Source organism: Streptomyces sp. AV19 (genome assembly GCF_015999245.1).
Classification (GTDB): domain Bacteria; phylum Actinomycetota; class Actinomycetes; order Streptomycetales; family Streptomycetaceae; genus Streptomyces.
In genome coordinates this window covers 247,531-302,214 of record NZ_JAEAMR010000009.1, presented here as the reverse complement: position 1 = coordinate 302,214, position 54,684 = coordinate 247,531, and the positions used below count along the sequence as shown (strand labels likewise).

Annotated in this window: 55 protein-coding genes and 1 riboswitch (1 of these 56 only partly in view); of the genes, 25 read left to right on the top strand and 30 right to left on the bottom strand. The window is 73.5% G+C overall.

The annotated features are described in order from the left end of the window. Positions 1-813 carry the 3' portion of an aminopeptidase P family protein gene (locus I5Q34_RS17840; RefSeq protein WP_199893399.1) on the top strand. 318 nt of this gene lie to the left of the window's left edge, so the window shows 813 of its 1,131 coding nt (coding positions 319-1,131); the start codon falls outside the window, past its left edge; its stop codon occupies positions 811-813. Positions 814-1,480: 667 nt separating this feature from the next. Here the strand turns inward: I5Q34_RS17840 and I5Q34_RS17835 are convergent. From I5Q34_RS17835 to I5Q34_RS17825, 3 genes are all read right to left on the bottom strand, one after another. After that, positions 1,481-2,992: an MFS transporter gene (locus I5Q34_RS17835; RefSeq protein WP_199893281.1), complete on the bottom strand. Its 1,512-nt coding sequence runs from the start codon at positions 2,990-2,992 to the stop codon at positions 1,481-1,483. Positions 2,993-3,075: 83 nt separating this feature from the next. Further along, complete coding sequence (locus I5Q34_RS17830; protein WP_199893280.1) at positions 3,076-3,573, bottom strand: hypothetical protein; 498 nt, start codon at positions 3,571-3,573, stop codon at positions 3,076-3,078. A gap of 65 nt (positions 3,574-3,638) precedes the next feature. Next, positions 3,639-5,186 carry a M4 family metallopeptidase gene (locus I5Q34_RS17825; protein ID WP_374193037.1) on the bottom strand — a complete coding sequence of 516 codons (1,548 nt, stop codon included), beginning with the start codon at positions 5,184-5,186 and terminating at the stop codon, positions 3,639-3,641. A 365-nt stretch (positions 5,187-5,551) separates the two neighbouring features. On the opposite strand from I5Q34_RS17825, the gene I5Q34_RS17820 reads away from it, so the two are divergent. After that, entirely contained in the window at positions 5,552-6,109 is a 558-nt protein-coding gene (locus I5Q34_RS17820) for a GNAT family N-acetyltransferase (RefSeq protein WP_199893278.1), read from the top strand. Between the two features lie 57 nt (positions 6,110-6,166). Here the strand turns inward: I5Q34_RS17820 and I5Q34_RS17815 are convergent, their stop codons facing one another. From I5Q34_RS17815 to I5Q34_RS17805, 3 genes are all read right to left on the bottom strand, one after another. Next, positions 6,167-6,352: an antitoxin gene (locus I5Q34_RS17815; RefSeq protein ID WP_199893277.1), complete on the bottom strand. Its 186-nt coding sequence runs from the start codon at positions 6,350-6,352 to the stop codon at positions 6,167-6,169. A 100-nt stretch (positions 6,353-6,452) separates the two neighbouring features. Further along, the gene (locus tag I5Q34_RS17810; RefSeq protein ID WP_199893276.1) at positions 6,453-6,767 is read right to left on the bottom strand and encodes a hypothetical protein; all 315 of its coding nucleotides are present in this window, start codon (positions 6,765-6,767) and stop codon (positions 6,453-6,455) included. Between the two features lie 279 nt (positions 6,768-7,046). Next, complete coding sequence (locus I5Q34_RS17805) at positions 7,047-7,622, bottom strand: TerD family protein (RefSeq protein WP_199893275.1); 576 nt, start codon at positions 7,620-7,622, stop codon at positions 7,047-7,049. A 212-nt stretch (positions 7,623-7,834) separates the two neighbouring features. Between I5Q34_RS17805 and arfB the strand changes: the two genes are divergently transcribed. After that, positions 7,835-8,260: an alternative ribosome rescue aminoacyl-tRNA hydrolase ArfB gene (gene arfB, locus I5Q34_RS17800; protein ID WP_199893274.1), complete on the top strand. Its 426-nt coding sequence runs from the start codon at positions 7,835-7,837 to the stop codon at positions 8,258-8,260. Positions 8,261-8,665: 405 nt separating this feature from the next. Here the strand turns inward: arfB and I5Q34_RS17795 are convergent, their stop codons facing one another. Continuing rightward, entirely contained in the window at positions 8,666-9,217 is a 552-nt protein-coding gene (locus I5Q34_RS17795) for a flavin reductase family protein (RefSeq protein WP_277965521.1), read from the bottom strand. A gap of 332 nt (positions 9,218-9,549) precedes the next feature. On the opposite strand from I5Q34_RS17795, the gene cdgB reads away from it, so the two are divergent. Next, positions 9,550-11,289 (top strand): diguanylate cyclase CdgB, encoded by a 1,740-nt coding sequence (gene cdgB / locus I5Q34_RS17790; protein ID WP_199893272.1) that lies wholly within the window; start codon positions 9,550-9,552, stop codon positions 11,287-11,289. 166 nt (positions 11,290-11,455) lie between these two features. Continuing rightward, positions 11,456-12,385, top strand: a complete 930-nt coding sequence (locus I5Q34_RS17785) for a carbohydrate-binding protein (RefSeq protein ID WP_199893271.1) — start codon at positions 11,456-11,458, stop codon at positions 12,383-12,385. 278 nt (positions 12,386-12,663) lie between these two features. Here the strand turns inward: I5Q34_RS17785 and I5Q34_RS34795 are convergent, their stop codons facing one another. Together I5Q34_RS34795 and I5Q34_RS34790 are read right to left on the bottom strand one after the other, a co-directional pair. Further along, positions 12,664-12,864 (bottom strand): DUF397 domain-containing protein, encoded by a 201-nt coding sequence (locus I5Q34_RS34795; RefSeq protein ID WP_234429064.1) that lies wholly within the window; start codon positions 12,862-12,864, stop codon positions 12,664-12,666. Further along, the gene (locus tag I5Q34_RS34790; protein ID WP_267911977.1) at positions 12,861-13,712 is read right to left on the bottom strand and encodes a helix-turn-helix transcriptional regulator; all 852 of its coding nucleotides are present in this window, start codon (positions 13,710-13,712) and stop codon (positions 12,861-12,863) included. The genes I5Q34_RS34795 and I5Q34_RS34790 overlap by 4 nt, the downstream gene beginning before the upstream one ends. A 182-nt stretch (positions 13,713-13,894) precedes the next feature. Between I5Q34_RS34790 and I5Q34_RS17775 the strand changes: the two genes are divergently transcribed. From I5Q34_RS17775 to I5Q34_RS17765, 3 genes are all read left to right on the top strand, one after another. Beyond that, positions 13,895-14,233, top strand: a complete 339-nt coding sequence (locus I5Q34_RS17775) for a hypothetical protein (protein WP_199893270.1) — start codon at positions 13,895-13,897, stop codon at positions 14,231-14,233. Then, positions 14,233-14,499: a DUF6255 family natural product biosynthesis protein gene (locus tag I5Q34_RS17770; protein WP_199893269.1), complete on the top strand. Its 267-nt coding sequence runs from the start codon at positions 14,233-14,235 to the stop codon at positions 14,497-14,499. Before I5Q34_RS17775 ends, I5Q34_RS17770 begins: the two co-directional genes overlap by 1 nt. 97 nt (positions 14,500-14,596) lie before the next feature. Further along, a complete protein-coding gene (locus I5Q34_RS17765) occupies positions 14,597-14,974 on the top strand; it encodes a hypothetical protein (RefSeq protein ID WP_199893268.1) in 378 nt (125 codons plus the stop codon). Between the two features lie 250 nt (positions 14,975-15,224). On the opposite strand, the gene I5Q34_RS17760 is transcribed toward I5Q34_RS17765, so the two are convergent. The 5 genes from I5Q34_RS17760 to I5Q34_RS17740 form a co-directional block, all read right to left on the bottom strand. After that, positions 15,225-16,052 (bottom strand): class II fructose-bisphosphate aldolase, encoded by an 828-nt coding sequence (locus I5Q34_RS17760; RefSeq protein ID WP_199893267.1) that lies wholly within the window; start codon positions 16,050-16,052, stop codon positions 15,225-15,227. 6 nt (positions 16,053-16,058) lie between these two features. Further along, positions 16,059-16,988, bottom strand: a complete 930-nt coding sequence (locus I5Q34_RS17755; RefSeq protein WP_199893266.1) for a 1-phosphofructokinase family hexose kinase — start codon at positions 16,986-16,988, stop codon at positions 16,059-16,061. Positions 16,989-17,117: 129 nt separating this feature from the next. Next, positions 17,118-18,272 (bottom strand): N-acetylglucosamine-6-phosphate deacetylase, encoded by a 1,155-nt coding sequence (gene nagA / locus I5Q34_RS17750; protein ID WP_199893265.1) that lies wholly within the window; start codon positions 18,270-18,272, stop codon positions 17,118-17,120. Continuing rightward, positions 18,272-19,234, bottom strand: a complete 963-nt coding sequence (locus I5Q34_RS17745) for an ROK family protein (protein ID WP_199893264.1) — start codon at positions 19,232-19,234, stop codon at positions 18,272-18,274. The genes nagA and I5Q34_RS17745 overlap by 1 nt, the downstream gene beginning before the upstream one ends. A gap of 616 nt (positions 19,235-19,850) precedes the next feature. Further along, the gene (locus I5Q34_RS17740; RefSeq protein ID WP_199893263.1) at positions 19,851-20,744 is read right to left on the bottom strand and encodes an SIS domain-containing protein; all 894 of its coding nucleotides are present in this window, start codon (positions 20,742-20,744) and stop codon (positions 19,851-19,853) included. A 237-nt stretch (positions 20,745-20,981) separates the two neighbouring features. Between I5Q34_RS17740 and I5Q34_RS17735 the strand changes: the two genes are divergently transcribed. From I5Q34_RS17735 to otsB, 3 genes are all read left to right on the top strand, one after another. Continuing rightward, positions 20,982-22,217, top strand: a complete 1,236-nt coding sequence (locus I5Q34_RS17735; RefSeq protein ID WP_234429063.1) for an ABC transporter substrate-binding protein — start codon at positions 20,982-20,984, stop codon at positions 22,215-22,217. An 11-nt stretch (positions 22,218-22,228) separates the two neighbouring features. Then, a complete protein-coding gene (locus tag I5Q34_RS17730; RefSeq protein WP_374193032.1) occupies positions 22,229-22,477 on the top strand; it encodes a DUF3263 domain-containing protein in 249 nt (82 codons plus the stop codon). 66 nt (positions 22,478-22,543) lie between these two features. Beyond that, entirely contained in the window at positions 22,544-23,416 is an 873-nt protein-coding gene (gene otsB, locus I5Q34_RS17725; protein ID WP_199893261.1) for a trehalose-phosphatase, read from the top strand. Between the two features lie 316 nt (positions 23,417-23,732). Here the strand turns inward: otsB and I5Q34_RS17720 are convergent, their stop codons facing one another. Then, positions 23,733-25,232 (bottom strand): trehalose-6-phosphate synthase, encoded by a 1,500-nt coding sequence (locus I5Q34_RS17720; protein WP_199893260.1) that lies wholly within the window; start codon positions 25,230-25,232, stop codon positions 23,733-23,735. Between the two features lie 50 nt (positions 25,233-25,282). Beyond that, the gene (locus I5Q34_RS17715) at positions 25,283-26,230 is read right to left on the bottom strand and encodes a glucosyl-3-phosphoglycerate synthase (protein ID WP_199893259.1); all 948 of its coding nucleotides are present in this window, start codon (positions 26,228-26,230) and stop codon (positions 25,283-25,285) included. A gap of 198 nt (positions 26,231-26,428) precedes the next feature. Continuing rightward, positions 26,429-26,573, top strand: a riboswitch (SAM riboswitch). Between the two features lie 17 nt (positions 26,574-26,590). Between I5Q34_RS17715 and thrC the strand changes: the two genes are divergently transcribed. From thrC to groL, 4 genes are all read left to right on the top strand, one after another. Continuing rightward, positions 26,591-27,859 carry a threonine synthase gene (gene thrC / locus I5Q34_RS17710; RefSeq protein WP_234429062.1) on the top strand — a complete coding sequence of 423 codons (1,269 nt, stop codon included), beginning with the start codon at positions 26,591-26,593 and terminating at the stop codon, positions 27,857-27,859. A 148-nt stretch (positions 27,860-28,007) separates the two neighbouring features. Then, positions 28,008-28,283, top strand: a complete 276-nt coding sequence (locus I5Q34_RS17705) for a MoaD/ThiS family protein (RefSeq protein ID WP_199893257.1) — start codon at positions 28,008-28,010, stop codon at positions 28,281-28,283. Between the two features lie 438 nt (positions 28,284-28,721). Continuing rightward, positions 28,722-28,925: a cold-shock protein gene (locus I5Q34_RS17700; RefSeq protein WP_004986573.1), complete on the top strand. Its 204-nt coding sequence runs from the start codon at positions 28,722-28,724 to the stop codon at positions 28,923-28,925. 318 nt (positions 28,926-29,243) lie between these two features. After that, positions 29,244-30,866 carry a chaperonin GroEL gene (gene groL / locus I5Q34_RS17695; RefSeq protein ID WP_199893256.1) on the top strand — a complete coding sequence of 541 codons (1,623 nt, stop codon included), beginning with the start codon at positions 29,244-29,246 and terminating at the stop codon, positions 30,864-30,866. Between the two features lie 20 nt (positions 30,867-30,886). Here groL and I5Q34_RS17690 read toward each other — a convergent pair whose 3' ends face one another. From I5Q34_RS17690 to I5Q34_RS17680, 3 genes are all read right to left on the bottom strand, one after another. Beyond that, on the bottom strand, positions 30,887-32,338 hold the full coding sequence (locus I5Q34_RS17690; protein WP_199893255.1) for a PTS transporter subunit EIIC: 1,452 nt from the start codon (positions 32,336-32,338) through the stop codon (positions 30,887-30,889). A gap of 273 nt (positions 32,339-32,611) precedes the next feature. Further along, positions 32,612-32,890 (bottom strand): DUF4031 domain-containing protein, encoded by a 279-nt coding sequence (locus tag I5Q34_RS17685; protein ID WP_199893254.1) that lies wholly within the window; start codon positions 32,888-32,890, stop codon positions 32,612-32,614. A gap of 4 nt (positions 32,891-32,894) precedes the next feature. Further along, a complete protein-coding gene (locus I5Q34_RS17680) occupies positions 32,895-33,257 on the bottom strand; it encodes a hypothetical protein (protein WP_199893253.1) in 363 nt (120 codons plus the stop codon). Between the two features lie 107 nt (positions 33,258-33,364). On the opposite strand from I5Q34_RS17680, the gene I5Q34_RS17675 reads away from it, so the two are divergent. Beyond that, positions 33,365-34,267: a MurR/RpiR family transcriptional regulator gene (locus I5Q34_RS17675; protein WP_234429112.1), complete on the top strand. Its 903-nt coding sequence runs from the start codon at positions 33,365-33,367 to the stop codon at positions 34,265-34,267. Then, complete coding sequence (gene murQ, locus I5Q34_RS17670) at positions 34,264-35,202, top strand: N-acetylmuramic acid 6-phosphate etherase (RefSeq protein ID WP_199893251.1); 939 nt, start codon at positions 34,264-34,266, stop codon at positions 35,200-35,202. The genes I5Q34_RS17675 and murQ overlap by 4 nt, the downstream gene beginning before the upstream one ends. 4 nt (positions 35,203-35,206) lie before the next feature. On the opposite strand, the gene I5Q34_RS17665 is transcribed toward murQ, so the two are convergent. Beyond that, a complete protein-coding gene (locus I5Q34_RS17665) occupies positions 35,207-35,911 on the bottom strand; it encodes a copper homeostasis protein CutC (RefSeq protein ID WP_199893250.1) in 705 nt (234 codons plus the stop codon). A gap of 56 nt (positions 35,912-35,967) precedes the next feature. Here I5Q34_RS17665 and I5Q34_RS17660 point away from each other — a divergent pair, with 56 nt between their 5' ends. Beyond that, on the top strand, positions 35,968-36,630 hold the full coding sequence (locus tag I5Q34_RS17660; protein ID WP_199893249.1) for a hypothetical protein: 663 nt from the start codon (positions 35,968-35,970) through the stop codon (positions 36,628-36,630). Here I5Q34_RS17660 and I5Q34_RS17655 read toward each other — a convergent pair. After that, the gene (locus tag I5Q34_RS17655; protein WP_277965522.1) at positions 36,617-37,915 is read right to left on the bottom strand and encodes an MFS transporter; all 1,299 of its coding nucleotides are present in this window, start codon (positions 37,913-37,915) and stop codon (positions 36,617-36,619) included. The genes I5Q34_RS17660 and I5Q34_RS17655 overlap by 14 nt on opposite strands. Before the next feature lie 93 nt (positions 37,916-38,008). Between I5Q34_RS17655 and I5Q34_RS17650 the strand changes: the two genes are divergently transcribed. Then, positions 38,009-38,344 carry a helix-turn-helix transcriptional regulator gene (locus I5Q34_RS17650; protein ID WP_199893248.1) on the top strand — a complete coding sequence of 112 codons (336 nt, stop codon included), beginning with the start codon at positions 38,009-38,011 and terminating at the stop codon, positions 38,342-38,344. Here the strand turns inward: I5Q34_RS17650 and I5Q34_RS17645 are convergent. The 3 genes from I5Q34_RS17645 to I5Q34_RS17635 form a co-directional block, all read right to left on the bottom strand. After that, the gene (locus tag I5Q34_RS17645) at positions 38,341-40,374 is read right to left on the bottom strand and encodes an ATP-binding domain-containing protein (protein ID WP_277965523.1); all 2,034 of its coding nucleotides are present in this window, start codon (positions 40,372-40,374) and stop codon (positions 38,341-38,343) included. The genes I5Q34_RS17650 and I5Q34_RS17645 overlap by 4 nt on opposite strands. 162 nt (positions 40,375-40,536) lie before the next feature. Continuing rightward, positions 40,537-40,818 carry a type II toxin-antitoxin system RelE/ParE family toxin gene (locus I5Q34_RS17640; RefSeq protein ID WP_199893247.1) on the bottom strand — a complete coding sequence of 94 codons (282 nt, stop codon included), beginning with the start codon at positions 40,816-40,818 and terminating at the stop codon, positions 40,537-40,539. A 70-nt stretch (positions 40,819-40,888) separates the two neighbouring features. Next, positions 40,889-42,538: a DNA repair helicase XPB gene (locus I5Q34_RS17635; protein ID WP_199893246.1), complete on the bottom strand. Its 1,650-nt coding sequence runs from the start codon at positions 42,536-42,538 to the stop codon at positions 40,889-40,891. A gap of 138 nt (positions 42,539-42,676) precedes the next feature. Here I5Q34_RS17635 and I5Q34_RS17630 point away from each other — a divergent pair, with 138 nt between their 5' ends. After that, positions 42,677-43,255 (top strand): Uma2 family endonuclease, encoded by a 579-nt coding sequence (locus I5Q34_RS17630; RefSeq protein ID WP_199893245.1) that lies wholly within the window; start codon positions 42,677-42,679, stop codon positions 43,253-43,255. Between the two features lie 214 nt (positions 43,256-43,469). Here the strand turns inward: I5Q34_RS17630 and I5Q34_RS17625 are convergent, their stop codons facing one another. Further along, positions 43,470-45,899: a helicase-associated domain-containing protein gene (locus I5Q34_RS17625; RefSeq protein WP_199893244.1), complete on the bottom strand. Its 2,430-nt coding sequence runs from the start codon at positions 45,897-45,899 to the stop codon at positions 43,470-43,472. A 164-nt stretch (positions 45,900-46,063) separates the two neighbouring features. Here I5Q34_RS17625 and I5Q34_RS17620 point away from each other — a divergent pair, with 164 nt between their 5' ends. Continuing rightward, positions 46,064-47,008, top strand: coding sequence for a hypothetical protein (locus tag I5Q34_RS17620; RefSeq protein WP_307811691.1), 945 nt, complete (start codon positions 46,064-46,066; stop codon positions 47,006-47,008). A gap of 93 nt (positions 47,009-47,101) precedes the next feature. On the opposite strand, the gene I5Q34_RS17615 is transcribed toward I5Q34_RS17620, so the two are convergent. Then, entirely contained in the window at positions 47,102-47,692 is a 591-nt protein-coding gene (locus I5Q34_RS17615) for a GNAT family N-acetyltransferase (protein WP_199893243.1), read from the bottom strand. Between the two features lie 70 nt (positions 47,693-47,762). Here I5Q34_RS17615 and I5Q34_RS17610 point away from each other — a divergent pair, with 70 nt between their 5' ends. The 3 genes from I5Q34_RS17610 to I5Q34_RS17600 all read left to right on the top strand — a co-directional run bounded on the left by I5Q34_RS17610 (position 47,763) and on the right by I5Q34_RS17600 (position 49,905). Next, positions 47,763-48,047 carry a hypothetical protein gene (locus tag I5Q34_RS17610; protein ID WP_199893242.1) on the top strand — a complete coding sequence of 95 codons (285 nt, stop codon included), beginning with the start codon at positions 47,763-47,765 and terminating at the stop codon, positions 48,045-48,047. Between the two features lie 78 nt (positions 48,048-48,125). Continuing rightward, positions 48,126-48,641, top strand: a complete 516-nt coding sequence (locus I5Q34_RS17605; RefSeq protein ID WP_199893241.1) for a hypothetical protein — start codon at positions 48,126-48,128, stop codon at positions 48,639-48,641. Between the two features lie 130 nt (positions 48,642-48,771). After that, complete coding sequence (locus tag I5Q34_RS17600) at positions 48,772-49,905, top strand: glutamate--cysteine ligase (RefSeq protein ID WP_199893240.1); 1,134 nt, start codon at positions 48,772-48,774, stop codon at positions 49,903-49,905. 31 nt (positions 49,906-49,936) lie between these two features. Here the strand turns inward: I5Q34_RS17600 and I5Q34_RS17595 are convergent, their stop codons facing one another. Then, the gene (locus I5Q34_RS17595) at positions 49,937-51,028 is read right to left on the bottom strand and encodes a family 2 encapsulin nanocompartment cargo protein terpene cyclase (RefSeq protein WP_199893239.1); all 1,092 of its coding nucleotides are present in this window, start codon (positions 51,026-51,028) and stop codon (positions 49,937-49,939) included. A 255-nt stretch (positions 51,029-51,283) separates the two neighbouring features. On the opposite strand from I5Q34_RS17595, the gene I5Q34_RS17590 reads away from it, so the two are divergent. Beyond that, positions 51,284-51,466 carry a hypothetical protein gene (locus tag I5Q34_RS17590; RefSeq protein WP_199893238.1) on the top strand — a complete coding sequence of 61 codons (183 nt, stop codon included), beginning with the start codon at positions 51,284-51,286 and terminating at the stop codon, positions 51,464-51,466. Here I5Q34_RS17590 and I5Q34_RS17585 read toward each other — a convergent pair. From I5Q34_RS17585 to I5Q34_RS17575, 3 genes are read right to left on the bottom strand one after another with little or no spacing between them, the layout of a single operon-like run. Then, positions 51,446-52,300, bottom strand: a complete 855-nt coding sequence (locus tag I5Q34_RS17585; protein WP_234429061.1) for an ABC transporter ATP-binding protein — start codon at positions 52,298-52,300, stop codon at positions 51,446-51,448. The two genes, I5Q34_RS17590 and I5Q34_RS17585, sit on opposite strands and share 21 nt — an antisense overlap. Next, a complete protein-coding gene (locus tag I5Q34_RS17580; protein WP_199893237.1) occupies positions 52,297-53,382 on the bottom strand; it encodes an iron chelate uptake ABC transporter family permease subunit in 1,086 nt (361 codons plus the stop codon). The genes I5Q34_RS17585 and I5Q34_RS17580 overlap by 4 nt, the downstream gene beginning before the upstream one ends. Further along, positions 53,379-54,410 (bottom strand): iron ABC transporter permease, encoded by a 1,032-nt coding sequence (locus tag I5Q34_RS17575; protein WP_199893393.1) that lies wholly within the window; start codon positions 54,408-54,410, stop codon positions 53,379-53,381. The genes I5Q34_RS17580 and I5Q34_RS17575 overlap by 4 nt, the downstream gene beginning before the upstream one ends. Positions 54,411-54,684 lie beyond the last annotated feature (274 nt).

The window sequence follows — 54,684 nt, the reverse complement described above, 5'->3', positions numbered from 1 at the left end:
CACCTCGACGCGCACGGCCGCTACGGCGTCTCGGACAACACCTGGGCCCTGCACCTGCTGGCCCTCCAGCGCCTGCGCCCCGGCGCCGGCTACGCCGCGCTGACCGAGGCCCTGCCGATGCTGCGGGCGGTCAAGGACGCGGCCGAGGTGGAGCGGCTCGCGGCGGCGGGGGCGGCGGCCGACGCGGTCTACGGGGAGATCGTGGAGCGGCCGTTCGCGGGGCGGCGGGAGCTGGAGGTCGCGGCCGACCTGGACCGGCTGCTGCGCGAGCACGGGCACTCCCAGGTCGACTTCACGATCGTCGGTTCCGGGCCCAACGGGGCCGATCCGCATCACGATTCGGGGGACCGCGTCATCGAGGAAGGTGACATGGTCGTCATGGACTTCGGCGGTCTGCTGGGCGGTTACGGCTCCGACACGACGCGCACCGTGCACGTCGGCGAGCCGACCGCGGAGGAGCGCAAGGTGCACGACGTCGTGCGGGAGGCCCAGCAGGCGGCGTTCGAGGCGGTGCGCCCCGGGGCGGCGTGCCAGGACGTCGACCGGGCGGCGCGGGCGGTGATCGTGCGGAACGGTTTCGGCGAGTACTTCATCCACCGGACGGGGCACGGGATCGGCGTCACGACGCACGAGCCGCCGTACATGGTGGAGGGGGAGCACCAGCCGCTGGTGCCGGGGATGTGTTTCTCGATCGAGCCGGGGATCTATCTGCCGGGGCGGTTCGGGGTGCGGATCGAGGACATCGTGGTGTGCGGGGAGTCGGGTGGGCGGCGGCTGAACAACACGGAGCGCGCGTTGCGTGTGGTGGGGTGACCTTTCCCCGCCCCGCCCTTTCACCGTTTCCGCAGGGGCTGCGCCCCTGCGCCACCCCGGGGGGGGGGGGGGTTAAAAAACCGGGGGGGGGGGTGGGGGGGGGGGGGGGCCCCTTCCCCCCCCCCCCCCTTCCCCGTTTCCCCCGGGGGGGGCCCCCCGGCCCCCCCCCGGGGGCCCCGGGGGGGCCCCGGGGCCCCGCGCTCCGCGCGGGCGGGCGGGGGCTCCGTCCCCTGCACCCCTGCCGGGACTCTGCCCCTGGCCCCCTTTGCGGGGTTGCGTCCCCTGGACCCCTCGGCCCGGCACCGTGCTCCGCGCGGTGGGTGCGGGGGCTCCGCCCCCTGCGCCCCCACCGGGGCTGCGCCCCCACCGGGGCTGCGCCCCGGACCCCGTATCGCGGCTTCGCCGCTCGTCCTCAAACGCCGGACGGGCTGAAGTGTGCGCCCAGGCGTGAATTCAGCCCGTCCGAGGGTCGGCGAAGCCGCATTGCGAAGTCCGGGGCGACGCCCCCGAAATGCGGGCCCGGTGCGGAGCCCCGGTGGCGACGCAGGGGTGAAGCCCCCGCGCGCTCCGCCCGCCCCGCCCCCGCGCGCCCCCGCCCGCGAGAGGGTTGCGAAGGGGCGCAGCCCCTGCGGAAACGGTGAAAGGGCGGGGTGGGGACGAACCCCCGTCACCGACCCGCCCGCATGCGGTGCGGGTCGTACTCGCCCTCCAGCTCCCTCTCCGCCGCCTCGCGGCGGGACGGTGGCCCGGCCACGATCAGGACCCACGCCGTCACCGCCGCCAGGAGCATGATCGCGGACGCCCACGCCAGGCCCACATGGAAGCCGTGCACCACGGCGGACTTGACGACGGCCGGGGTCGCCGCGGGGCGGCGGGCCGCGAGGTAGGCCGCCGTCGCGCTCGTCGCGATCGTGTTCAGGAGCGCCGTTCCGATCGAACCGCCCACCTGCTGGCAGGTGTTGACCGTCGCGGAGGCGACGCCCGCGTCCGCCGGGTCCACCCCCTTCGTGGCGGTGTCCACGACGGGCACGAAGATCAGGCCCATGCCGAGCCCGAAGAGGATCGTGGACGGCAGGACGTGCCCCGCGTACTCCGCCCTGATGGGCAGGGACGTGAGCAGGAAGAGGCCGGCGGCGGCCAGCAGGGCTCCTGAGGAGAGCAGGGCCCGCGGGGGCAGCCGGTGGAGCAGGCGCGGCGAGAGCTGGGTGCTGGTCAGCATGATCGTCGCGGACATCGGCAGGAACGCCAGGCCCGCCTCCACGGGCCGGTAGTCCAGGACGCTCTGGAAGTAGTACGTCATGTACAGGAACATCCCGAACATGGCGACGACGGCCAGGGCGAGGGTGAGGAACGCCCCGGTGCGGTTGCGGTCGCGAACGATCCGGGGCGGCAGCAACGGGGTCGCCGCCCGGGTCTGACGCACGGCGAACAGCCCCAGCAGCAGCCCGCCGGCGCTCAGCGAACCCAGGACCCGCGGGCTGTCCCAGCCCAGGGAGGACGCCTCGCTGCAGCCGAAGACCACGCCGACCAGGCCGGTGCAGGCGAGCAGGGCGCCGGGGACGTCCAGCCGGGGCCGCCGCTCGGGGCGGTGGTCGTGCAGGGACCACGAGCCGCCGAGGAAGGCCGCCACGGCGATGGGGGCGTTGACGTACATGCACCAGCGCCAGTCGAGGTACTCGGTCAGCACGCCGCCGGTGATCAGCCCGATCGCGTTCCCGGCACCGGCGATGCCGCTGAAGACGCCGAACGCCTGGGCCCGCTCCCGCGGTTCGGTGAACGTCGTCGTCAGCAGCGAGAGCGCGGACGGTGCGAGGGTCGCCGCGAAGACGCCCTGCAGGGCACGGGCGCCGAACAGCTGCCAGTCCGTCTGCGCCGCGCCGCCGATCGCGGAGGCGACCGCGAAGCCGACGAGGCCGGCCAGGAACGTCCGTTTGCGGCCCAGCAGGTCCGCGACCCGTCCGCCGAGCAGCAGCAGGCCGCCGAAGGCGAGCGTGTAGGCGGTGATCACCCACTGCCGGTTGGTGTCCGACATGTGCAGCTCGCGCTGGGCGGACGGCAGGGCGATGTTCACGATGGTCGCGTCGAGCACGACCATCAGCTGGGCGGTGCCGATGAAGGCCAGCCCCCACCAGCGGTGGGAACGGCGGGTGGTGTCGGGAGGGGGGTACGTGGTGCTCATCGCGGGCCTCCCGCACCAGGCTAGGCCCGTCGGGTGACATCCGCCCGCCGGGGCGGCCGGGCGACGGCAGCGTGCACCGGGCGTCAGACCCGGGGGAAGCGGCTCAGCAGCGTCCAGACGGCCGGGTTCTCGTCGAGGCCCTCGTGCATGTCGGTCAGGTCCGCGACGAGGTCGTGCAGGAAGTCCCGGGCCTCGCGGCGCAGCGCGCGGTGGTCGAGGACGAGCGGGGGCTCGTCGGCCGGCGCCCAGTCGGCGGTGACCTCGACCCAGCCGAAGCGGCGCTCGAAGAGCATGCGGTCGCTGGACTCGGTGAAGTCGAGCTCCGCGTACTGCGGGGCGGCCGAGCGGGAGCCGCGGGGGTCGCGGTCGAGCTCCTCGACGATGTCGCACAGGGCCCAGGCGAAGTCCAGTACGGGCACCCATCCCCAGGCTGTGGACAGCTCCCGGTCTTCCTTCGTGTCGGCGAGGTAGACGTCGCCGCAGAACAGGTCGTGCCGCAGGGTGCGCACGTCGGCGGTGCGGTAGTCCGTCTGCGGCGGGTCGGGGAAGCGGCGGGAGAGGGAGTAGCCGAGGTCGATCACGCCGTCGATGGTGTCACGGCTGAGCCGCCCCCGGCCTCCGGGGGCGGCTCAGCCGTCGGGCGGGACTACTTGACGTTGATCGCGGTCCAGGCCGCGGCCACCGCCTTGTACTCCGCGCTGTTGTTGCCGTAGAGCGAGGCCGCGGCGGCGAGGGTGCCGGTGCGGGCCTTGGCGTAGTTGGTGTTGGAGGTGAACTGGGTGGTCAGCGCCTTGTACCAGATCGCCTGGGCCTTGTCGCGGCCGATGCCGGTGACCTTGGAGCCGTCCGCGGTCGGGCTGTCGTAGGTCACGCCGTTGATCGTCTTCTTGCCGCTGCCCTCGGAGAGCAGGTAGAAGAAGTGGTTGGCCGGGCCGGACGAGTAGTGGACGTCGATGCCGCCGAGGCCGGAGTACCAGCTGTCCTTCGACTGGCCGTCCTTGCTGGGCTTGTCCATGTACCGCAGCGGCTTGCCGTTGCCGAAGATGTCGATCTTCTCGCCGATGAGGTAGTCGCCCACGTCGGCCTTGTTGTTGGCGGAGAACTCGACGGCGGTGCCGAAGATGTCGCTGGTGGCCTCGTTGAGGCCGCCGGACTCGCCGCTGTAGACCAGCTTGGCGGTGGCGGCGGTGACGCCGTGGCTCATCTCGTGCGCGGCCACGTCGACGGCGGTCAGCGGCTTCTTGTCGCCCTCGCCGTCGCCGTAGGTCATGCAGAAGCAGGAGTCCTGCCAGAAGGCGTTGACGTAGCCCTTGCCGTAGTGGACGCGGGAGTAGGCGGCCTTGCCGTCGTTGCGGATGCCGTTGCGGCCGAAGGTGTTCTTGTAGAAGTCCCAGGTGACGGCGGCGCCGTAGTGGGCGTCGACGCCGGCAGTCTGCCGGCCGCCGCCCCAGGTGTCGGTCTTGTTGGTGAACAGCGAACCGGTGCCGGACGAGCCCTGGTTGAGGTCGTACGTCTTGTGGCCGCCGCGCTTGCCGTCGACGAGCTGGTACTGCGAGCCGGACTTGGTGGTGTCCAGGGGCACCGTGCCGCTGTAGGTGCTGGTGCCGCTGCCGGTCTCGACGCCCTCGTACTGGAAGAGCTTCTTGCCGTTGGCCGCGTCGGTGATGACGTGCAGCTCGCTCGGGGTGCCGTCCTTCTGGACGCCGGTGACCACGGTCTCGTACGCCAGGACCGGCTTGCCCTGGGCGGCCCAGACGACCTTGCGCGGGGACTGGCCGGCGGGCTTGGCCGTCTTCTTTGCGGCGGCCGCGCTCAGCGCGGACTTCTTGGCCTCCGTCGGGGCCAGGGACGGGCTCGTCGAGGCCACGGCTATCTTCGCGTCGGTCGACTTGGTGACCGAGCGCGACCCGGCCTTCGTCTCATGGACGATCAAGTCGCCGCCCAGGACGGGGAGTCCGTCGTAGGTGCGCTCGTAGCGGGTGTGCACGGTGCCGTCGGCGTCCTTGACGACGTCGCGGACGACGAGCTTCTCCTTGTCGCCGAGCCCGATCCTGGCGGCGGTGGACGCGGCGGCACCCTGGGCGTCCTGGATGGCGGCGGCCCGCTGGCCGGCGGAGAGGCTCAGCGGAAGTCCTCCGCTGTCACGGTCACCCGAGGCGCTCGCGCTTCCGGTCTGCACGCCGACCACGACCATCGCGGCGGAGGCGACGAGGGCGGCGGCACGCAGGGCGGTGGTGCGGGGGGTGGCGGTGAGTCTCAACTCTGTCTCCTCTGAGGGGGGTTCGGGCAGCCGGGTGGGGGCCGCCCGCTGGTACGAGAGGTGCAGGAGCGAATGTGAGGAGAGCGTGCCACCCCTTGAGCGCTTTTGACAGGGGCGCAACAAGGATTTGATCTGTCGTTTTCCTGGAACGACCAATTCCGGCCGGAGTTGGCGGATCGGGTTTAGGGGAGGCACAGTTGAGCCTGAAGTGGCCTGCGAGGCTGGTGGGACAGCCCCTCGGGCATGCCGGATCCCCCGCACCGCCGGCCGGTGGAGACGGACCGGGGTACGGGGGATCCATGCGGGTCAGGACGTATGCGGAGGGCGACGTACCGGGCCGGGCGGCCGCCGCGGCCGAGGCGCTGCGCGAGCGGGAGTGGCCCGGCGGCGGGCCGCACGATCCGGCGCTGCGGCCGGTGGCGATGCTGCTGTGCTCAGCGGAGGACGAGGTGGTGGCGGCGCTGGACGTCCTCTTCAAGGACGTCGCCCACGCGGGCCGGGTCTACCGGGCCGCCGGGCTGAGCGCGGTGGTCACCGACCCGGCGCACCGGGGCAGCGGAAACGGGCGGCGGCTGGTGGCCGCCGCCCGTGAATGGATCGCCGCGCAAGGCGTCGACCTGGGCCTTTTCACCTGTGACCGCCCCCTGCGGGGCTTCTACGAGAGCGCGGGGTGGGAGGTGCTGGAGGGCACCGTCCTCGTCGGCGGAACGCCGGAGGATCCCTTCCCCAGTGACGGGCCCGGGTTCGGCAAAGTCACCATGGCCGGATTCTTCACGGCACGGGCGCGGCGGGACGCGGACGCGTTCCGGGGGTGCCGCGTCGGGCTGTACCCGGGCGGCATCGACAGGCTGTGGTGAGGCGTCGGCGGACTGTGGCGAGTCTCCGGGCTGTGGTGGGTGGAAGGGCTCCTTCCGTCAGGACCGGTCGTCGGGCGATTGCTTGCCGAGCTGCTCGTTGATCCTGCGCTGGGCCTCGTCGACCTGGCTCTGGTACTTGTTGCCGGTCTTGGCGTCGAATGCGTCACCGGCCTTTTCGACGCCCTTCCGGGCAGTGTCCTCATGACCCTTGAGCAGGCCCTTGAGCTTGTCGAGCATGGACATGGAGTCCTCCTTGCGAGTGCCTGACAATTCCAGGATCGCCTCATTCGCCCTGTTTGGCCAGTGCGCGTCCCAGGAGTTCGCGTCAGGGCCGGGTCTCGCGTCAGGGTTCGCGCGGGGGCGTGCGCTCCTCCGGGCCGATCGTGGGGTCGAGGGCCGAGTCGTACGTCCCGGTGCCCCGGCAGTGCTTGCACTGGCCGGTGCGGTGGACGGTCTCGGCCGGACCGCGGAACGGGTCGGGGCCGGGGTGGTGGGCCAGCACGCGGGGGACGAATCCGGAGCCCTGGCACCAATGGCAGACCGGCCGCGCCGGAAAGGGGCCGGAGCCGGAATCCGGGCCCGATCCGGAATCCTCGCCGGACTCGGAATCCGGGCCGGGATCCTGGTCCGGATCCTGGGGGTTATCGCTGTCCGTCATCGTGGCCGATGATGGTCCGTACGACGGGGCCGGGGCCGGGAAACGGCGGCCCTTCATCCGTTCGGGACCGGCACCTGACATATTCGCCGAAAGAATCCGGGCGCGTACTTGCATTTTCGAATGCATTTCGACAATGGCGGTTTCGGCAATGGCAGTGCGGAGGGCCGCTTCCCTGGCGGGAAAGCGGCCCTCGTGGCGCGATCCGGATCGATCGCCCGGCCCGGCTCAATGGTCCGGTCCGGCTCAATCACCTGATCCGGCTCAATCGCCCGTGGAATGTCAGACGTTGACGCCGAAGTCCTGCGCGATGCCGACCAGGCCGGAGGCGTAACCCTGGCCCACGGCACGGAACTTCCACTCCGCGCCGTTGCGGTAGAGCTCGCCGAAGACCATGGCGGTCTCGGTGGCCGCGTCCTCGCTCAGGTCGTAACGGGCGATCTCGGTGCCGCCGGCCTGGTTGACGACGCGGATGTAGGCGTTGCGCACCTGGCCGAAGTTCTGCGAGCGCGCGGTGGCGTCGTAGATGGAGACCGGGAAGACGATCTTGTCGACGTCGGCCGGCAGGGCGGCGAGGTTGACGTTGATCTGCTCGTCGTCGCCGTCGCCCTGGCCGGTGACGTTGTCGCCGGTGTGCACGATGGAGCCGTCGGGCGTCTGCTTGTTGTTGAAGAAGACGAAGTGGGCGTCCGAGTAGACCTTGCCGGCGGGGTTCACCGCTATCGCGCTCGCGTCGAGGTCGAAGTCCGTGCCCGTGGTGGTGCGGACGTCCCAGCCGAGGCCGACGGTGACGGCCGACAGGCCCGGGGCCTCCTTGGTGAGGGAGACGTTGCCGCCCTTGGACAGGCTTACAGGCATGGGAGTGATCCCTTTCTCGTCGGGCTCGCGGCTCTCGTCGGTCGCGGCTCGCGCCGCCGCCGGCGCGAGCCGCTGTCACCCGGGTAAACGTCGGTCGGGGTGGTGAGGTTCCACCCTTCTTTACTTTCTTTACCGGTTTCTGATGCCAGGTCGGTGACGGAGTGGGACAAACCCAGGTGACATGGGCACCCCCAGCGGGCGACCATGGGTCCATGTCCGGTCCCCACGTCATCCGCGGTGCCGTGGCCCTGCCCGAGGCGGAGCTGGTGTGGCGCTTCTCGCGCTCCTCCGGCCCGGGCGGCCAGCACGTCAACACCAGCGACAGTCAGGTGGAGCTGCGCTTCGACCTGGCCGCCACGGAGGCGCTGCCCGCCGTGTGGAAGGAGCGCGCCCTGGAGCGGCTGGCCGGCCGCCTGACGGGCGGCGTGCTGACCGTACGGGCCTCGGAGCACCGCTCCCAGTGGCGCAATCGCGAGACGGCGGCGGTCCGCATGACCGCCCTGCTGGCCGAGGCGACGGCACCCCCGCCCAAGGCGCGGCGGGCGACGCGGATCCCGCGCGGCATCAACGAGCGGCGGCTCAGGGAGAAGAAGCAGCGGTCGGACACGAAGCGGGGGCGCTCGGGTCGCTGGGACTGAGGGCGGGGGCGCTGTGCCGGGGGCGGCGGCCATGTCCGGGCGGCGGGCGCCCCGTTGAGCCCGTTGAAGCGGATGGACCACCGCCTGGGGGTGTGCCGCCGCTGGTGCAGCGGGTCGCCGGTTGGCCGGACAGGCCGCGGGGCTTCGGCTCGGGCGTCGGGCGTAGGGCCAGGTCGTGGCGGCCGGCGGCCGTACGTCGTTCGTGCGCCGAGGCGGTGGTCCGCGCGTCAAGCCGACGCGTTCGGCGCCCACTTCGGCGGCCCTTCGCCGCCGAAGCGGCGGGTGCGGCAGCCCGAGCGGCGATCCGCCCGCAGGAGCCGCAGGCCGCCCGCCGGGTGGCGGCAGGGCCGGCTGAGCAGACGGCGGCAGGGCCGACCGGGCGGGCGCCGAACGCGTCGTCCGGTGCTACGACAGCTGCCGGTAGCGGCCGCGGAAGTACATCAGGGGGGAGCTGTCCGCGCTGGGGGTGGCCGCGCCGAGCACCCGGCCGATGTAGAGCGTGTGATCGCCCGCGGCCACCCGCTGCTCGGTCCGGCACTCCACCACCGCGAGCGAGCCCCGTACCAGGGGCGCGCCCGAGACCTCGCCGCGCTCCCAGGGGAAGTCCTCGAAGAGCAGCCGGTCGCTGACGCGGCCCTTCATCGCGAAGCGGCCCGCGATGTGCCGCTGGCTCTCCGAGAGCAGGGACACCGCCCACAGCGGTTGCCGGTCGAGCAGGTCCTCCATGCGCGAATCGTTGCGAACGCTCACCATCACGAGCGGCGGATCCAGGGACACGGAGAGGAACGCCGTCGCCGTCATCCCCACATCCTCGCCGTGCGGGCCCTCCTCGGGGTCGTGCGCCGTCACCAGCACCACACCGGCGGCGAGGCGGGCGAGAGCTGCGCGGAATTCCTCGGCGGTCACACCGTCAGGATGCGGTATGCGGGCCTCTGCGGGCGAAGTCGTCTGCAACACGCCCAGCACGCTAGCCGTCCCCGACGGGCCGTTGCATCGGGCTGCGGGACCAGGGACGGACTGGTAATAGGGACTAGGGCCAGCTCCGCTTTCGCGCTGCGAAGCGTTCCGGGAACGCGGCAGGGGCTGCCTTATTTGCTATTCGTGAACGGTCAATGGGCGGCATTTACCGAAGCGTTCCGACCAAGATCGACCTGTGACATGAGTCACATAAGGCCCTATTTGTTGACCCTGTGTACCGAGTTGTCAGCTCGCTGTGATTCAGTGGCCGTGTAAACGGACGACAAGAAAATCTGGAGAGTCGCTGTCGAGGTCTCGGGGGAGAGCGAACCATGGAAACCGAGTCGGAGCCGTATGTCCGTCTGGCGACCTTGAGGCAGGTTCATCAGGCCGTAGCGGAGCTGAATAGCGCGCGAAGTCTCGCGGACACCCTGCAGACGGTCGCCGAGGGTGTGGTGAACGGGCTCGGGTACGAGCTCGCGGCCGTCAATCTGGTCCGTCCGGACGGTGACCTCGTCGTCGCCGCCGTGGCGGGCGACGCGAGTGCCGAGGCGTTCCTGTCCGGCCGCGTGGGATCACGCGTGTCCTGGGAGCGCCGGCTGTCGATGGGGGAGCGCTGGGGCGAGCTGCGCTTCATCCCGTACACGGAGGGGTGGGTGCTCGACGAGGACGACGTCCCGCAGTGGCGCACCACCGGCCCGGCCCCGGGCTTCGCCGACGAGTGGCACCCCATGGACCGGCTCCTCGCCCCCATGTACACCGCCGGCTCCGCCACCGGCGAGCTGCTCGGCGTCATCTCCGTCGACCGGCCGCGCAACGGCCTCCGCCCGGGCGCCTGGGGCCGCGAGGCCCTGCAGATGTACGCCTTCCAGGCCGCCATCGCCATCAGCAACGCCCGGCTGCGGGCCAACATGCAGCGCGCCCTGGTCCGCCTGGAGCGCGAGCAGCAGGCGCTGCGGGCCAGCGAGGAGAGCTTCCGCCAGGCATTCGAGTACGCGCCCAGCGGCATGGCCATCGCCGAGCTGGGCGGCGACCAGCACGGCCGGCTGCACCGCATCAACGACGCCCTCTGCCGGCTGCTGGGCCGCTCGGTCTCCCAGCTGCGCCGCCTCTCGTTCTCCGACCTCGTCCACCCCGACGACGTCGGCACCCTGCTGCGCACCTCCGCCGAGGGCGGCCGGGCCGAGCTGCGGCTGCGCCGGCGCGACGACAGCTACATGTGGGTCTCGCTGCGCAACTCCGTCGTCGCCGACGCCGCCGACGGCCCGCGCTTCCTGCTCACCCACGTCGAGGACATCGAGGACCGCAAGCGGCACGAGCTCCAGCTCGCCCACCGCGCCAGCCACGACGCGCTCACCGGCCTGCCCAACAGCGCCGAGTTGCGGGCCCGGCTCAGCAGCCGGCTCTGCTCCCGCCCGCCGGGCGGCGACGAGCGGGAGGCCGCCCCCGGCCCCTTCGGCCGGCTCGACGGCTTCGCGGAGGTCGTCGGCGTGGGCAGCCCCTTCGGCGGCCCGTTCGGCGAGCCGGTCCTGCTGGGCGCGGACGGGGCGTACGCGGCCGACCGCGGCCACACGCTCGTCGACGACTACCCGGCCGGCATCGAGGGCGGCTTCGGCCACCACACGGACCACCACGTCCACACCGTCGCCCTCGACGAGGACAACGACGACGGCGGCAAGGGCCTTGCCGTCCTCTTCTGCGACCTCGACGGCTTCAAGTCGATCAACGACCGCTTCGGCCACCACACCGGCGACGCCGTCCTGATCGAGGTCGCCCGCCGGCTGACCGACGGCGTCCGCGACGGCGACACGGTGGCCCGGCTCGGCGGCGACGAGTTCGTCGTCCTGGCCGACGGGCTGGGTCTCGCCGACGCGGAGGACCTCGCCGTCCGGCTGCGGAACGCGATCATCCCCCCGATACGGGTGGACGGCCGCGCGGTCCGCGTCGGGGCCAGCTTCGGCATCGGCTGGGCGGGCTGCGGCATGTCCGCGGACGAGGTGCTGCGCTCCGCCGACCAGCGGATGTACGTCGAGAAGAGGTCCCGGGCCCGGGCGGGACGCCGTGCGGGCTGAGGGCCGGGCCGAGGTGCGGGCTGCGCGCGGGCGGGTGGCCCGAGGTAGGCTGCGCCGAACGGCACCGCCCCCGGACCGTGGCGGCCGAACCGGCCTCGCCAACCGCGTGATCCGGTGCACAGCAACGTGGGTGCCGACGGGCACATCACGTGGGGAGTGACAAGGGATGACGGCCGGTAACAACGGCGGCGCCGACGGCACGGGCAAGCCGGAGGAGGACGACCCGTTCGCCCACCTCTACCGCTCGGAGGGCGGCGCCGGCGGCACGCAGGGCGGCCAGGCCCCGCAGCCCGGCGTCCCCCGCACGTCGTACAACCAGGTCCGCCCGGTCGGCTCCCGCCAGTACAACCCGCAGCCGAGCGGTGGTACGTACGGCGCGGGCATCCCCCCGCAGCACCAGCCGGCACCGCACTACGCCGCCCCGGAGACCCTCCCCGGCGGCGGCGCCCCGGCCCGCCCGGCGCCGCCCGGCTCGCAGCCCCGCCCGAAGCGGCGGGGGCTGCTCATAGCCGCGATAGCCGTGGTGCTGGTCGTGGCGGGCGGCATCGGCACCGCGATTGTCCTGAACCAGGACAACGGCGACGACAAGAGCACGTCCTTGAACGCGGACGGCTCGCAGTCGCCGAGCGCCGAGGAAAAGAAGAAGGACGAGAAGAAGAAGGACGGCGACGACAAGCCGACCGGCAAGCCGGTGAAGGACCTGCAGCGGGACGCCGGGACCCTCCGCCTGGGCGGCGGCGCGACCACGTCCAAGGACGTCAAGGGGGCGCCGTCGGATGGTGGCACCTATGTCGTCATGAAGCCGGGTGCCTCGATCGAGTGGAACGGCGTGAGTGTCCCGAGCGCGGGTGACTACACGGTGTACGTCGAATACGGCGCACCGGGCGGGGACGCAAGCGGCTCGCTGTGGATCAACGGCAAGAAGCTCGACACCACGGTGAAGCTGAAGAGCTATGGCAGCACCAGCTGGTCGTATACCTACAACTACGTTCAGCTCAACAACGGCAAGAACGACATCAAGCTGTCGTGCGAGTCGGGTAGTTGCAATGCCAACGTGGCCCGCATCAAGCTGCTCCCGGGCTGGTACAAGTCATAGCCTCACAGTCCCGGTCACCCGCTGGCCTTGCCGTCGCCGGTCGGGGCGGCATGGTGATCGAGCGGCTGCCCGTCTCGTCTCGGGCCCTTCGGGCCCAAAGCGGGCTGGCTACGGCAGGGGGTGGCCGGGGCCGGTCTCCGGGTGCCCAGTCGTTCGTGCGCATGCCATGCAGTGGGCTGCGGGCCTGATGCGCGGCGCGGTGGTCGTGTGGTGGTCGACTTGTGAATTGCGGGCACTTTGGGTGTGATGACGGACTGGTGTGCACACCCGATTGCCCGCTATCCGCGCAGGGCGAGGTGGCCGGTTGTGGTCCCCCGCGTGAAGAAGGCGAAGGTGGTCGCTCCCAGCCTGAGTACGGGTGCGCCGGGGCGCTTCGAGTCGCGGATCAGGACATCTGCCGTGTTGCCGGGGAGGGCAACCTCTGCGCAGTTCCGGCTGCCGGAGCTGTAGGTGCTCTTCCGGAAGACGTGTCTGTTCAACTCCCCTGCTTGATCAGGCTGTTGATGAAGTCGCGGGAGTCGGCCGCGCCGAGGGCCTGCTCGCGCAGGTGGTTGAACGCCGATTCGTAGCGTACGACGTGGGCGTCCTCCTCCAGGTAGAAGGAGGTCGTCATCGGCTCGATGGCGACCACCGGCTCTCCTTCGTCGAAGTGGAAGAGGGTGTACGCCCCGTTGAGGCCGGTGTGCGTCCCGGCGCTGAACGGCATGACCCGGATCTCGATGTTCGGCATCTCGGAGACGTCCAGTAGGCGCTTGAGCTGGCCTTGCAGGACTCTCGGCTCTGCTGCCTGGCGTCTCAGGCATGCCTCGTCGAGTACGCAGCGCATCATGAGCGGCGTCATGGGCCGGTCTTCGAACTGGCGCCGAGTCAGTGCGTGTTGGCGCTTCATCCGTAGTTCGGCGAAGGCCCTCGCCTGGCGGGTGGTGCTCCAGGCTCGGCTGCCTTCGATGACCGCGCAGGCGTAGTCCATCGTCTGCAGCAGCTCCGGAACGACCAGTGCCGCGTAGGTGTCGGCCTGGCTCGCCAGCTCTTCGAGCTCGATGACGTCGGCGAACGAATCGGAGATGACATCGCCGTATTGGGCGAACAAGCCTCTCCGGCGGCCCACTTCCGCGAGCTTGGCGAGCCTCCGGACCTCGGCGATGCGTGCCTCGTCCTTGATGCCGTACACGCGGAAGAACCTATCGAGGTCGGCGCGCAGCTTGCCGTTTTCGATCTTGCTCAGGCTTGGTGCGCCCGTTACGCCGAGCAGCTTGGCGGCTTTCACGAGACTCAGGCCCGCCCGAATCCGCATCGTCCGTAGCTCTGCTCCGAGGCGTCGGCGCATCAGGGCGGGCACAGGGTCCGGCAAGTGATCACCTCCCTCACTTTCGGGGCTCGACTCTACGACAACCGTCAGCGTGGGTACGCCGGTTAACTCTTTAGTGGGAACTATGAGTTGAAAATTTGCAATGATATTTCTCGTAGCTCCAAGGTGTCTATAGAGGACAGGTGCAAAGGGGTCCGGCAGTGACATACCGAGCAGGCAGCTACGTGGTGGACGTGCGCGACGGCGTCCTCGTACAGGTCGCGGAGGCCGCCGATGACCTCGTACGGGTGCGTGCGCTGAGCGGCGGTGACCCCTGGGGCGTACCGCCCAGTGCCCTGCGCCTGGCGACCCGGGAGGAGCGGCAGGCCGCCGGCCTGCGCCCCTACCAGACCGGCTGCGACGAGTGCGCCGCGCTCGAAGCAGCCAAGAGGAACGCCGCCGAGGGCGGCGACGTCACCCGCTCGCGGAACGCCACCGCTGCCGCGTACACGCACTGGATCGTGGCGCACTCCGCGCCCGCACCGAGGAGGGGCAACTGATGCGAGCCGTAGGACGCTTGGTGCGGCATTGCGAGCACCGCTCCGGCTGGGAGCCGGGCGACGGCGAGGCGCGCTGCCGCGACTGCGGCGCGCGCCGTTTCACGGACTACGCCGCGCTGCGCATGCCGGAGCCCCCGGTGGCGGTCACCGCGCCACCGCGCGACCGGGAGCGGGCCGACCGCTCGGCCGCCACTCTCATCGCGCTCGGGCTCCACAACCTCAGTCGTTGGGGTACGAGTACCAGCATGTGGCGCCTGGCCGTCTGAACGGCGCCTCGGAGCGATCGAGGTCACGCGGGCGGGTGGAGGGCGCCGTACGATCCAGCGGGCTGCGGCATCGCTGCGTCGGAGAGGAGCGCACAGCATGAGCGCACAACCCGCCGAGCGGTCATGCGATCCTCCCGGGCGGCTGCGCACCAGCGCGGAGATCCGGCGTGCTCTTCCCGAGGGTGTGCGTGCCGAGTTCGACCAGGCCATCAGCGGCGCGGCGCTGACCGAGCGGGCGCATGTCCTGGCCCTGTGGTCCGGCATCGCCATCGAGGCCGCCGGTCCCTCCGGTGAGGGCGGCTGGGAGCGCACCCGCTGGAGTGGTACGAGGAGCGACGCGTCGCTGTGCCGACGGGGTTCGACTTCCCCTTTCGTCTCGGACCCTTCGGGCCCAAAGAAAGCGGGCTACGGCGAGGGAGGGGGCGGGCCAATGCCCGTCGCCGGGCGCGGGCCCGCCCCCATTAACCGTGGGTAGCGGGCGATTTGGTTCGTGCCCCGGGCGATCCCGGGCCGCTCGCACGACCAAATCGCCCGCAATCAAACATTCAACGATCACACGGCCGCCGACCTGCACACTCCGCCCTCCCGTCCCGTCCCGGCCCGCCCGCACCCGCGAGCCGGCCCCGGCCCTCCCCTCCCGTAGCCAGCCTTCTTTGGGCCCGAAGGGCCCGAGACGAGGCGGACGCCCGGCAGAGCACCATGCCGCCCCACGAGGTTGCCCGGCGTCAGCCGATCACACGAAGGATCCGCTCCACCGTCGCCGCCATCGCCTCCCGCGCGGGGGCGAGGTAGCGGCGGGGGTCCACCGTGGACGGGTGGGCCTCCAGGAAGGCGCGGATGGCGCCCGTATAGGCCGTGTTGAGGGCCGTGCCCACGTTGATCTTCGCGATGCCGGAGGCGACCGCGCGGCGGAGTTCGTCGTCCGGGACGCCGGACGAGCCGTGGAGGACGAGGGGGACGGGGACGGCGGCGCGGAGGGTTGCGATCAGGGTGTGGTCGAGGGCGGCGGTGCGGGACGTCATCGCGTGGGTGGAGCCGACCGCGACAGCCAACGCGTCCACGCCCGTGTCCGCGACGTACGCCTCCGCCTCCGCCGGGTCCGTGCGGACGCCCGGCGTGTGGGCATCGCCCGGTTTGCCGCCCACGCGGCCCAGTTCGGCCTCCAGCCACAGGCCCCGGGCGTGGGCCCAGCGGGCCGCTTCGGCCGTCGCCTTGACGTTTTCCGCGTAGGGGAGCTTCGACGCGTCGTACATGACGGACGAGAAGTCGTGGGCGGATGCGGCGTGGAGGAGGTCCGCCGACTCGACGTGGTCCAGGTGGAGAGCCAGGGGGGCGGAGGAGGCGCGGGCTACGGCCGAGGCGGCCGAGGCGATGGGCGCCAGGCGGCCGCCGTGGAACTTCACGGCGTTCTCCGAGAGTTGGAGGATGGCCGGGCGGCCCGCCGCCTCCGCGCCCGCCGCGATGGCCTCGGCGTGCTCGACGGTGATGACGTTGAACGCGGCCACGGGCGGCGAGCCGTTCGCCAGCAGGTCCGCAGTGCGGGTCAGGGGCAAGGCGGGTCAACTCCCTCCCAGGGGGACTGCTTTCACCAGCGGCAGTGCCGCCTCGTACGCCCCCTCGTCGTACTCCCCGGCCGTCGCCGCCCGGACCGTCGCGGCCGACAGGGCCACCGCGCGGGTCAGCCGGTCCGGCCACGGGAGGCCCTCCAGCCAGGCCGAGAGGAGGCCGGCGACGGCCGAGTCGCCCGCGCCCGTGGGGTTGCCCTTGACGCGGGCCGGCGGGGTGGCGCGCCAGGTGCCGTCGGGGGTGACGACGAGCATGCCGTCGGGGCCCAGGGTCGCGGCGACCGCGTGGGCGCCGCGGCGCCGGGCGTCGAGGGCCGCGCGCAGGGGCTCCGTCGAGCCGGTGAGGGCGGCGAGTTCGACGGCGTTGGGCTTGACGACGTCGGGGCGGGCCGCGATGCCGCGGCGCAGCGGTTCGCCGTCCGTGTCGAGGAGGACGGGGATGCGGCGGGCCCGGGCCTGGCGGATCAGGTGGGCGTACGCGCCGACCGGTACGCCCGGCGGGAGGCTGCCGCACAGGGCGACGGCCCCCGCGCCGTCGAGGAGCCGGTCGTAGCGGGTGGTGAAGGCGGACCACTCGGCGGGGGTGATCTGCGGGCCCGGCTCGTTGAGTTGCGTCGTGTCGCCGGTGGCCGCGTCGACGACGGCGACCGTGCGGCGGGTGGAGCCGGTGACGGGCACCAGGGCGTCCGTCAGGGCGGGGGAGGTGTCCGAGAGGAGGCGGCGCAGGGTCTCCCCGGTCGGGCCGCCGGCGAAGCCCGTGACAGTGGCGGCGTGGCCCAGCCGGGCCAGGACGCGCGCCACGTTGAGGCCCTTGCCGCCCGGCCGTTCGACCGCGTCGGTGACCCGGTGCGCGGTGTGCGGACGCAGTCTCGGCACCCGGTAGGTGAGGTCGAGCGCGGCGTTGAGCGTGACCGTGAGGATCATCGGCGACCTCTCTCGGACCGGGCGGGCAGGGCGGTGGCGCGTGGACGCGACTGCGGGAGCGATCATGCCAAAACAGCAGCGGCAGGCCCAGACCCGGGACCTGCCGCTGTTCATCAACCTCGGGGAGAACTACCGCACTTCGGGGCGAATCAGCCATTCGCCCTTGCGCATCACGCCGACGAGTTCGAACGCCGCGTCGAGTACGACGAGGTCCGCGTCCTTGCCCTCCTCCAGCGAGCCGACCCGGTCCGACACGCCCAGCAGGCGGGCCGGGGTGGCCGACAGGGCGCGCACGGCGTCCTCGACCGGGAGCCGGTCGACGGTCACCGCGCGGCGGAAGGCCGTGTCCAGGGTCAGGGTCGAGCCGGCGATCGAGCCCGCCGTCGGGCCGTCGGCGATCCGCGCGACCGCGTCCTTGACCTCGACCTTCATCGGGCCCAGCGCGTACATGCCGTCGCTCATGCCGGCCGCGCCCATCGCGTCGGTGATGAACGCGACCCGGTCCGCGCCCGCGCGGGCGAACGCCAGCTCCAGGACGGACGGGTGGAGGTGCGTCCCGTCGTTGATCAGCTCGACGGTGACGCGCTCGTCCTCCAGCAGCGCGGCGATCGGGCCGGGGGCGCGGTGCAGGAGGGACGGCATCGCGTTGAAGAGGTGGGTGGCGACGGTGGCGCCCGCGTCGATGGCGTCGAGGGTCGCCTCGTACGTCGAGTCCGTGTGGCCGACGGCCGCGATGACGCCGTGGTCGGCGAGGAGCCGGACCGAGTCCAGGCCGCCGGGGAGCTCCGGCGCCAGCGTCATCATGCGGGCGGTGCCGTGCGCGGCGTCGAGGAGCTTGCGGACGTCCGACGGGTCGGGGTCGCGCAGCAGGTCCGGCTGGTGCGCGCCGCAGCGGTGCGGGGAGATGAACGGGCCCTCGAAGTGGATGCCCGCCAGCTCGCCCTGCTGGGTCAGCTCGGCGAGGACGGCGGCCTGCCGGGCGAGGTCGTCCAGGTCGCCGGTGACGGTCGAGGCGACCATGGTGGTCGTGCCGTGGGCGCGGTGCGCGCGGACGGCGGTGAGGGCCTCTTCCGGGTCGCCGGAGGAGAAGGAGGCGCCGCCGCCGCCGTGGACGTGCATGTCCACGAAGCCGGGGACGATCCAGTGGCCGGTGAGGTCCCAGGTCGGCGGCTCCTCGGGGGCGTCCGCGACGATGCGGGTGCCCTCGACCGTGAGCCGGCCGTTCTCCGCCACCCCGGTCGGCAGGACGACACGGGCGCCGTCGAGAACCGTTCGTTCGACCATCAGCCGGTTACCTCCGTGGTGTTTGGGGTGTCTGGGGCGCTGAGCAGATCCCGGGCGAGCAGGCCCGCGCCCAGGCAGCCGGCGGTGTCGCCGAGGGCCGCCGGGACGATGAGGGGGATTTTCTGGAAGGTGACGCGCTCCGCGACCGCCGCGCGCAGCGGCCGGAACAGGGTCTCGCCGGCTTCGGCGAGGCCGCCGCCGATGATCAGCGTACGGGGGTCGAGCAGCGTCAGTCCGGTGACGAGGCCGTCGGCGAGGGCGTCGATCGCGTCCTGCCAGACGCGGGCGGCGGCCGGGTCGCCGGCCTCGACGGCGCGGGCGCAGTCGGCGGCGTCGGCCGTCGCGTTTCCGGACGCCTCGGCCCAGGCGCGGCCGATCGCGGCCGCGGAGGCGAGCGTCTCCAGGCAGCCGCGGGCGCCGCAGCCGCAGACCGGGGCGTCGGGGCCGCGGCGTACGGCGATGTGGCCGATCTCGCCGGCGGAGCCGTTGGCGCCCTCCTCGACGCGGCCGTCGATGCCGATCGCGCCCGCGATGCCGGTGCCGAGCGGCACGAACAGGAAGCGGTCGGCGCCCCGGCCGGCGCCGACGCGGCCCTCGGCGAGGCCGGCGGTGCGGGCGTCGTGGCCGAGGGCGACGGGGATGCCGCCCAGCCGACGGCTCAGCAGGTCGCGGAGCGGGAGGTCGCGCCAGCCGAGGTTGGCGGCGTAGACGGCGGTGCCGGTGCGGGTGTCGACGATGCCGGGGACGGCGGCGCCGGCGGCGGCCGGCGGTTCGCCCAGCTCCTTCTCGCCGAGGGCGTACAGCTCCGCGGCGAGGTCGAGGATGCCCTCGACGACGGCCTCCGGGCCGCGGGCGCGGCCGGTGGGCCGGCGGGTCTCGTGCAGGAGCCGGGTGTCCGCGTCGCCGATGAGGGCGGCCTTGATGCCGGTGCCGCCCACGTCGAGGGCGATGACATGTTTCACGGGAGGTAGTGTCGCGCGTGGGGGCGTGAAAGGTCTAGTCCACTCGGGGGAGTGGTGGGTTCGCGGGGCGCTGTTCCCGCGGAGGGGGCGGCGCGTTGGACGGGCGGCGCGCCGTGGCGGCCGTGGGCCGGCGCCTGCGGCGTGGCCCGGCGGCTCCGGCGGCCGAGTGCCCGTCGGCGACTGCGGGTGGTCCGGGGGGCACGCGCCTGCGGCGCGTCGGCCCAGCCCCACCCGCGTGCCACCCGGTGCCCGGCCCACCCCACCCGCGCGCCATCCGGCGCCCTCGCAGTGAGGGTTCGCTCACCGTTGGGGCCCGGGCGCCGTCGGCGTGCGCGGCGGCGTGCGCGGCGGCGGGTGGGGCGGCGCCGCACCGGCTGCGAGCGAGCGCCGCCGACGCGCCGCAGGCGCGTGCTCCGCGACGTGCCGTGGGTCGCCGACGGCGTCCGGCCCCCGCTGGTGGGCGAACGCTGCGGGTTGGGTGCCGGTGGTGCGTGGGTGGGGCTGGGCCGACGCGCCGCAACGCGCCGTAAGTCGTCAGTCGTCGATCGGCGCTCGGCCGGACGGCGCGGGTGCCCGCCGGGCAAAGGCTGAGGCCGCGGCGCCCGCCGCCCGCCCCTCACCGCGTGAGGATCACGCTCCGCGTGAGCCCCCGCGGCCGGTCCGGGTCGTACCCCCGCCGCTCCGCCACCGCGACCGCCGCCCGCTGCGCGCGCACCAGCTCCGCCAGCGGGTCGCCCCCGCCCGCCACCGAGCCGCCCGCCAGGGCCACCGCTTTCTCCAGGCCCTCCGGCAGCGGGCCGAAGGACCACGTCACCCGGCCCGGCCCGGCGATCGCCACCGGCCCGTGGCGGTACTCCATGGACGGGTACGCCTCCGTCCACGCCCCCGCCGCCTCCCTCATCTTCAGCGCCGCCTCCTGCGCGAGCCCGTACGCCCAGCCGCGGCCAAGGAACGTCCACTGCTCCGCCTCCACCACCTCCGCCGGGAGCGGCTCCGCGAGGGCGGCCTCCGCCGCGTCCGCGGCCGCGGCCACCGCGTCCGCGCCGCCGGGCAGGGCGGCCCGCAGCAGCGCCAGGGCCGTCGTCGCGAACCGGGTCTGGACGACGGACTCCTCGTCCGCCCAGTCCAGCACCGCCACCGCGTCCGCCGCCCGCATCACCGGAGTGTCCGGATCGGCGGTCACCGCCAGCAGGGCGGGGCCGCCGCGCAGGGCGGCGAGGAGGTCCAGGACCTCCGTCGTCGTCCCGGAGCGGGTGATCGCCACGACCCGGTCGTACGCGGCGCGCCGCCCCGCCGGGAACTCGGACGCCGGGAACGCGTCCGTCTCGCCGTCCCCCGCCGCCTCCCGCAGCGCGGCGTACCCCTGGGCCATGAACCAGGACGTGCCGCAGCCGGTGACGGCGACCCGTTCGCCGGGAAGCGGAAGCCCCTCGGCGATGGGCGCGGAGGCGGCCCGGCGCCAGCAGTCGGGCTGGGAGACGAGTTCGGACGCGGTACGGGAAACAGCCATGACCTGGGCTCCTCCATGAATCCGGCGGGTCATCCGTGGATAGCAGCCCGGCGGCGGAAAACGGAAGGGTGAGGCCGGGGCGAGTGCCCGTTCGAAGAGCCCTTAAGGTGGCGCGGAAGAGACTCGGAGCGACACGCGGTCTCGGCGAGGTCGGACGATCACAACCACAAGGGCGGAAAGCAAGTGCAGCGGCGGCGTTTCTTGGGTCTCTCGGCGGCGGGTGCCGCCACGGCGGCGATGGCGCCCACGCTCACGGCGTGCAGCGGGGGCGGTCCCGGCGGCAAGACGCTGACGGTGGTCGCGGCCGAGTACGGCGACGGCAAGCCGGAGAACAGCTCCCAGAAGTACTGGGAGTCGGTGGCCCGTACCTTCATGGGCGACCACAGCGGCGTCAAGGTCGAGGTCCAGGTCTACAGCTGGACCGACGTCGACAAGAAGGTCGCCGACATGGTCGCGGCCGGCAACGCGCCGGACATCGCGCAGATCGGCGCGTACGCCGACTTCGCCGCGGCCGGCAAGCTGCTCAGCGCCGACCAGCTGCTCTCCGTCCCCACCCAGGCCGACTTCATCACCTCGATCGGCAATGCGGGCGAGGTGCACCGGATGCAGTACGGCCTGCCGTTCGTCTCCTCCACGCGACTGCTCTTCTACAACAAGGCGCTCTTCGAGAAGGCCGGGATCGCCAAGGCCCCCGAGACGTGGGCCGAGCTCCAGGCCGCGGCCGTCAGGCTGAAGGCCGCCAAGGTGAAGATCCCCTTCGGCCTGCCGCTGGGCCCCGAGGAGGCGCCGGCCGAGACGATGCTGTGGATGCTGGGCGGCGGCGGTGGCTACACCGACAGGAACGGCAACTACACCATCGGTCACTCGAAGAACGTCGAGGCCTTCGAGTGGCTGCGCGACGAGCTCGTCGGCAAGGACCTCACCGGCCCCGGAAACCCCGCCCGCACCAACCGCCAGGAGCTCTTCGACGCCTTCGTCCGCGGCGAGGTCGGCATGCTCCACGGCCACCCGTCCCTGATGCAGCAGGCCGAGGCCAAGGACCTGAAGTACGGGATGGCGCCGCTGCCGGGCCGCACCGGCAAGGCCGCCTCGACCATGGGCGTCGCCGACTGGGTCATGGCGTTCAAGCAGACCGGCCACAAGAAGGAGGTCGGCCAGTTCCTCGACTTCCTCTACAGCACGCAGACCGTGCTGGACTTCACCGGCAAGTACGACCTGCTGCCGGTGACCACCTCCGCGTCCGAGAAGATGATGAAGGACGACGACGCGACGCCGCGGCGCAAGAAGCTGATCCCGTTCCTGCAGCAGCTCAAGAACGCCGAGTTCTACCCCGCCGACAAGACCTCCTGGGCGAAGGTCAGCAAGACGATCAAGGAGAAGATCGGCAGCACCGTCCAGAAGGGTGCCGACGTGCAGGGCATCCTCGACGAGATCCAGCGGGAGGCGGACTCCACGGACGGCGCGTCCCGCTAGCCTTGGCGGCCATGATGTCCGAGCCGTCCGAGCCGTCCGGGCTGTCCGAACGCGACCTCGCCGTCCTCGCCCTGGAACGGGAGCCCTGGCCGGGCCCCGGCGCCAAGGAGCGGGCCGTCCGCGAGCGGCTCGGTATCACCCCGACCCGCTACTACCAGCTGCTCAACGCGCTCCTGGACGACCCGCGGGCCCTCGCGCACGACCCCGTGACCGTCAACCGGCTGCGACGGCTGCGGGAGGCGCGGCGGGCGCGGCGCTGAGCCGTTCCGTTCTGTTCCGGACTCCGTGTCCGTTCTGTTCCGGACTCCGTGGGTAGGGTCGGGGGCATGGGCAGCCATCCCCTTCCGGAACCCGTCACCCCCGCCGGGCGCGAGGGCCTCGCCGCGCTTCTCGCCCGGCCCCAGCGGGCGGTCGTCGCCCTGGACTTCGACGGCACGCTCGCCGAGATCGTGCCCGATCCCGAGCGGGCCCGTGCCCACCCCGGCGCCGTGCCGGTGCTCTCGCGGCTCGCCCCGCGCCTGGCCTCCGTCGCGGTGATCACCGGTCGGCCGGCCGGGGTCGCCGTGCGGTACGGGGGGTTCGCCGGGGTCGCGGGTCTGGAACACCTGGTCGTTCTCGGCCACTACGGCGCGGAGCGCTGGGACGCGGTCTCGGGGACGGTGAGCTCGCCCGCCCCGCATCCCGGCGTCGCGGCCGCCCGGGCGGAGTTGCCCGGCGTTCTCGCCAAATCCGGTGCCTGGCCCGCCACTTGGGCCGAATCCTCGCCCATCGAGAACAAAGGAGGCCAGGCGGTCGCCGTCCACACCCGCCGAGCCCCCGACCCCCAGGCCGCCTTCCACGCCCTCCGCGAGCCGCTGGCCGAACTCGCCGCCCGCCACGGCCTGATCGTCGAACCGGGCCGCCTGGTGCTGGAGCTCCGTCCCCCGGGCATGGACAAGGGCGTCGCCCTCGCGGAGTACGTGCGCGAGGTGGGCGCGGAGTGCGTGCTGTACGCCGGCGACGATCTGGGCGACTTGGCGGCGTTCGGGGCGGTGGAGGCGCTGCGGGGGGAGGGGGTGCGGGGCGTGCTGGTGTGCAGCGGGAGTCCGGAGGTGGCCGAGCTGGCGGCGCGGGCGGATGTGGTGGTGGACGGGCCGGGGGGTGTGGTGAGGCTGTTGGGGGCGGTGGCGGATGCGGTGGGTGGTGGTGCTGGGGGGTGAGTTCTGCCCCCGGCACGCCCTTCCGCCATTTCTTCCGGGGCTCCGCCCCGGGCTCCGGCTCCGCCACGGACGCGCCGTCGGCGTCGGTGGGGGACGCGGAGGGCGGGGGTGATGCCGAGGTCGACGTCCCCTTGGATGACGTCCCCTTGGATCGGGCTTCTTGTCGCCGGAGTCCGAGGAACAGCCGGACGCCGTCACGGCGAGGAGCGCGGCCGAGGCCAGGGCTGTCCGACGCGGTGATGTGGACATGGCCTGATGACTACCCGGGACCATGTCCCGTCAGCCGGGCGGGAGATGCGCGACGGAGCGCGTCAACTCAGGCCGCACGCCCCGCGGTTGGCATCAGCGCCGCCAGTTGCTCGACGAACCATCGCGCCGGCGGCAGCGCCGTCGCCGCCGCGGCCAGCCGCTCGGAGCGCTCCGCGCGCTGGGCCGGGTCCATCAGCAGCGCCTCGTGCAGGGCGCGGGCCGTCGCCGCCACGTCGTACGGATTGACCAGGATCGCGTCCTCGCCCAGCTCCGCCGCCGCGCCCGCCTCCCGGGAGAGCACCAGCGCGCAGCCGTGGTCGGAGACCACCGGGACCTCCTTGGCCACCAGGTTCATCCCGTCCCGGATCGGGTTGACCAGGGCCACGTCCGCCATGCGGTAGGCGGCCAGGGAGCGGGCGAAGTCGTCCTTGACGTGGAGGGCGACGGGGGTCCAGCCGGCCGTGCCCCAGGCCGCGTTGATCTCGCCCGCCACCCGCTCCACCTCGGCGGTGTAGTCGCGGTAGACGGCCAGGTCCTGCCGCGAGGGGTAGGCGAAGGCGATGTGCACCACCTTGCCGCGCCACTGCGGGTGCTCCTCCAGGAGCGCCCGGAAGGCGTGCAGGCCGCGCACGATGTTCTTGGACAGCTCGGTGCGGTCGACGCGGACGATCGTGCGGCGGTCCGGCCCGATCTGCCGCCGCAGCGCCGCCAACCGCTCCTCGACGTCCGGCCGGTGCGCGCGCTCGCGCAGGAAGTCGGCGTCCGCGCCCAGCCCGTGGACGCCGAGCGCCGTCGTCCGCCCTTCGGACCGCACCGCGAGGCGGTCCCCGACGCGCAGGACGTCGGCCCCCAGGACGTCCGCGCAGCACGCGGCGAACGCCTCCGCCCAGCGGCGGGTGAGGAACGCCGCCCGGTCGCCGCCCAGGATGCCGCGCAGCACCTGCGCCGCCACGTCGTCGGGGAGCATCCGGTAGTAGTCCGGCGGGGCCCAGGGCGTGTGGGAGAAGTGGCCGATGCGCAGGTCGGGGCGGCGGGACCGGAGCAGACCGGGGACCAGCGTCAGGTGGTAGTCCTGGACGAGGACGGCGGCGCCCTCGGCCGCCTCCTCGGCGAGCGCGTCCGCGAAGGCCGCGTTGTACGCCTCGTACGCGGCCCACTGCTCGCGGAAGCCGGCGTCGAACTCCGGCTCCAGCGGCGTCTGGTAGAGCATGTGGTGGACGAACCACAGCACCGAGTTGGCCACGTCGTTGTACGCGGTGGCGAAGGTCTCGGCGGGGATGTCCAGCATCCGCACCTGCTGCCCGCCGGTGTCGGCGGGGTCGAGTCTGCGGCCCGCGCGGCGGGCCGCCAGCCGGTCGCCCTCGCCGAGCGCCGCGCACACCCACACCGCCCCGGCCTCCGGCCCGATCGCGCTCAGCCCCGAGACGAGCCCGCCGCCGCCGCGGCCCGCCGTGAGGCCGCCGTCCCCGCCGAGGCGGTAGGTGACCGGGCCCCGGTTGGAGGCCACGACGATCGGGGCCGAGCGAGGGGTGGCATGAGGGGCGGCGTGCACGTGCTCAGCGACCATGACGCCAGCCTTGCCGCGCCGCCAACCGCTCAAACGTACGCCCGGTCCGCTTACGCCGCGCGGTGCCGCGCGTACTCGGGCACATCGGCCATCGGCGGCCGCTCCTCCGTGTCCACCGGGTGCGTCCGCGGGGAGAAACCTTCCGCCGTGCGCTCGAACTGGACGAGTTCCGGCCGCACCAGCGGCCCGCGGCCCAGCCGCAGCTGCGCGGTGCGGTAGATCGCGGCGGCCATCCGGCCCAGCGCCCGCCCGTCCTGGTGGCGGTGCTTGCGCACCCCGACGTCCACCTGCGCGAGCGCGTCGAGCCCCACCGTGTGCAGCGCGTCCACCAGCAGCCCCAGCTCCACCCCGTACCCCACCGGGAACGGCAGCCGCTCCAGCAGCGAGCGCCGCGCCGCGTACTCGCCGCCCAGCGGCTGGACGAAGCCGGCCAGCAGCGGCCAGTGCAGATTGAGCAGCGGGCGGGCCACCAGCTCGGTCACCCGGCCGCCCTGGCCCTCCAGTTCGCCCAGCGGACGGTCGTACATCGCCTTGACGAAGGCCACGTCCGGGTCGGTGAGCAGCGGGCCGACGATCCCCGAGACGAACGACGCCGAGAAGTCGCGCAGGTCGGCGTCCACGAAGCACACGATGTCGCCGCTCGTCACCAGCAGCGACCGCCACAGCACCTCGCCCTTGCCGGGCACCGCGGGCAGCTCCGGCAGCACCGCGTCCCGGTGCTCCACCCGGGCCCCGGCGGCCCGGGCCGCCCGCGCCGTTCCGTCCGTGGAACCGGAGTCGAGCACCACCAGCTCGTCCACCAGGGGCACGTCCCCGGTCATCAGCTCGCGCCGGATCGTGGCCACGATCTCCCCGACCGTGGCCTCCTCGTTCAGAGCGGGCAGTACCACGCTCACGGTGCTCCCCGTCTCGCGCTTGGCGGCGAGCAGCCGGTCGAGCGGACGGTCTGCGGCGGACCAGGACCGCCGGGCCAGCCAGCGCTCCACCTCTTCCAGCACGTGTACGACTCCTCGTTCCCGTTTCCTGTGACGCGTCCCGTCCTGTGACGCATCTCGCTGTGCGGACGCCCCTCTCAAGGGTCCGCACCTTCCGATACAGTCTTGAACAACGCGGAGCCCGCCCGTATGTCGGGGTCCCGCGCGCATGCACCGCATGTCACAAACGCCCGGGTGACCACAGACCGCCCGGCGCCATACCGCTCATCCAGAGGGGCAGAGGGACACGGCCCGATGAAGCCCCGGCAACCCTCCAGCCGGTCTCCGTTCGCAGGAACGCGAGGCTCCCGGCGGGGAAGGTGCCAATTCCGTCTCGTGGCGAGGTTCGCCACGGGGAAGATGAGGAGAAAGGGCCTCGCCTCCATGGCTGTGCAAGCCGTCGAACGCGTCACGTCTTTCGGTCCCGCCGTCGCTCTCTCCTGCCGCGAGTGCGGCGAGCGCTTCGACCTCGGACCGGTCTTCGCCTGTGCCTCCTGCTTCGGTCCGCTGGAGGTCGCCTACGAGCTCCCGGCCGGCGACCCGGAGGGCCTGCGGCGCCGCATCGAGTCCGGGCCGGCGAACATCTGGCGCTACGCCCCCCTGCTGCCCGTCCCCGCCGACGTCGCGGACAAACCGAACCTCAACCCCGGCTTCACCGCGCTCGTCCGGGCCGACAACCTCGCCCGCGAACTGGGCGTCACCGGCGGCCTGTTCGTCAAGGACGACTCCGGGAACCCCACCCACTCCTTCAAGGACCGCGTCGTCGCCGTCGCCGTCGAGGCGGCGCGGGCCTTCGGCTTCACGACGCTGTCCTGTTCGTCGACCGGGAACCTGGCCGGCGCGGTCGGCGCCGCCGCGGCCCGCGCGGGCCTGCGCTCCTGCGTCTTCATCCCGCACGACCTGGAGGCCGGCAAGGTCGTCATGGCCGCGGTGTACGGCGGCGACCTGGTCGGCATCGAGGGCACCTACGACGACGTGAACCGCTTCTGCTCCGAGCTGATCGGCGATCCGGCGGGGGAGGGCTGGGGCTTCGTCAACGTCAACCTGCGCCCCTACTACGGGGAGGGCTCCAAGACCCTCGCGTACGAGATCTGCGAGCAGCTGGGATGGCGGCTGCCGGACCAGATCGTGGTCCCCGTCGCCTCGGGCTCCCAACTCACGAAGATCGACAAGGGGTTGCGGGAGCTGATCGCGCTGGGGCTGGTCGAGGACCGCCCCTACCGGATCTTCGGCGCCCAGGCGACGGGGTGCGCGCCGGTCTCCCGGGCGTACAAGGACGGCCACGACGTCGTCCGCCCGGTGAAGCCGGACACGATCGCGAAGTCGCTGGCCATCGGCAATCCGGCGGACGGGCCGTACGTGCTCGACATCGCCCGGCGCACGGGCGGGGCGGTGGAGGACGTGACGGACGAGGAGGTCGTGGACGCGATCCGGCTGCTCGCCCGGACGGAGGGGATCTTCGCGGAGACGGCCGGCGGGGTGACGGTCGGCGTCACCCGCAAGCTCCTGCGGGAGGGCGTGCTGGATCCGTCCCTGACGACGGTCGTCCTGAACACGGGCGACGGCCTCAAGACGCTGGACGCGGTGGCGGCGGGGCCGCGGGCGACGATCCGGCCGAGCGTGGAGGCGTTCCGGGAGGCGGGGTTGGGGTAGCGGGGCGGCTGTCTCTCGGGGGTTTGTTCCTCCCCGCCCCCGCCCCGGAAGAAACGGTGAAAGGGCGGGGCGGGGGCGGACCACGCCGTCGGGCACCCATGAACTACCCGCACCACAACACACATCACCCAGAAAGCGAGCCCACCCCATGAGCGTCACCGTCCGCATCCCCACCATCCTCCGCACCTACACCGCCGGTAAGACCGAGGTCCCCGCCGAGGGGGCCACCCTCGCCGAGGTGATCGCCGATCTGGACCGGAGCCACCCCGGCATCGGGGCCCGCGTCCTCGACGACGCCGGCAAGCTGCGCCGCTTCGTGAACGTCTACGTCAACGACGACGACGTCCGCTTCGGGGGCGGCCTCGCCGCGCCCACCCCCGACGGCGCCGGGGTCTCGATCATCCCGGCCGTCGCGGGAGGCTGACCGGCACCGGCCGGCGGCGCGCCAACTCCCTTTTCGCAGCAAGCCTGTACAAAACACGGACCACCCCGGCCGCGAAGCGGACGGGGTGATTCCGTCTGTTGAAGCGCGATACAGTTGGGGCGTTCCCCCTTCGGTGTCAGAGCCGAACGCATATGAGAACCCGTCAATTTGCACAGGAAATACGTGCGCGAATTGTCGCGATGGTGCAGTCTGTCCGGCCCGACTTGCCCTGGAACCACCCCAGTTCGCCGGGTATCACCGCTCGGCCTCCCCGGGATTTCTCGTCCGTCTGACCTGTTGCAGACGGCATCCGTGCAGATACATTCAGCCGCGGTCGACGCGTTCCGGCGCACACCTCTGGGTGTCACGAGGGGTGAGGTCTGACCCGGGTCCGCGAAGTGCGGTCCTGCGCAAGGGCCAGTAATAGGGGAGTTAGGCATGGCTCAGGGCACCGTCAAGTGGTTCAACGCGGAGAAGGGGTACGGCTTCATCGCGGTCGACGGTGGTGCGGATGTTTTCGTCCACTACAGCGCGATCCAGATGGACGGCTACCGCACCCTGGAGGAAGGCCAGCGGGTCGAGTTCGAGATCTCGCAGGGCCAGAAGGGACCGCAGGCAGACATGGTGAGGGTGACCGCCTGACCGCGGCGCATCGACCACCGGATCCTCAGCTTGGCGAAGGGCCCGCACCCCGCAGGTGCGGGCTCTTCGTGCGCCCGGAGGCGGGTACGGAGACGTCCGCACCACACGGATGGTTCCCCGCAGACGGCCTTGCACTCTCGGGTGCCGAGTGCTAATCATTGGCTTAGCACTCTCCGAGTGAGAGTGACAGACTTGTGGACCGTCGGTGAGGTCCGCGGGCCCGGCGGGGCAAGGAACCGCCGAGCACGCAGGCCGTCCGTCGCGGGCGCCAGCGCGGTCCGGAGCAACCACCCGTCCCGTCTGGGAGGACCACTTCACATGGCCAAGATCATCGCGTTCGACGAGGAGGCACGGCGCGGTCTCGAGCGCGGGATGAACCAGCTCGCCGACGCCGTCAAGGTCACCCTCGGCCCCAAGGGCCGCAACGTCGTCCTCGAGAAGAAGTGGGGCGCCCCCACGATCACCAACGATGGTGTGTCCATCGCCAAGGAGATCGAGCTGGAGGACCCGTACGAGAAGATCGGCGCCGAGCTGGTCAAGGAGGTCGCGAAGAAGACGGACGACGTCGCCGGTGACGGCACGACGACCGCGACCGTCCTCGCCCAGGCGCTGGTCCGCGAGGGCCTGCGCAACGTCGCCGCGGGTGCCAACCCGATGGCGCTGAAGCGCGGCATCGAGAAGGCCGTCGAGGCCGTCTCCGGTGCGCTGCTCGACCAGGCCAAGGAGGTCGAGACCAAGGAGCAGATCGCCTCCACGGCCTCCATCTCCGCCGCCGACACCCAGATCGGCGAGCTCATCGCCGAGGCCATGGACAAGGTCGGCAAGGAAGGCGTCATCACCGTCGAGGAGTCCCAGACCTTCGGTCTGGAGCTGGAGCTCACCGAGGGTATGCGCTTCGACAAGGGCTACATCTCGGCGTACTTCGCCACCGACATGGAGCGTATGGAGGCCTCCCTCGAGGACCCGTACATCCTGATCGTCAACTCGAAGGTCTCCTCGGTCAAGGACCTGCTCCCGCTGCTGGAGAAGGTCATGCAGTCGGGCAAGCCGCTGCTGATCATCGCCGAGGACGTCGAGGGCGAGGCCCTCTCCACCCTCGTGGTCAACAAGATCCGCGGCACCTTCAAGTCCGTCGCCGTCAAGGCCCCGGGCTTCGGCGACCGCCGCAAGGCCATGCTCGGTGACATCGCCATCCTCACCGGCGGCACGGTCATCTCCGAGGAGGTCGGCCTCAAGCTGGAGAACGCCGGTCTCGACCTGCTCGGCCGCGCCCGCAAGGTCGTCATCACCAAGGACGAGACCACCATCGTCGACGGTGCCGGCGACAGCGACCAGGTCCAGGGCCGCGTCAACCAGATCCGCGCCGAGATCGAGAACAGCGACTCGGACTACGACCGCGAGAAGCTCCAGGAGCGCCTCGCGAAGCTGGCCGGCGGCGTGGCCGTCATCAAGGCCGGTGCCGCGACCGAGGTCGAGCTCAAGGAGCGCAAGCACCGCATCGAGGACGCCGTTCGCAACGCGAAGGCGGCCGTCGAGGAGGGCATCGTCGCCGGCGGTGGCGTGGCCCTGCTCCAGGCCGCCCAGGTCTTCGAGAAGCTGGACCTCGAGGGCGACGAGGCCACCGGTGCCAACGCCGTGAAGCTGGCCCTGGAGGCCCCGCTGAAGCAGATCGCCGTCAACGGTGGTCTCGAGGGCGGCGTCGTCGTGGAGAAGGTCCGCAACCTGGCCGTCGGCCACGGCCTCAACGCCGCGACCGGCGAGTACGTGGACATGATCGCCGAGGGCATCATCGACCCGGCCAAGGTCACCCGCTCCGCGCTGCAGAACGCCGCGTCCATCGCGGCCCTGTTCCTCACCACCGAGGCCGTCATCGCCGACAAGCCGGAGAAGGCCGCCGCGGCCGCTCCGGGCGGCATGCCCGGCGGTGAGATGGACTTCTGAGCCACGCGTTCCACGCGGGCTCACCGGTCCTGAACCGAGCCGAGGGCGGCATCCCCGTTGTCACGGGGGTGCCGCCCTCGGGCGTTTTCCGGCTCCGGGGCAAGCTTCTCCTTCTCGGCCTCCTTCTCGGCGGGGAATCCGAAGAGGTATGTGGTGACGAAGCCGGCCGCGTACCCCGCCGCGAGCCCCGCGCCGTAGACGGCCGCCGCGCGCAGCACCCCGTGCTCCCCCTTGAGCAGCGGGAACAGGGCCCAGCCCGAGGGGCCGATCGCGGTGGCGCCGATCGCGCCGCCGAACTGTTCCAGCAGGCCCAGGAAGCCGCCGCCGATCGCCCCGCCGACGCACGCCGTGACGAACGGGCGGCCCAGCGGCAGCGACACCCCGTAGATCAACGGCTCCCCGATGCCCAGCAGGCCCGCCGGCAGCGCGGACCGGACCGTCCGGCGCACGGCCGCGTCCCGGGCCACCCGGACGTACACCGCCAGCGCCGCGCCGACCTGCCCCGCGCCCGCCGTCGCGAGCAGCGGCAGCAGGACCGTGGAGCCCTGCTGGGCGATCAGCGTGGTGTGCACCGGGATCAGCGCCTGGTGCAGCCCCAGCATGACCAGCGGCAGGAACAGCCCGCCCAGCACCAGCCCGGCGGCCGCGCCGCCCTCGGCCGGCAGCCGGTCCGCGAACTGCCCGACGACGGTGGCGACTTCGCCCGACAGCCACATCAGCCCGTAGAGCGCGACCAGCCCCGGGAGCAGGACCGTGACCGTCGGCACGACCAGGACGCCGAGCGTCTCGGGCACGAGGCGGCGGCACGCCCTCTCCACGTACACGGCCAGGAGTGCCGCGGCGAGCGCGCCGAGCACCCCGCCCTGACCGGGCGTCAGCCGTGCGCCGAACGCGTGCACCTGGGCGACCCCCGGCCAGACCGTGACCGCGGCCACCGCGCCGCCGAGGACGGGCGTCCCGCCGAACTCCTTCGCGGTGTTGTACCCGACGAACACCGCGATCAGCGACATGAAGCCGGAGGCGGTGGCGGTGAGCGCCGTGACGAGCCCCGGCAGGCGGTGCAGGTTGGCGAGCAGGCCCGCGAGGCCGGCGACGATCCCGCAGCCGATCAGGGCCGGGATCAGGGGGACGAAGATCTGGGCGACGCGGCGGAGGGCGAGTTTGGGCGGGGTGGCGTTGCGGGTCCTGTGCTCGGTGCGGAGCGTCTCCGCGCGGCGGAGCTGTTCGAGGTCGGCCGCGACCCGGGTGACGGCCCCCGGACCCAGGACGATCTGGCAGGTCTCGGCGTCGGTGACGAGGCCGAGGACGCCGGGGAGGGCGCGGAGTTCGGCGGCGCGGAGGGCGGTGGGGTCGTGGAGGGTGAGGCGGAGGCGGGTCATGCAGGTGGTGGCGGAGACGATGTTGGCGGGGCCGCCGAGGAGGGGGAGGAGGGCGGGGGCGAGGGGGCGGGTGTGGGGCGCGGGTGGGGGCATGGGTTTTCTTTTCCCCCACCCCGCCCCTTCCCGTAACCGGGGCACGGCCCCGGGCCCCGAGCGCGGCTCCGCCGCGCAAGTGCCCTCCGGGCGCTGTCCTCAAGCGCCGGACGGGCTGAATCAGCCCGTCCGGCGCTTGAGGACAGCGCCCGGAGCGCGGTTTCGGGGGTGCAGGGGGCGGAGCCCCCGCCCGACCGCGCGGCGGAGCCGCGCTCGGGGCCGGGCGGAGCCCGGGAGAAACGGTGAAAGGGCGGGGCTGGGGCAAATACCCCCCTACACCAGCCCCCGCCTCCGCAAGCCCTTCCTCCGGCGCAAGCCCGCGCCCACCAGCACCCGGACCACCTCCCGGCTGCTGATCTCCACCGCGCCCAGCCGCACGGCGTCCCCGTACGCCGACGACGCCACGTCGTAGTGGTCACCGTCGAACGCCCGGGGCGGCAGGCCCATCCGGGCCGCGAACGCGTGCAGTTCCTCGAAGCTCGCGTCGCTCACCAGGTGGGACCACATCCGGCCGTGGCCGGGCCACAGCGGCGGGTCGATGTACAGAGCCATGGGGTCAGTCGTGCAGTGCGGAGGAGAGGTGGCCCACCGGTGCCACCAGCACCGCCTGCTTCGTGCAGGCCCAGTGCGGGTCGGGGCCCAGCTCCGGCTCGACCTCCAGCGCGTGGGGATCGCCCGAGTGCACGCACACCGGGCACAGCGGCCAGCGGCCGTGCCGTTCCAGCAGCGCGTCCTGGACGTCCTGGGCGATGAGCCCGGCCACGAAGGCGGCGCCCTCCGGCCACTGCTCGACCCACCACCGCCGCGCCGCCACCGCGTCCTCGACCAGGGAGACGATGTCCGGCTCGGCCACGCGCCCGGCGGTCAGGTCGGCGAGGACGAGGGCCCGGGCCGCGTGCAGTGCTTGTTCGAGCTCCATGGCGCCATTGTCCGGGACACCGGAGGTTGACGGCACATCGGGCCGAAAATACCTTTCACGGTGTGAGCCGCGATCCGAAGGAAAGCGCCGAAGCTCCGCTCCGTCCCCTGCGGCATTCCCCCGTGCTCCCGCCCCCGGCCGCCCTGGTCGCCAAGGTCCGCACGCTCGCCCCGTCCATGACCCGCTCCATGCAGCGCGTGGCCGACGCCCTGGTGGCCGACCCGGCCGGTTCCGCCGCGCTCACCGTCACGGCCCTCGCGGAGCGCACCGGCACCAGCGAGGCCACCGTCGTGCGCACCGCCCGCGCCCTGGGCTACCCGGGCTACCGCCATCTGCGCCTCGCCCTCGCCGCGCTCGCCGCCGAGCAGGCGGCCGGCCGGGCCCCGGCCGTCACCCCGGACATCACCGTGGACGACCCGCTGGACCGGGTGGTCGCCAAGCTCGCCCACGAGGAGGCGCGCTGCCTGGCCGACACGGCCGCCGCCCTCGACACCACGGCCCTGGAGGCGGCCGTGGCCGCGCTCGCGACGGCCCGGCGCGTCGACGTCTACGGCATAGGCGCCTCCCATCTCGTCGGCCAGGACCTGGTCCAGAAGCTGCTGCGGATCGGGCTCATCGCGCACGCGCCCCCCGACCCCCACCTGGCCGTCACCACCGCCGTCCAGCTGCGCCCGGGCGACGTGGCGCTCGCGATCAGCCATTCGGGCGCCACGACGGACGTCATCGAGCCGCTGCGGGTCGCCTTCGAGCACGGCGCGACCACGGTCGCGGTCACCGGCCGCCCGGACGGCGGGATAGGGCAGTACGCCGATCACGTCCTGACCACGTCCTCGGCGCGGGAGAGCGAGCTGCGCCCGGCGGCGATGTCCAGCCGGACGAGCCAGCTCCTCGTCGTGGACTGCCTGTTCGTCGGCGTCGCGCAGCGGACGTACGACCGCGCGGCGCCCGCCCTGTCCGCCTCCTACGAGGCGCTCGTCCACCGCCACGACCCGGCAGAGGATCACCGATGACGTCCACCGCCGCCTTCGCGGCCCTCCGCGCCCAGCTCGCGGCGCTGACCACCGAGGCGTTCCGCCCCGAGCTCGCGGACCTCGACCGGCTGCCGACCCGGGCCATCGCCGAGCTGATGAACGCCGACGACGCGGCGGTCGCCGCCGCCGTCGCCGGGCAGCTCCCCCGGATCGCCGCCGCGATCGACGCCATCGCCGAACGGATGGGCCGCGGCGGCCGGCTGGTCTACGCGGGCGCCGGCACGGCTGGCCGGCTCGGCGTGCTGGACGCGAGCGAGTGCCCGCCGACCTTCGCCACCGGCCCGGGGCAGGTGGTCGGGCTCGTCGCGGGCGGGCCGGACGCGCTGGTCAACGCGGTCGAGGGGGCGGAGGACCGGGCGGAGGCGGCGGTGGCCGACCTGGCCGCGCTCGGGCTGACGGCCGACGACGCGGTCGTCGGCGTCTCCGCGTCCGGCCGCACGCCGTACGCGGTCGGGGCCGTCGAGCACGCGCGGCGGGCCGGGGCGCTGACGGTCGGGCTGTCCTGCAACGCGGGGTCCGCGCTGGGGGCGGCGGCGGAGCACGCGATCGAGGTGGTCACCGGGCCCGAACTGATCACCGGATCCACCCGGTTGAAGGCCGGCACGGCCCAGAAGCTCGTCCTCAACATGATCTCGACCATCACGATGGTCCGGCTCGGCAAGACCTACGGGAACCTGATGGTCGACCTCCGCGCCTCCAACGACAAGCTGCGCGCCCGGGCGCGGCGGATCGTCGCGCAGGCCACGGGGGCGGGGGACGCGGAGATCGAGGCGGCGCTCGCGGAGACGGGCGGCGAGGTGAAGAACGCGATCCTCGTGCTGCTGGGCGGGGTGGACGGGCCGGCCGCCGCCCGGCTGCTGGCGGCGGCGGACGGCCGGCTGCGTCCCGCACTGGACGCGGCGCGGGAGCGGTAGCCCGCTACGCGCCGCTGTCCAGCGCCTCCCGCCACACGCGTACCGCTCCCGCGTCCACCGGGCCCGACCAGCCGGCCGGGCGCGAGGCGCCGCCGATGTGGAATCCGTCGATCCCGGCGGCCCGCAGCACCGGTACGTGCTTGAGCGCCAGTCCGCCGCCGGCCAGGATCCGCGGCTCGTACCCCGCGTCGTCCCCGCGCGCCGCCTCGGCCAGCAGCGTCGCCAGGCCGTCGTCCACGCCGGACGGCGAGCCGGCGGTGAGGTAGGTGTCCAGGCCGGGCCGGTCCGCGAGCTGCTTGCGCAGGGCGTCCCGGTCCGCGGCGCGGTCGATCGCCCGGTGGAAGGTCCACCGTGCCTGCGGCCCGATCGCCTCCACCACGGCCGTCACCGCCGCGAGGTCGGCCAGGCCGTCGTCGTCGAGGAAGCCGAGGACGTACTCCGACGCCCCCTCCGCCCGCAGCTCCGCCGCCGTCGCGCAGAGCGCGTCCAGCCCGGCCGGGCCGCCGGCGGAGAAGTCGTTGGACGCCCGCAGCATCACGCGGACGGGCAGGTCGCAGGCCGACCGCACCCGGGCGAAGGTCTCGCGCGCGGGGGTCAGGCCGTCGGCGGCCATGTCGCTGACCAGTTCCAGCCGGTCCGCCCCGCCGGCCTGTGCCGCCGCCGCGTCCTCCGGGCCGAGCGCGATTACCTCGAGAATTGGTCTAGACATGTAGCAAGGGTGCCACACGCGGACACCGACGAGGAAGCGTGCCCCACAATTGGCCCATGGCCACCACCCATGGACTGCAGGAGCGCTGGACCGGGACGGTCCTCGCGGCCCGGTCGGCGGACGCCGGCGCGCCGCGCCCCGGCCCGGATCCCGGCCCGTACGCCGAGGAGCTCCTCAAGCGCTGGTCCGAACCGCAGCGCCGCTACCACACGGTCACCCACCTGGCCGCCGTCCTGGACCGGGTGGACGAACTGGCCGGCCACGCCGAGGATCCGGTGGCCGTCCGCCTCGCCGCCTGGTTCCACGACGCGGTCTACCTGCCCGAACGCTCCACCAACGAGGAGCGCAGCGCCCGGCTGGCGGAGCGGGCCCTGGCCGAACTGGGCGTCCCCGCCGCGCGCGTGGCCGAGGTGGCCCGGCTCGTCCGGCTGACGGTCGGTCACGACCCGGCCCCCGGGGACAGGAACGGCGAGGTGCTCTGCGACGCGGACCTCGCGGTGCTGGGCGGCTCGCCCGAGGCGTATGCGACGTATGCGGCGGAGGTGCGGCAGGAGTACGGGTTCGTGCCGGACGAGGCGTTCCGGGCGGGGCGGGCGGATGTGCTGCGTCAACTGCTCGGGCTTCCGCGGCTGTTCCGTACGGAGCGGGGGTACGAGCGGTGGGAGCGGGTGGCGCGGCATAACTTGGGGACGGAGCTGGCGTTGCTCACCGGCGTGTGAGTTGACCGATCCAGCCCGTCCGGCGCTTGAGGACTAACGCGGCGAAGCCGCGTTGCGGGCCCGGGGCGCAGCCTCGGAGGAAACGGTGAAATGGGGGTGCCCCCTCTGGGGGAGGGTCCGGGGCGTATTCCCTACGCGCCCAGCGCCGGTCGACCGCCGCACCGTCACGAACGAGACCCCCCACGCGCCCACGGCCAACCCCGCCGACACCAGCGGGAACCACCGCTCCCCGAGCACCCCGATCGCCCCGCTCCCCACGGCCCCGGCCGACGCCACCCCCAGGTACAGCGCGCTGCTGTTGAGCGAGATCAGCAGCGGTGCGTTCGGCGGGTCGATGGAGGCCATCCGGTGGGGGAGCGCGACGCTCACGGCCCAGCCGGCCAGGGGGGGAGACCACCGCGTACGCCAGCGCCCCCGGCAGGCTGCGCGACAGCCACGGCAGTGCCGCGAACGCGAGTCCGGCGGCCACACTGCCCGCGAGCAGCACCGTCCGCACCCCGAGCCGGTCCACCAGCCGTCCGCCCAGCCAGCTGCCCGCGATCGACGCGAGGCCGGTGGCCAGCAGGATCAGGCTGAGCCGGCCCTGGTCGCCGCCCGTCGCGGGGCGGACGGCCGTGGCCAGGTAGATGTAGACGGAGTTGAAGGCGAGGAAGAAGACGAGCGTGGTGGTCGCACCGGCCGCCACCCGCCGGTTCCGCAGCGGCGCCAGCCGTTCCCGCAGGCCGGGCGCCCCGGCCGGTGCGGGCAGGCCGCGCATCAGCAGCGCGAGGCCCGCGAACGCGACGACGCCGAGCGCCGCGATCAGCCACATCGTCCGGCGCCAGTCCGCGCTTCCGAGGTAGGCGCCGAGCGGTACGCCGAGCGCCGTGGCCACCGTCATCCCGCCCAGCACGGTGGCGAGCGCCCGTCCGCGCCGCTCGGGCGGGGCGAGGGCGGTGGCGACGGCCGCGGCGGTCGGCGAGTAGAGCGCGGCACCGGCCGCGGCGAGCACCCGCGTGGCGAGGAGGGTGCCGTAGCCGGGGGCGAGCGCGCTGAGCGCGTTGGCGAGGGTGAAGACCCCCATCGCGGCGAGCAGCAGCCGGCGGCGGTCCCAGCGGGCGGTCAGCGCGGCCAGGACCGGCGCCAGCAGCGCGTAGGACAGGGCGAAGACGGAGACCAGCTGACCGGCCGCGGAGACGGAGACGCCGAGGTCGCCGGCGATCCCGTCGAGGATCCCGGCCATGACCATGGTGTCGGTGCCCACGGCGAACGTGCCGAGGGCGAGCAGGAGCAGGCGCAGACGCACGGGTGCCCTTCCGGGACGAGAGGTAAGGTTGGACGCACGTCAAACAATAGAGATTGTTGGGCGATCGTCAAACAGTTCACGGAGGAAGGGCTCATGGACGGCGAGGGAGAGCTGCTGCCGCAGCCGGACATTCAGGACATCCGGCTGGAGAAGGTGCTCCAGGCCCTGGGTGACCCGGTCCGGCTGCAGCTGATGGCCATCTACGCCCGCGAGGGCGAGCAGTGCGACTGCGACCCGCGCCGCTTCGGCCTGCAGCACCTGCACAAGTCGACGGTGTCGCACCACATGAAGGTGCTCCGCGAGGCGGGCGTCACCTCGACCAAGGTGGTCGGGCGCAACCGCCATGTGCGGTTGCGCAAGGAGGAGTTGGACGCCCGCTTCCCCGGGCTGGTGGACGTGCTCCTGGCCGGCCTGGACGGCCAGGCCTAGGCCGTCAACTCCCGCGGCAGCGGCTCCGCGTGGAGCACCGTCAGCCCCGACACCGCCCGCGTCAGCGCCACGTACAGCCGCCGCAGCCCCGTCCGCTCGTCCGGCTCGCCCGCGACGACCGCGGCGGGCTCGTCGAGCACCACGTAGTCGTACTCCAGGCCCTTGGCCAGCGACGCCGGCACCAGCGTCAGCCGCGCTTCCGCGGAGGTCTCCTCGCCGGGGGTGAGGTGCGCCAGCCCCGCCTCCGCCAGCGCCGCCGCCAGGACGGGCACCCGCGCGTCCGCCGCGATCAGGCCGACGGAGCCCTCGCGCGCCAGCGCCTCCCGGCACGCCGCGACCACGGCCGCGTCCAACTCCCGCCCCGCCACGGGCCGTACGGCGAAGTCGCCCGCCGACTCGCGCACCGACGTCGCCTCCGCCAGCCCCGGCGCGATCGCCGGCAGCAGCCGCGAGGCGTACGCGATCACCTCGCGCGGGACGCGGAAGCCCTGCGTCAGCTCCTCGACGGCCGCGTCCGGCTTGCCCAGGTGCGCCAGCGCCTCCCGCCAGCCGGGCGTCGCCCACGGCGTCGTGCCCTGCGCGATGTCGCCCAGCACCGTCGCCGAACCCGTCGTGCAGCGCCGGCCCACCGCCCGGTACTGCATGGGGGACAGGTCCTGCGCCTCGTCCAGCACCACGTGCCCCAGCGACGGCGTCCGCGTGACCAGGTCCGCCGCCTCGTCCACCAACACCGCGTCCGCCGCCGACCACTTGGCCGACTTCGGGCCGCGCGCCGGCTTCGCCCAGCGGATCGCCGCCTGCTCCTCCGCCGTGAGCACGCCCTCCGCGTGCTCCGCCAGGAACTCCGCGTCCGACAGCAGCCGCAGCACCAGCTTCACCGGATCGACCGCCGGCCACACCGCCCGGACCGCCGCCTTCACGGCGGGCGTCCGCGCCACCGCGTCCTGCACCCGGTCGTCCGGCGCCTCGCCCGCCTCCTCCATCCGGACGAGCACGGTGTGCGCGATCCGCTGCGGCAGGGCGTCGCGGGCGGCGCCGTAACGGATGTCGCGGGCCAGCAACTCGCGGACGATCTCCTCCAGTTCGTACGCCGGGATCCGCCAGCGGCGCGAGCCGCGCACCACGACCACCGGGTCCGCCGGCATCGTCACGCCCGACCGCACCGCGCGCCGCAGCACCTCGGCCATGCGGGCGTCGCCCTTGATCCGGGCGGCCTCCGCGGAGTCGGTGCCGCGCACCTCCACGTGCGCGACCAGGTCGTCCACCGTCGCCTGCGCCACGTTCAACTCGCCCAGCGCGGGCAGGACCTGCTCGATGTAGCGCAGGAAGGACGCGTTCGGGCCGATCACCAGCGTGCCCGTGCGGGCCAGCCGCTCGCGGTGCGCGTAGAGGAGGTAGGCGACGCGGTGCAGGCCGACGGCGGTCTTCCCGGTGCCGGGCGCCCCCTGGACGCAGACCGTGCCGCCGATCCCGGCGCGGACGATCTCGTCCTGCTCCGGCTGGATCGTCGCCACGATGTCGCGCATGGGACCGACGCGGGGCCGCTCGATCTCCGCCTGGAGCAGCCTGCTCGTCCGCTCCCGCGACGCCGATGCCGCGTCGGTGAGGTCCTCGTCCTCGTACGCGGTCAACTCGCCGCCGGTGTAACCGAACCTGCGGCGCCGCCGGACGTCCATCGGCTCCTTCGCCGAGGCGCGGTAGAAGGGCTGCGAGACGGGCGCGCGCCAGTCGACGACCATCGGGTCCCCGCCGGCGTCGTGCACGTGCCGCCGCCCGATGTAGAACGTGGTCCCCGCGTCGTGCGCCCGGTAGTCCAGCCGTCCGAAGAACAGCGGCGTGTGCGCGAGGTCCGCGAGCGCCGTGACGCGCTCCTCGATCTGCCGCTCCAGCACGGCGGCGTTGACCCAGTTGGCAGTGACGTCCTTGATGTCGAGCGCCTCGACGTCGGCGCGCATCGCGCGCAGCGCGGCGCGGGAGGAGGCGAGGTGGTCGCGTTCGAGGGCGAGCGGGTCGGCGGCGTGGGCGGGCACGGCGTTGCCTCCATGCGGTGGTCACGAGCGGTGGGCGGCCGCCGGTTTCCGGCCGGACGGCGGCGCTCCCGGGTCGCGCGGCGGGAGGCGGAAGCCCGCGATTTTAGCCAGGGTGACCACCGGGCGCGAACGGTTTTCCGCGCGCGCCCTCAGGGGCGCTGTTCAGTCCTCCGTGAGGAGGATGTCCGCGTCGTCGAAGATCCGCAGGACGACGAGCAGCAGACGTCCGCGCGAGATCATGTACTCCGCCACGATCTGGGAGGTCAGCCGGATCTCCCGGTCCTGCTCGCCCACACCGATGGGCCGGGAGAGCTCGGTGTACGGGTCCCGGGCCAGCATCTCGACCGCCTTGTCGAAGGAGGCCCTGCGCGCCGGTTCGAGACGATCACGGTCGCGTGCCGCCGGCTCCGTGTACAGCACCTCGTAGATGTCCTGGTGAGGCATTGGTCCCTCCGTGCCGTGGCGTCCGTGGCCAACAAGGTTACCGATCGGGGGCGCGCGACGGGACCTGTCCTCAGTCGTCCTCGCCCGCCAGCACCGCGTCCGCGTCCATGATCCGGTACGCGTATCCCTGCTCCGCGAGGAAGCGCTGGCGGTGGGCCGCGAAGTCCTGGTCGACCGTGTCGCGCGCCACGACCGAGTAGAAGCGGGCCTCGTGCCCGTCCGCCTTCGGGCGGAGGACGCGGCCCAGCCGCTGGGCCTCCTCCTGGCGGGAGCCGAACGTGCCGGAGACCTGGATCGCGACCGTCGCCTCGGGCAGGTCGATCGAGAAGTTCGCGACCTTCGAGACGACGAGCACGGAGATCTCGCCCTCCCGGAACGCGTCGAAGAGCTTCTCGCGCTGCGCGTTGCTCGTCTCGCCCTTGATCACGGGGGCGTCGAGGTGCTCGCCCAGCTCGTCGAGCTGGTCGATGTACTGGCCGATGACCAGCGTCTGCTCGCCCCGGTGCCGGCGCACCAGCGCCTCGGTCACCTTCCGCTTGGTGTCCGTCGTCGCGCAGAAGCGGTACTTCTCCTCCGTCTCGGCCGTGGCGTACGCGAGCCGCTCCGAGTCCGTCAGATTGACGCGGACCTCGACGCAGTCGGCGGGCGCGATGTAGCCCTGTGCCTCGATCTCCTTCCAGGGCGCGTCGAACCGCTTCGGTCCGATCAGCGAGAAGACGTCCGACTCACGCCCGTCCTCCCGGACGAGGGTGGCCGTGAGCCCGAGCCGCCGCCGCGCCTGGAGATCGGCGGTGAACTTGAAGACCGGCGCCGGCAGCAGGTGCACCTCGTCGTAGACGACGAGCCCCCAGTCGCGGGAGTCGAACAGCTCCAGGTGGGGGTAGATCCCCTTCCGCTTCGTCGTCAGCACCTGGTACGTGGCGATGGTGACCGGCCGGATCTCCTTGCGCGTGCCGCTGTACTCGCCGATCTCGTCCTCGGTCAGCGACGTCCGCTTCACGAGCTCGTGCTTCCACTGCCGCGCGGAGACGGTGTTGGTGACCAGGATCAGCGTCGTCGCCTTGGCCTCGGCCATCGCCCCCGCCCCGACCAGCGTCTTTCCCGCCCCGCAGGGCAGCACGACCACACCCGAGCCGCCGTGCCAGAACCCGTCGACGGCCTGCCGCTGGTACGGCCGCAGCGCCCAGCCGTCCTCGCGCAGCTCGATGGGGTGCGCCTCGCCGTCCACGTACCCGGCGAGGTCCTCGGCCGGCCAGCCGAGCTTCAGCAGCGCCTGCTTGATCTGCCCGCGCTCGGACGGGTGGACGGCCACGGTGTCCTCGTCGAGCCGCGCCCCCACCAGCGGCTGGATCTTCTTCGACCGCAGGATCTCCTCCAGCACCGGCCGGTCGCTGCTCTCCAGCACCAGCCCGTGCGTGGGGTGCTTCACCAGCCGCAGCCGCCCGTAGCGGGCCATGGTCTCGGCGATGTCGACGAGCAGCGCGTGCGGCACGGGGTACCGCGAGTAGGTCACCAGCGCGTCCACGACCTGCTCGGCGTCGTGCCCCGCGGCCCGCGCGTTCCACAGCCCCAGCGGCGTCACCCGGTACGTGTGGATGTGCTCGGGCGCCCGCTCCAGCTCGGCGAACGCCGCGATGGCCCGCCGGCAGGCGTCGGCCTGCTCGTGGTCGACCTCGAGCAGGAGCGTCTTGTCGCTCTGGACGATCAGGGGTCCGTTCACGCCTCACCCATTCCTTCCGGCCAAACGTCCAGGGTATCGCCGTGGCTCCCGAACGGGTGGGCGAGACGGAGAACACGGGCCGATGTCCGTGGCGGGTGCCACACTGATGGCGACGGTTTCCGAGAAGGAGGTGGCGTGATGAGCGTTGCACACGATCCCCACTACGGGCCTTGGACGATAGAGGAGGTTCTGGCTCTGGGGGAGGACCGTGGTCAGCGTCGTGAATTGATGGGGGAAGCGCTCTTGATGTCACCGGCTCCGGGAACCAAGCACCAGCGGGCGTCATCCCGGCTGTGGCACCTGCTGGACGCGGCCGTCGAGGAGGCCGAAGCTCCGGTGGAGGTGCTGGAGGCCGTCAACGTCGTGCTGCCCGACGGGCTGTTCATCCCGGACATCGCTGTGGTGGATGCCGCCGCTGCCGCTGACGACCCGGTCACCTATGACGCCGAGGCCGTGCTGCTCGTCGTGGAGATCGTCTCGCCGTCCTCGTCCGGCCGTCGCACGGACCGGCTGCTCAAGCCTCCGTACTACGCCGAGGGCGGCATCGAGCACCTGTGGCGGCTGGAGCTGGAGCCCATGCCTGCGTTGATCATCTCCGAGCTGCGGAACGGCCGTTACGCGGAGCGGGCCGTGGCCGAGGCAGGGCGTACGACGCTGGTCGAGAAGCCGTTTCCGGTCAAGATCGATCCCGGGGTCCTGGTGCGCCAGGGCCGCTGACCGGTCGGTCGAGGGGGCGCGGGCACCGTCTGCCGGGGCGCGCGCTCCGCTCGCGTGCTGCGCATGGCCGGGTGAGGGGCGGGTTCGGCGAAGGCGGTCCGTGCGGCGGGAGTTGGTGACGCTTCCGGATCAGGTGCCGACGCGGTGCTCGGGAGGCGGGGTGCGGCAGGCTTCCGGGGGTGTGCAACTGGAGATCCAGCCGTAGTTCAGCGACTCACGCGTGCTCGTCCGCCAGTTCCGCCACGCCCGTGATGCGGTGCAGGGGGAACGTGCGCACCTCGTCCGCCGTGTGGTCGTACGCCGTGACGAAGCCGCCCTCCACCCGCACCGGGGCGATCACGCGCTGGCTCGCCGCGCCGTCCGCGTTGACGTAGCCGATCCAGACGGGCGAGCCGGTGAGGACCGCCGCCTGCATGGTGGCGAGGGTCTCGGCGGAGGTGGTGCGGGGGAGGCCGCCGTCCGAGGGGGACGAGGCGCGCGGCCGGCGTTCGGCCGTCGCCGCGAGGTCGCCCGCGCGGATGGCGCGGACGGCCGCGTCCAGCAGCGTCGCGTCGGGCACGGGCGGGCCCTCCGGCACCGGCGCGGGCGCGGCGCGCGGCGGCGTGCGGTGGGCGTCGGCGCGCGCGACGACCACGTCGCCCGCGGCCGACTCCGCCGCCGGCGCGTAGCCCATCGCCCGCAGGCCCTCCAGCAGCGCGTCCGGCGCGGCCTGCGCCGCGAGCACGGTCGGGGCCAGGCGCCGCAGGCGCAGCGGGGCGGACCGCCGGTCGGCGAGGAGCTCGGCGAGCACGGCCTCGTCGTCGCAGCGCAGGTACGAGGACGCGGCGCCCACCCGCAGCCGGCCGTGGCGGCGGGCCACGTCGTCGATCAGGTACAGCAGGGGCTGGGGGAGCGGGGTGCGCGAGTGGGTGGTGAGGAAGGAGGTGAGGTCGGAGGCCGTCCGGCCGGCGTCCAGGGCCCGCCGCACCGACTCCGGCGTGAAGCGGTACACCGTCGCGCCGCCCTTGGACTCGACGTCCGCCAGGATGCCCAACTGCTGGGCGAGCGGGCGGTGCAGCGGACCCGGCGCCACGGCCGTCAGGTCGGCCTGGACGAGGACGTGGTCGAGCGGCTCCGGGAGCAGCGGCGCCAGGGCGGGCGCCGGATCGGTGCCCGCCAGCAGCGCCCGGCCGTGCGCGGAGAGCGCGCCGCGGCCGGTGACGCCGAGGAGCTCGGCCTCCTCCAGGGCCCAGCGGGCGAGCCGGGCGCGCGACTCGTCGCCGCCCCGCGGCGGCCGCTCCCAGGCCAGGCGGGCCAGCAGCGCGTCGGCGGGCACGGTGCTTCCGGCCGGCAGCCCGGCCAGCAGGGCGAGGACGCGGCGGCGGACCTCCGGCGCCGGGGCCCGGTCGAGCTCCGGCCCGAGGGCCGAAAGGGTGCGCCCCCGCGCGTCCTTCGTGTCGGCCAGCCCCGCCGTCCGGGTCGCGGCGAGCCAGGCCGCGGCCAGCCGCGTCCAGCGCTCCTCGGCGGGCAGGTCCAGCCAGTCGTCGTACGCGGGCGTGGGCGCGTACCGCTCGTCCACGTCCCCGTCGGTCGCCAACAGCCCGGCCGCGTGGGCGAGTTCGGCCCAGAAGGCGGCCGCCGGCTCCGGTACGTCCAGGACGGTCGCCGTCCGCTTGAGGTCCCGCACGCTCAGCCCGCCCGCGCGCAGCACCAGCGGCCCGGCCGACTCCCAGTCCGCCAGCAGCTCCTCGACCGTGGCCAGCGCCGTGAACGCCTGCCCGGCGGCGGTGGCGTCCACCAGCCGCTCCGCGTGCCCGGTGACGGGTGTGAGCTCCGGCGGCACCGGCTCGGGCGCGCGGTGCGCGCGCCCGGCGCGCAGGTGCAGTGCCGCCTCGCGCGGCAGGACGACGGAGCCCTGCCCGGCCGGCAGCAGCAGCCCCCGGTCGAGCAGCCAGCGCAGGTGCGGGGCGGGGTCGGCGGTCACGGTCCCGTACGGCGGCCCCCACATCAGCCGTCCGAGGACGGCCGCCGCCTCCTCCGGGGCGCCGGCCAGCAGCGCCCCCATCCGCGTACGGTCCTCGAACAGCCCGGCCAGGGCGGTGACGGCGGTCACCGGATCGTGCGTCGCGGGCAGCCCCGCCGCGGCGAGGAGCTCCTGCAGCCGCCCCGGCGACATACCGGAGGTCGCCTCCGCCACGGTCGGGCCGAGGCCGGTCGCCGAGGGCCGGGCCGGGGTCGGGGCGAGCAGTTCGCGGGCGGTGCGGACGAGGCGGAGGCGGTCCTCGTCGCCCCAGACGAGCGCCTGCTCGCGCAGGGTCGCGAGGGCGCGCGGCAGCTCGCGGGCGATCCTCGGGTCGTCGGGGCGGTCACCGGTCAGCAGCGCGGCGAGCGTCCCGTACGGGCACGGGTCCGGCGCCACCGCCAGCGCCTCGGCGGTCTGGAGCGCGAACCGGTCCAGCCGGTCCAGGGCCCGGACGACGGAGGCGCGCGTCGCGGCGCGGGTGGCGAGCTGGGTGAGGTCGCCGGGGACCGGGTTCAGCAGGTCGGGGCGGGCCCGCAGGAGGCCGGCCAGGGCCTCGTCGGGGCGGGCGCGCAGCTCCTCGGCGAGGGTGCGCGGCGCCGTGCCGCCACTGCTGGTCTGCCGCGTCTCCCGCGAAGTGGTCATTCTGTTAACGGTACCGGTTCGGTGCGCGCGGAGCCGTGGGTCCGCCCGCCCGGCGGTTGCGCTCCGCCGTCCCGTTCGTTCTCACGGACGCGCCGGGGAGGGAGCGGGTACCGTCGGTCCGGACGGAGACGTCGCGTCGGAGGGAACCGGGGAGCCTGGGGGACGTGGTGGGGATCGAGAGCGACCAGCTCGTCTACGACTACCTGAGCAGGGTGGGCGACATAGCGCAGCGCGAGTCCCTCACCTCGGGGGACCGGATGCGTCTGGTCTCCGGGCTGCGCACGGAGATCGAGCGGCGCCGGGCCACGGAGGGCGCGGACACCCCGGCCGCGGTGCGGCGCATCCTCGACGGGCTGGGCCCGCCGGAGCGGGCGGTGGCGGACGCGGGTTCCTCCCCGGGGCCGGGCGGCCGGGTGCCCGAGCAGCGGCGCGGGCCGGCGACGGGCGGCGAGGGGGTGCGCTTCCCGGACGCGGGGGCGCCGCCGCACCTCGCCACGGAGGAGGAGCTGGGCCGCGCGCGCGGTGGTTCCGCGGACGACTGGTGGAGCGTCGCGGGCGGCGCCCCCGTCCTCCCGGCGGGCGAGCCGATCCACGGCTTCACGGGCGGGATCGAGATCCCGGACATGCTCAAGCCGCCGCGGCCCCTGGAGGCGGAGGGCGGACAGCCCGCCTCGACGGCCGCCGAGCAGGCGCCGGCGGAGGAGGCCCCGGCCCCCCGCCGCCGCCTCGCGCCGATCCGCCGGGGGAGAGGCCCGGCCGCGCCCGTCGGCACGGTGCCGATGAGCCCGCTCCTCGCCCTGGTCGCGGTCCTGCTCGTCATCGGCGCGGTGCTCGGCAACTGGCTCGTGCTGGTCGTCGGTTGGGCCCTGGCCTACGTCACGCGCCGGCTCTCCCAGAGCGAGTCGAAATGGGCGGTCATGGGCGTGCCGGGCCTGGCCGCCGCGGGCGGCGTTGCCTGGCTGTGGGGCCGGCTGGAGCACCGCTGGGGCGCCCCGATCCCGCAGGGCGGGCTGGGCACGGCGCTGGCGGACACGCTGCCGGTGGTCGTGCGGGTGGCGGCGCTGGCGTCGGCGGCGTACGTGCTGTGGCGGGCGCGGCGGCCGGGTTAGGCGTTCCGGCCGGGCTGGGCGTTCCGCCCGGCCCAGGTGTCGCACCCCGGGCCGGGCACCCCGTCCAGGTCCGGGTCCAGGTCCACGTCCAGGTCAGGCGCCCTTGCGCAGGCACCAGGTGCGCGGCCCGCCGTCCGGCAGCTCCACCTCGGCGGTGACGGCGAACCCGAGCCGTTCGTAGAACCGTACGTTCGACTCGGTGGACGTCTCCAGGAACGCCGGGTACCCGGCCCGCGCCGCCGTCTCCAGCCCCGGCTCCAGCACGGCCCGTCCGAGCCCCTGCCCCTGCCGTCCGGGATCCACCCCGACGGTCGCGAGGAACCACACGGGCTCCTTCGGCCGGTGCGGCTCCAGCGCCCGCTCGGCGGACTCGAACGCGGCGGCGCGGTCGCCGGACAGCTCCCCGACGCGCGGGCCGAGTCCGGCCACGGCGGGACCCGGGTCCCGGTCGGGTGTCGTCCACACGGCCGCCGCGCCGCGCCCGTCGTCGGCGACCCAGACCCGGCCGAAGGGCATCCCGACCTCGGTCAGGAACAACTCCTGGAAGCGGCGGAGCCGTTCCTCGTGGTCGTCGGCGGCGACGATGTGCCGGATGAACGGGTAACCGGTGAAGGCGCGGGTGAGCGTGCGGACGGCGGCGGGGATGTCGGCGGGGGTGGCGGGGCGTATGGGCAGGGTTGTCATACGAGGTCAACGATCAAGCGCGGGCGGTGGGTTCCGCGTGCGGTCCCGGCCGTCCGCCTACCATGCGGCCATGAAGACTCAACCCGTTGATCCCAGGGACATGACCTGGGAGCAGGACCAGGCGGTGTACCGCGTTCACTTCTGGGACCGGTCGGCGGTGGCCTCGTACGAGTACGAGGTGACCGGTGCCGACGTCGGCGAGGTCCTCGGCTGGGCGCGGGGGCGGGCCGAGGCGGAGGGGTGGGCGTTCACGCTGTACGTCAGGGTCGACGGCGGGGACGGGCCGGGGCTGGTGCGGCTGTGCGGCGTCGCGGGGGAGCCGTTCGGGACGGAGCTCAACGGGCCTACACAATAGTGGAGTTGAGGGAGCGCGGGCTGTAGACTCCGCTGCCTTGCCGTCGATGCCTGCAAGGGCCTGCAAAGGGGGCTACTCATGCGCGGTAGCGGACGGATCATCGGTACGGTCGTCGCCGGGACGGCGCTGCTCGCCGTATCGGCGCCGGCCGGCCACGCGGCGGGATCCGCGGGCTCCGACGAGCGGGACTTCGCCAGGCCCGCCGTGGCCCAGGAGCTCACGCTCAAGAAGGGGACCAAGTGGGCCGCCTGCACGGCCAAGGCGGACACGCCGCACTGGTCGCGGGGCGCCAGGAGCGTCATCTACAAGACGCGCGTCACCTGCAAGGGAAATGTGTCCAGGGTCCACGTCAAGGTGCGCGGCTGGCTCATCTACTCCAGTGGCGGAGGCCCGTCCACGGCCGCGACGTCCAACGAGACCCGGGTGATCGCCACCAATGGCAGGGCGGCGACGTACTACACGCCCAAGGTGCGCGGCAAGAAGGTGCGTTGGTCCGGCAAGTTCCAGGGCTCGTCCACCGTCCAGATCACCTCCCCGGTCCGTGGCACCAAGGGCACGACCACCAGCAAGGCGCAGTTCGTCAAGGCGCACTAGCGGCGGCGCGGCGTGCGGCGACGCGCCGATACCCGTCCCGATTTGCGGGTTACCGAACGATCAGCCCGCCGCTTACGATCGCTCACGCACCGTCGAAGCGTTCGTTTCCCGGGCGGAAGGTCGTGACGCCGTGTCGTCAGCCATGCAGGACAACGGAGCCCCGGTCGCGGGCGTGCCGACTTTCGGCGTCGAGGAGGAGTTCTTCCTCGCCGACGAGGGGACGCGGGCCACGGTCGCGCGGGCGGCGGACGTCATCAAGCGCGCCCATGACCGCCTCGGCGACCGCATAGGTGCCGAACTCTTCACCACCACGGTCGAGACGCGCACCCGTCCCGTCGGCACGCTCGACGAAATGCGGCAGGAGCTGCGGCGGTTGCGCGAGGGGCTCGCCGTGGCCGCGGAGGAGGGCGGCTGCCGGGTGGTGGCCTCGGGCACGCCGGTCGTCCCCTTCCGGGGGCACCGGGAGATCGCCGAGGAGCCGCGCTACCGGCAACTGGCCGACCGTTACGGCCCGTTCGTCTCAGACGACCACAACACCGGTGCCTGCGCGTGCCACGTGCACGTCGCCGTGTCCGGCCGCGAGGAGGCCGTCCGGCTCTGCAACCACCTGCGGCCCTGGCTGCCGGTGCTCCAGACGATGGCGGCCAACTCGCCCTTCAACGACGGCCGGGACAGCGGCTTCGCGAGCTGGCGGGCGCTCCACTTCGGCCGCTGGCCGCACGTCGGCCCGACGCCGCCGTTCCGCGACGCGGCGGCGTACGACGATCTCGTGGACTCCCTCATCACGTCCGGCATGCTGCTCGACCGCAAGCACGTCTACTGGTACGCCCGCCCCTCGGAGCACTGGCCGACCCTGGAGGTCCGGGTCCCCGACGTCAACGCCGACCTGGACGTCGTCCTGCTCGTCGCGTCCCTGACCCGCGCCCTGGTCGCCGTCCTGAAGTCCGACGTCCGCCGCGACGTCCCGCCGCCCGGCATCGCCGACCCCCTGCTGCGCGCCGCGCACTGGCGCGCCGCCCGCGACGGCCTGCGCGGCTCGGGCCTCGACCCCCTCACCGGCCGCCTCCACCCCGCCGCCGAACTGGTCGAACGCCTCGTCGCCCGCGCGGCCCCGGCTCTCGACGAGACGGGGGAGCTGCCGTTCGTGCGGAGCGCGTGGCACCGCCTCCGCACGGGCGGCGGGGGCGCGGAGCTGCAACGGGCGGCGTACGCGCGGCGGGGTGATCTGCGGGACGTCGTCGACGTGCTGAGCGTGCGGGGCTGAGGGGCGTGCGCCGTGCCCCCCTCCCGTACGGCTACGGCGAAGTCGCGTAGCGCGTCCCCACGTTCCCCGCGTGCCATTCGTGGTTGCCGCCCAGCCAGTTGGACAGGCCGGCCATGAAGCGGGCCATGAGCGGGCCGCCCGTGGCGGCGAGTTCGGCGGCCTGTTCCTCGAAACGGTGGACGATGTCGTTGTGGACCTCGATCGCCAGCTGGAAGGCGTCCTCGATGGAGCAGTCCTCCTCGGCCGCGATCGCCGTCGGCAGGCTGTAGTGGAAGCGCCCGCTCGCCTGTTCCTTGCGCAGCGAGTAGAGGTCGTTGCAGATGGTCGAGGCGTTGGAGGACAGGGCGACGGCGCGCTGGACGGCGGGCTCCGCGAAGAGGTGGGCGGGCAGTTCGTAGCCGCCGACGGAGTCGGTGAGGGTCAGACAGGGGCGGAAGCTGTTGAACTGCCGCTGCACGAGGTACTCCCACACCGCCGGGGTGCGGTGCTGGGTGATGCAGTCGCCCTCCGCGTTGTAGCCGAGGTAGAGGTTGGCGATGTCGTGCCGGAAGCGGTGCGACTGCGCCGGTGTGGCCAGCGCGTCGAAGTACTCCATGGCCGAGCGCATCGAGCGCAGGGCCGGGTGCGATGCGACCCCGGCACGCCAATCCGCCTCGTAGCGGAGCGTGTTGTGGGCGGGGTCGATCGCGGACTGGGCTACGGCCAGCGCCGCGCCGCGGCGGTTCGCGGTGCCGCCGTACTCCGCCTCGCAGAAGTAGTCGTCCACCGCGTTCTCGGCGGCCAGGAGCCGGGCGGCGGCCATGAGATGGTCGACGTCCGGCGCGTCCGGGTGGCACAGGACCACCGACCGCCCGGCGTCGAAGCCGACGAGGGCGTCCCGCAGATCGGCGTCCGGGTAGAGGTCCACCTCCTTCTCGGCCCACTCCACGAGCCGGGCGTTGACCTCGTCCGCCAGCACGCGGTCGTCCCGTACGGCCGGGGGGCAGTACAGGCCCTCGATGTACTGCGAGGACGACGGCGGCGACGGTTCCGCGACGGGGACCGTCAACGACGGTTCCACGAGCGGGCCGAGGCGCAGGGAGCTCGTCCCCAGGCCGGTCGGGCCGGTCGGGAGGCGGGTCATGGGCATGGGAGAGTCGGTCGTGCCGGGGGTTGGCGCCTTCATGCGACTCCGTTCCGCGGGGCTTGCCTGGATCAGCTGTCACCGAAGGGTTAGCACGGCCCGTCGGGGCGTCACAAGGTCGCCTCCGTGGCGGGAGCCGGCGCGCGTGTTCCGGCCGAACTCCCGCCGCCCGGTGGGCCGGTGTGATCCGCCGGGTATCTCGAGCCGCGTGACCGCATTCGGCGAAACCCCGGGCGGTCCGTTCGGACGGGCCTGATGGAGGCGCTCGGCGAGGCCGTGCCGGCCGGTGCCGCGGGCCGGGAGCCGGCCCGGCTGCCGTTGCCGGACGAGTGCACCGCGGCGCACCTGCGGATGGAGGACGTCGCGCGGGTGACGCACCGGGCCGGGTCGCCCCGCCCCGGCGGGCGGCGCGTCATGTCATGCACCGCGTCCCGGTGACGGCAGCGGGCTCCGCCGCGCCGCGCCGACCCCGGCCGGGGCCCCGGGCACGACCATCGGGCCGCCGGTCACCGGGTCCGGGACGACGACCGCCTCCAGGCCGAACACCTCGCGCACCAGCTCCGCCGTCACCACGTCCTCGGGGCGGCCCCGGGCCACCACGCGGCCGTCCTTCATCGCGACGAGGTGACCGGCGTACCGGGCCGCCTGGTTGAGGTCGTGCAGGACGGCCACCACCGTGCGGCCGCGCTCGGCGTTGAGGCGGCGGACCAGGTCGAGGACCTCGACCTGGTGGGCGATGTCCAGGTAGGTGGTGGGCTCGTCGAGGAGCAGCAGGTCGGTGTCCTGGGCGAGCGCCATGGCGATCCAGACGCGCTGCCGCTGGCCGCCGGAGAGCTCGTCCACCGGGCGATCGGCCAGCGCCGTCACGTCGGTGCGGGCCATCGCGTCCGCGACCGCCCGCTCGTCGGCCTCGGACCACTGCTGCCACCAGCGCTGGTGCGGCTGGCGGCCGCGGGCGACCAGGTCGGCCACGGTGATCGCCTCGGGGGCGACGGGGGTCTGCGGCAGCAGGCCCAGCCGGGTGGCCAGCTGCCGGGTGGGGATGCGGGCGAGCTCCTCGCCGTCGAGGAGGACGGAGCCGCCCGCCGGGCGCAGCAGCCGGCCCAGGGCCCGCAGCAGGGTGGACTTCCCGCACGCGTTGGGGCCGACGACGACCGTCACCTCGCCGTCGGGGACGTCGAGGTCGAGGCCCTCGACGACGGTGCGGTTCTCGTAGGCGAGCGTCAGGTCCCGCGCCCGCAGCCTGCTGTCGGTCATACGGTGCTTGGTCATGCCGTGCCGCCTCCTGTACGGGCCTGCGCGCCGCGCCCCTTGATGATCAGCCGGATCAGGTACGGCGCGCCGACGGCCGCCGTGAGGACGCCCACCGGGAGTTCGGTGGGCGCGAAGAGCCTGCGGGCCAGCAGGTCGGCGAGGACCACGATCAGCGCGCCGGTCAGGGCCGAGCAGACCAGCGGGGTCTGCGCGGTGCGCGCGGTGCGGCGGGCGATCTGCGGGGCGAGCAGGGCGACGAAGTCCACCGGCCCGGCCGCGCCCGTGGCGACCGAGGCGAGGACGACGCCGATGAGGACGAGCCCGCCGCGCACCCGGTTCAGCCGGACGCCCAGGGCGGTGGCGGTGTCGTCGTCCAGGGCGACCGTGCGCTGGGCGCGCGCGGCCCAGCACAGGGGGACGGCGAGCAGCAGCAGCGTCCAGGCCACGGGCGCGGCGCGGTCCCAGCCGGCGTCGTTGAGCGAGCCGGTCAGCCACACCTTGGCCTGCTGGGCGACCAGGTAGTCGCCGCTGGTGAGGAAGAGCTGAATGATCGCGCGCAGGGCGACGGCGAAGCCGATGCCGATGAGGACGAAGCGGCCCGCGTGCAGCCCGCCGCGCCAGGCGAAGAGGTAGACCAGGGCGGCGGCGAGCAGGCCGCCCGCCATCGACACGTACGGCAGCAGGGCGAACGAGGTGACGCCGAAGGTCATCGCGCCGACGGTCAGCGCGCCCGCGCCCTGCGAGACGCCGATGATGTCGGGGCTGGCGAGCGGGTTGCGGGCGACGGTCTGGATCAGGCCGCCGGCGATGCCGAAGGCGGCGCCGACCAGGATCCCGACCGTCATGCGCGGGAGCCGGAACGTGCCGACGGTCAGCTCCTGCGCCGACGGCCGGCCGAGGAGGACGTCGATCACCTCGCCGGGGGAGACGAACTCCTCGCCCACGCACAGGTAGGCCAGGCAGACGGCGGCCAGCGCCCCGGCCAGGCACAGGGCGGTGACGGCGGCCCGGCGGTGCAGCAGGAAGGAGCCGCGGCGGCCGGCGCGGACGAGGGCGTAGCCCGTGGGGAGGGTCTGTGTACGCACGGTCTGTGTACTCACGCCGCCACCGTCCGGCGGCGGGCGAGGGCGACGAGGAACGGGAGGCCGATGAGGGCGGTGGTGACGCCCGCAGGGACCTCGCTGTCGGCGTAGACCACCCGGCCGACGACGTCGGAGAGCAGCAGGACGACCGGGCCGAGCAGCGCCGCCATGGGCAGCAGCCGGCGGTGGTCGCCGCCGACGAGGGCGCGGGCGATGTGCGGCACGGCCAGGCCGACGAAGGCGATGGGCCCGGCGGCGGCCACGCCGACGCCGGTCAGCACGGTCGCGCCGGTGCCGGCCGCGATCCGGACGGCCGCGACGTTGCGGCCCAGGCCGCGGGCCGCGTCCTCGCCGAGCGCGAGCGCGTCCAGGCCGCGGGCCGAGCCCAGGACGAGGAGCGTGCCGGCCAGCAGGAACGGCCACATCTGCCCGGCGATCTCCGCGTCCCGCCCGGCGAGCGAGCCGATCTGCCAGAACCGGAACTCGTCCAGGGCCGACGCCTTGGTGGTGAGGATGCCGGAGATCACCGAGACCAGCAGCGCGTTGATCGCGGCGCCGGAGAGCGCGAGTTTGATCGGCGAGGCGCCGCCGCGCCCGCGGGTGGCGATCGCGTGGACGGCGACGGAGGCGAGGGCGGCGCCCGCGAAGGCGAACCACACCTGCCCGCTGAGCGTGTGCACCCCGGCCGCGGCGATGGCCAGGACCACGCCCAGCGAGGCGCCCTGGCTGATGCCGAGGATGCCGGGGTCGGCGATGGGGTTGCGGGTGACGCCCTGCAGGACCACTCCCGCCATGGCGAGGGCGGCGCCGGTCATCAGCCCGATGAGGGTGCGGGGCAGCCGCAGCGAGCGGACGACGCCCGCGGTGGTGTCGTCACCGCCGTGCAGCAGGGCGTCCAGGACGCGGTCGGGGGCGATGGCGCGATTGCCGACCGCGAGGCTGAGCAGGACGGCGGCCAGCAGCGCGGCGACGGCGGCCGCGGTCCAGCCGAGTCGGCGGGCGGCCGTGCGCGGACGGGCGTCACCGACCGGGTCGGTGGCTGACAGGGCTTCCACGGCGCTCTCTCGACGAATCGGATCGGATCGGCGGCGGACCGGCCGAAACTCGGCCACCCTGACCGAAAGGCCCGAGTTAGGCGACGCTAAGTGTACGGGTGGGGGCGGGCCCGGTACCCGGCCCGGGGGAGGGATGCGCCCCGGCCCCGCCCTTTCACCGTTTCTCCCGGGGCTCCGCCCCTCGGCCCGGCACCGCGCTCCGCGCGGTGATGCGGGGGCTTCGCCCCCTGCGCCCCCACCGGGGGCTCCGCCCCCTGGACCCCTG

Excerpts from the sequence above, each read along its gene's own strand:
- I5Q34_RS17835 (WP_199893281.1), bottom strand. The coding sequence starts at position 2,992 with ATGAGCACCACGTACCCCCCTCCCGACACCACCCGCCGTTCCCACCGC.
- I5Q34_RS17825 (WP_374193037.1), bottom strand. The coding sequence starts at position 5,186 with ATGGTCGTGGTCGGCGTGCAGACCGGAAGCGCGAGCGCCTCGGGTGAC.
- I5Q34_RS17820 (WP_199893278.1), top strand. The coding sequence starts at position 5,552 with ATGCGGGTCAGGACGTATGCGGAGGGCGACGTACCGGGCCGGGCGGCC.
- I5Q34_RS17815 (WP_199893277.1), bottom strand. The coding sequence starts at position 6,352 with ATGTCCATGCTCGACAAGCTCAAGGGCCTGCTCAAGGGTCATGAGGAC.
- I5Q34_RS17810 (WP_199893276.1), bottom strand. The coding sequence starts at position 6,767 with ATGACGGACAGCGATAACCCCCAGGATCCGGACCAGGATCCCGGCCCG.
- I5Q34_RS17805 (WP_199893275.1), bottom strand. The coding sequence starts at position 7,622 with ATGCCTGTAAGCCTGTCCAAGGGCGGCAACGTCTCCCTCACCAAGGAG.
- arfB (WP_199893274.1), top strand. The coding sequence starts at position 7,835 with ATGTCCGGTCCCCACGTCATCCGCGGTGCCGTGGCCCTGCCCGAGGCG.
- cdgB (WP_199893272.1), top strand. The coding sequence starts at position 9,550 with ATGGAAACCGAGTCGGAGCCGTATGTCCGTCTGGCGACCTTGAGGCAG.
- I5Q34_RS17785 (WP_199893271.1), top strand. The coding sequence starts at position 11,456 with ATGACGGCCGGTAACAACGGCGGCGCCGACGGCACGGGCAAGCCGGAG.
- I5Q34_RS34790 (WP_267911977.1), bottom strand. The coding sequence starts at position 13,712 with ATGCGCCGACGCCTCGGAGCAGAGCTACGGACGATGCGGATTCGGGCG.
- I5Q34_RS17770 (WP_199893269.1), top strand. The coding sequence starts at position 14,233 with ATGCGAGCCGTAGGACGCTTGGTGCGGCATTGCGAGCACCGCTCCGGC.
- I5Q34_RS17765 (WP_199893268.1), top strand. The coding sequence starts at position 14,597 with ATGAGCGCACAACCCGCCGAGCGGTCATGCGATCCTCCCGGGCGGCTG.
- I5Q34_RS17755 (WP_199893266.1), bottom strand. The coding sequence starts at position 16,988 with ATGATCCTCACGGTCACGCTCAACGCCGCGCTCGACCTCACCTACCGG.
- nagA (WP_199893265.1), bottom strand. The coding sequence starts at position 18,272 with ATGGTCGAACGAACGGTTCTCGACGGCGCCCGTGTCGTCCTGCCGACC.
- I5Q34_RS17740 (WP_199893263.1), bottom strand. The coding sequence starts at position 20,744 with ATGGCTGTTTCCCGTACCGCGTCCGAACTCGTCTCCCAGCCCGACTGC.
- I5Q34_RS17735 (WP_234429063.1), top strand. The coding sequence starts at position 20,982 with ATGGCGCCCACGCTCACGGCGTGCAGCGGGGGCGGTCCCGGCGGCAAG.
- I5Q34_RS17730 (WP_374193032.1), top strand. The coding sequence starts at position 22,229 with ATGATGTCCGAGCCGTCCGAGCCGTCCGGGCTGTCCGAACGCGACCTC.
- otsB (WP_199893261.1), top strand. The coding sequence starts at position 22,544 with ATGGGCAGCCATCCCCTTCCGGAACCCGTCACCCCCGCCGGGCGCGAG.
- I5Q34_RS17720 (WP_199893260.1), bottom strand. The coding sequence starts at position 25,232 with ATGGTCGCTGAGCACGTGCACGCCGCCCCTCATGCCACCCCTCGCTCG.
- thrC (WP_234429062.1), top strand. The coding sequence starts at position 26,591 with ATGGCTGTGCAAGCCGTCGAACGCGTCACGTCTTTCGGTCCCGCCGTC.
- I5Q34_RS17705 (WP_199893257.1), top strand. The coding sequence starts at position 28,008 with ATGAGCGTCACCGTCCGCATCCCCACCATCCTCCGCACCTACACCGCC.
- I5Q34_RS17700 (WP_004986573.1), top strand. The coding sequence starts at position 28,722 with ATGGCTCAGGGCACCGTCAAGTGGTTCAACGCGGAGAAGGGGTACGGC.
- groL (WP_199893256.1), top strand. The coding sequence starts at position 29,244 with ATGGCCAAGATCATCGCGTTCGACGAGGAGGCACGGCGCGGTCTCGAG.
- I5Q34_RS17690 (WP_199893255.1), bottom strand. The coding sequence starts at position 32,338 with ATGCCCCCACCCGCGCCCCACACCCGCCCCCTCGCCCCCGCCCTCCTC.
- I5Q34_RS17685 (WP_199893254.1), bottom strand. The coding sequence starts at position 32,890 with ATGGCTCTGTACATCGACCCGCCGCTGTGGCCCGGCCACGGCCGGATG.
- I5Q34_RS17680 (WP_199893253.1), bottom strand. The coding sequence starts at position 33,257 with ATGGAGCTCGAACAAGCACTGCACGCGGCCCGGGCCCTCGTCCTCGCC.
- murQ (WP_199893251.1), top strand. The coding sequence starts at position 34,264 with ATGACGTCCACCGCCGCCTTCGCGGCCCTCCGCGCCCAGCTCGCGGCG.
- I5Q34_RS17665 (WP_199893250.1), bottom strand. The coding sequence starts at position 35,911 with ATGTCTAGACCAATTCTCGAGGTAATCGCGCTCGGCCCGGAGGACGCG.
- I5Q34_RS17660 (WP_199893249.1), top strand. The coding sequence starts at position 35,968 with ATGGCCACCACCCATGGACTGCAGGAGCGCTGGACCGGGACGGTCCTC.
- I5Q34_RS17650 (WP_199893248.1), top strand. The coding sequence starts at position 38,009 with ATGGACGGCGAGGGAGAGCTGCTGCCGCAGCCGGACATTCAGGACATC.
- I5Q34_RS17640 (WP_199893247.1), bottom strand. The coding sequence starts at position 40,818 with ATGCCTCACCAGGACATCTACGAGGTGCTGTACACGGAGCCGGCGGCA.
- I5Q34_RS17630 (WP_199893245.1), top strand. The coding sequence starts at position 42,677 with ATGAGCGTTGCACACGATCCCCACTACGGGCCTTGGACGATAGAGGAG.
- I5Q34_RS17625 (WP_199893244.1), bottom strand. The coding sequence starts at position 45,899 with ATGACCACTTCGCGGGAGACGCGGCAGACCAGCAGTGGCGGCACGGCG.
- I5Q34_RS17615 (WP_199893243.1), bottom strand. The coding sequence starts at position 47,692 with ATGACAACCCTGCCCATACGCCCCGCCACCCCCGCCGACATCCCCGCC.
- I5Q34_RS17610 (WP_199893242.1), top strand. The coding sequence starts at position 47,763 with ATGAAGACTCAACCCGTTGATCCCAGGGACATGACCTGGGAGCAGGAC.
- I5Q34_RS17605 (WP_199893241.1), top strand. The coding sequence starts at position 48,126 with ATGCGCGGTAGCGGACGGATCATCGGTACGGTCGTCGCCGGGACGGCG.
- I5Q34_RS17595 (WP_199893239.1), bottom strand. The coding sequence starts at position 51,028 with ATGACCCGCCTCCCGACCGGCCCGACCGGCCTGGGGACGAGCTCCCTG.
- I5Q34_RS17590 (WP_199893238.1), top strand. The coding sequence starts at position 51,284 with ATGGAGGCGCTCGGCGAGGCCGTGCCGGCCGGTGCCGCGGGCCGGGAG.
- I5Q34_RS17585 (WP_234429061.1), bottom strand. The coding sequence starts at position 52,300 with ATGACCAAGCACCGTATGACCGACAGCAGGCTGCGGGCGCGGGACCTG.